This is a genomic window from Erythrobacter longus (genome assembly GCF_000715015.1).
Taxonomy (GTDB): domain Bacteria; phylum Pseudomonadota; class Alphaproteobacteria; order Sphingomonadales; family Sphingomonadaceae; genus Erythrobacter; species Erythrobacter longus.
This window is the reverse complement of record NZ_JMIW01000007.1, coordinates 1-55,055: the sequence shown is the minus strand read 5'-3', so window position 1 is coordinate 55,055 and position 55,055 is coordinate 1. Positions and strand designations below refer to the sequence as shown.

58 protein-coding genes and 1 tRNA gene (1 of these 59 running past the window's edge) are annotated in these 55,055 nt (G+C 58.1%); 30 read left to right on the top strand and 29 right to left on the bottom strand.

All coding sequences use genetic code 11. From position 1 onward, the window contains the following. From EH31_RS14140 to EH31_RS14100, 9 genes are all read left to right on the top strand, one after another. Window positions 1-861, top strand: the 3' portion of a protein-coding gene (locus EH31_RS14140) for an MBL fold metallo-hydrolase (RefSeq protein WP_206742040.1). Its footprint begins 132 nt before the window's first position; only the last 861 of its 993 coding nucleotides appear in the window; its start codon lies off the left edge, out of view; the stop codon is at window positions 859-861. Window positions 862-975: 114 nt separating this feature from the next. Continuing rightward, a complete protein-coding gene (gene nadB / locus EH31_RS14135) occupies window positions 976-2,589 on the top strand; it encodes an L-aspartate oxidase (RefSeq protein ID WP_034961504.1) in 1,614 nt (537 codons plus the stop codon). Next, window positions 2,586-3,329 (top strand): hypothetical protein, encoded by a 744-nt coding sequence (locus tag EH31_RS14130; RefSeq protein WP_034961502.1) that lies wholly within the window; start codon window positions 2,586-2,588, stop codon window positions 3,327-3,329. Before nadB ends, EH31_RS14130 begins: the two co-directional genes overlap by 4 nt. A gap of 88 nt (window positions 3,330-3,417) precedes the next feature. Further along, window positions 3,418-4,407, top strand: a complete 990-nt coding sequence (locus EH31_RS14125) for a TraB/GumN family protein (RefSeq protein ID WP_241765941.1) — start codon at window positions 3,418-3,420, stop codon at window positions 4,405-4,407. 78 nt (window positions 4,408-4,485) lie between these two features. Beyond that, on the top strand, window positions 4,486-5,415 hold the full coding sequence (locus tag EH31_RS14120; RefSeq protein WP_034961500.1) for an alpha/beta fold hydrolase: 930 nt from the start codon (window positions 4,486-4,488) through the stop codon (window positions 5,413-5,415). A 709-nt stretch (window positions 5,416-6,124) separates the two neighbouring features. Next, a complete protein-coding gene (locus EH31_RS14115; protein ID WP_034961497.1) occupies window positions 6,125-8,134 on the top strand; it encodes a ribonucleoside-diphosphate reductase subunit alpha in 2,010 nt (669 codons plus the stop codon). A gap of 178 nt (window positions 8,135-8,312) precedes the next feature. Continuing rightward, window positions 8,313-8,684 (top strand): PilZ domain-containing protein, encoded by a 372-nt coding sequence (locus EH31_RS17660; protein ID WP_161782154.1) that lies wholly within the window; start codon window positions 8,313-8,315, stop codon window positions 8,682-8,684. 130 nt (window positions 8,685-8,814) lie between these two features. Next, the gene (locus EH31_RS14105) at window positions 8,815-9,009 is read left to right on the top strand and encodes a hypothetical protein (RefSeq protein ID WP_034961492.1); all 195 of its coding nucleotides are present in this window, start codon (window positions 8,815-8,817) and stop codon (window positions 9,007-9,009) included. Between the two features lie 8 nt (window positions 9,010-9,017). Continuing rightward, window positions 9,018-9,317: a hypothetical protein gene (locus tag EH31_RS14100; protein WP_241765940.1), complete on the top strand. Its 300-nt coding sequence runs from the start codon at window positions 9,018-9,020 to the stop codon at window positions 9,315-9,317. A 22-nt stretch (window positions 9,318-9,339) separates the two neighbouring features. Here the strand turns inward: EH31_RS14100 and EH31_RS14095 are convergent, their stop codons facing one another. The 4 genes from EH31_RS14095 to EH31_RS14080 are packed head-to-tail and all read right to left on the bottom strand — an operon-like array spanning window position 9,340 to window position 12,187. Beyond that, window positions 9,340-9,891: a hypothetical protein gene (locus tag EH31_RS14095; RefSeq protein ID WP_034961490.1), complete on the bottom strand. Its 552-nt coding sequence runs from the start codon at window positions 9,889-9,891 to the stop codon at window positions 9,340-9,342. A gap of 24 nt (window positions 9,892-9,915) precedes the next feature. Beyond that, entirely contained in the window at window positions 9,916-10,872 is a 957-nt protein-coding gene (locus EH31_RS14090; RefSeq protein ID WP_051699297.1) for a phosphatidate cytidylyltransferase, read from the bottom strand. Beyond that, window positions 10,872-11,498: a lysophospholipid acyltransferase family protein gene (locus EH31_RS14085; RefSeq protein WP_034961488.1), complete on the bottom strand. Its 627-nt coding sequence runs from the start codon at window positions 11,496-11,498 to the stop codon at window positions 10,872-10,874. The genes EH31_RS14090 and EH31_RS14085 overlap by 1 nt, the downstream gene beginning before the upstream one ends. Continuing rightward, on the bottom strand, window positions 11,495-12,187 hold the full coding sequence (locus EH31_RS14080; protein WP_034961486.1) for a CDP-alcohol phosphatidyltransferase family protein: 693 nt from the start codon (window positions 12,185-12,187) through the stop codon (window positions 11,495-11,497). Before EH31_RS14080 ends, EH31_RS14085 begins: the two co-directional genes overlap by 4 nt. 221 nt (window positions 12,188-12,408) lie before the next feature. Here EH31_RS14080 and EH31_RS14075 point away from each other — a divergent pair, with 221 nt between their 5' ends. After that, on the top strand, window positions 12,409-13,449 hold the full coding sequence (locus tag EH31_RS14075) for a ribonucleotide-diphosphate reductase subunit beta (RefSeq protein ID WP_034961483.1): 1,041 nt from the start codon (window positions 12,409-12,411) through the stop codon (window positions 13,447-13,449). A gap of 3 nt (window positions 13,450-13,452) precedes the next feature. After that, window positions 13,453-14,388, top strand: coding sequence for an STM4504/CBY_0614 family protein (locus EH31_RS14070; protein ID WP_034961471.1), 936 nt, complete (start codon window positions 13,453-13,455; stop codon window positions 14,386-14,388). 316 nt (window positions 14,389-14,704) lie between these two features. On the opposite strand, the gene EH31_RS14065 is transcribed toward EH31_RS14070, so the two are convergent. Next, entirely contained in the window at window positions 14,705-15,094 is a 390-nt protein-coding gene (locus EH31_RS14065) for an endonuclease domain-containing protein (protein ID WP_241765939.1), read from the bottom strand. A 453-nt stretch (window positions 15,095-15,547) separates the two neighbouring features. Between EH31_RS14065 and EH31_RS14060 the strand changes: the two genes are divergently transcribed. Continuing rightward, a complete protein-coding gene (locus tag EH31_RS14060) occupies window positions 15,548-15,844 on the top strand; it encodes a DUF1294 domain-containing protein (protein ID WP_051699296.1) in 297 nt (98 codons plus the stop codon). A 318-nt stretch (window positions 15,845-16,162) separates the two neighbouring features. Here EH31_RS14060 and EH31_RS14055 read toward each other — a convergent pair whose 3' ends face one another. Then, window positions 16,163-17,140, bottom strand: coding sequence for a hypothetical protein (locus EH31_RS14055; RefSeq protein WP_152553583.1), 978 nt, complete (start codon window positions 17,138-17,140; stop codon window positions 16,163-16,165). A 119-nt stretch (window positions 17,141-17,259) separates the two neighbouring features. Between EH31_RS14055 and EH31_RS14050 the strand changes: the two genes are divergently transcribed. From EH31_RS14050 to EH31_RS14040, 3 genes are all read left to right on the top strand, one after another. Then, window positions 17,260-17,556 carry a DUF1294 domain-containing protein gene (locus tag EH31_RS14050; RefSeq protein ID WP_241765938.1) on the top strand — a complete coding sequence of 99 codons (297 nt, stop codon included), beginning with the start codon at window positions 17,260-17,262 and terminating at the stop codon, window positions 17,554-17,556. A gap of 83 nt (window positions 17,557-17,639) precedes the next feature. Beyond that, a complete protein-coding gene (locus EH31_RS14045) occupies window positions 17,640-17,894 on the top strand; it encodes an HP1242/YdcH family protein (RefSeq protein WP_034961464.1) in 255 nt (84 codons plus the stop codon). 48 nt (window positions 17,895-17,942) lie between these two features. After that, complete coding sequence (locus EH31_RS14040) at window positions 17,943-18,233, top strand: hypothetical protein (RefSeq protein WP_241765937.1); 291 nt, start codon at window positions 17,943-17,945, stop codon at window positions 18,231-18,233. A 21-nt stretch (window positions 18,234-18,254) separates the two neighbouring features. Here EH31_RS14040 and EH31_RS14035 read toward each other — a convergent pair whose 3' ends face one another. Then, a complete protein-coding gene (locus EH31_RS14035) occupies window positions 18,255-18,947 on the bottom strand; it encodes a hypothetical protein (protein WP_034961462.1) in 693 nt (230 codons plus the stop codon). 155 nt (window positions 18,948-19,102) lie between these two features. Between EH31_RS14035 and EH31_RS17400 the strand changes: the two genes are divergently transcribed. Then, on the top strand, window positions 19,103-19,468 hold the full coding sequence (locus EH31_RS17400; protein WP_081853441.1) for an HP1242/YdcH family protein: 366 nt from the start codon (window positions 19,103-19,105) through the stop codon (window positions 19,466-19,468). A 135-nt stretch (window positions 19,469-19,603) separates the two neighbouring features. Here the strand turns inward: EH31_RS17400 and EH31_RS14025 are convergent, their stop codons facing one another. The 3 genes from EH31_RS14025 to EH31_RS14015 form a co-directional block, all read right to left on the bottom strand. Continuing rightward, window positions 19,604-19,975 (bottom strand): DUF4870 family protein, encoded by a 372-nt coding sequence (locus EH31_RS14025; RefSeq protein ID WP_034961459.1) that lies wholly within the window; start codon window positions 19,973-19,975, stop codon window positions 19,604-19,606. A gap of 107 nt (window positions 19,976-20,082) precedes the next feature. After that, window positions 20,083-20,532, bottom strand: coding sequence for a thermonuclease family protein (locus EH31_RS17025; RefSeq protein ID WP_206742039.1), 450 nt, complete (start codon window positions 20,530-20,532; stop codon window positions 20,083-20,085). Between the two features lie 353 nt (window positions 20,533-20,885). Further along, complete coding sequence (locus tag EH31_RS14015) at window positions 20,886-21,233, bottom strand: BufA1 family periplasmic bufferin-type metallophore (protein ID WP_034961457.1); 348 nt, start codon at window positions 21,231-21,233, stop codon at window positions 20,886-20,888. Between the two features lie 229 nt (window positions 21,234-21,462). Here EH31_RS14015 and argB point away from each other — a divergent pair, with 229 nt between their 5' ends. The 5 genes from argB to EH31_RS13990 all read left to right on the top strand — a co-directional run bounded on the left by argB (window position 21,463) and on the right by EH31_RS13990 (window position 25,156). Beyond that, a complete protein-coding gene (gene argB / locus EH31_RS14010) occupies window positions 21,463-22,380 on the top strand; it encodes an acetylglutamate kinase (RefSeq protein ID WP_034961456.1) in 918 nt (305 codons plus the stop codon). 151 nt (window positions 22,381-22,531) lie between these two features. Continuing rightward, entirely contained in the window at window positions 22,532-22,819 is a 288-nt protein-coding gene (locus EH31_RS14005) for a YggT family protein (protein ID WP_034961453.1), read from the top strand. A gap of 4 nt (window positions 22,820-22,823) precedes the next feature. Beyond that, on the top strand, window positions 22,824-23,717 hold the full coding sequence (gene folD / locus EH31_RS14000; protein ID WP_034961451.1) for a bifunctional methylenetetrahydrofolate dehydrogenase/methenyltetrahydrofolate cyclohydrolase FolD: 894 nt from the start codon (window positions 22,824-22,826) through the stop codon (window positions 23,715-23,717). 29 nt (window positions 23,718-23,746) lie between these two features. Continuing rightward, the gene (locus EH31_RS13995) at window positions 23,747-24,514 is read left to right on the top strand and encodes a hypothetical protein (RefSeq protein WP_034961448.1); all 768 of its coding nucleotides are present in this window, start codon (window positions 23,747-23,749) and stop codon (window positions 24,512-24,514) included. 15 nt (window positions 24,515-24,529) lie between these two features. Further along, window positions 24,530-25,156, top strand: a complete 627-nt coding sequence (locus EH31_RS13990; protein ID WP_034961812.1) for a MarC family protein — start codon at window positions 24,530-24,532, stop codon at window positions 25,154-25,156. 8 nt (window positions 25,157-25,164) lie between these two features. Here the strand turns inward: EH31_RS13990 and EH31_RS13985 are convergent, their stop codons facing one another. Then, window positions 25,165-25,776 (bottom strand): LON peptidase substrate-binding domain-containing protein, encoded by a 612-nt coding sequence (locus EH31_RS13985; protein ID WP_199797046.1) that lies wholly within the window; start codon window positions 25,774-25,776, stop codon window positions 25,165-25,167. 6 nt (window positions 25,777-25,782) lie between these two features. Beyond that, a complete protein-coding gene (locus EH31_RS13980; protein ID WP_034961446.1) occupies window positions 25,783-26,709 on the bottom strand; it encodes a tetratricopeptide repeat protein in 927 nt (308 codons plus the stop codon). A 257-nt stretch (window positions 26,710-26,966) separates the two neighbouring features. On the opposite strand from EH31_RS13980, the gene EH31_RS13975 reads away from it, so the two are divergent. Both EH31_RS13975 and EH31_RS13970 read left to right on the top strand, forming a co-directional pair. Beyond that, window positions 26,967-27,041, top strand: a tRNA-Gly gene (locus EH31_RS13975). Window positions 27,042-27,241: 200 nt separating this feature from the next. Continuing rightward, on the top strand, window positions 27,242-29,395 hold the full coding sequence (locus EH31_RS13970) for a TonB-dependent receptor (RefSeq protein WP_034961443.1): 2,154 nt from the start codon (window positions 27,242-27,244) through the stop codon (window positions 29,393-29,395). Window positions 29,396-29,536: 141 nt separating this feature from the next. On the opposite strand, the gene EH31_RS13965 is transcribed toward EH31_RS13970, so the two are convergent. The 3 genes from EH31_RS13965 to dcd form a co-directional block, all read right to left on the bottom strand. Beyond that, entirely contained in the window at window positions 29,537-30,712 is a 1,176-nt protein-coding gene (locus EH31_RS13965) for a saccharopine dehydrogenase family protein (protein WP_034961441.1), read from the bottom strand. A gap of 302 nt (window positions 30,713-31,014) precedes the next feature. Beyond that, on the bottom strand, window positions 31,015-31,800 hold the full coding sequence (locus tag EH31_RS13960; RefSeq protein WP_161782153.1) for a thioesterase family protein: 786 nt from the start codon (window positions 31,798-31,800) through the stop codon (window positions 31,015-31,017). A gap of 16 nt (window positions 31,801-31,816) precedes the next feature. Beyond that, window positions 31,817-32,371 carry a dCTP deaminase gene (dcd, locus tag EH31_RS13955; RefSeq protein ID WP_034961438.1) on the bottom strand — a complete coding sequence of 185 codons (555 nt, stop codon included), beginning with the start codon at window positions 32,369-32,371 and terminating at the stop codon, window positions 31,817-31,819. Between dcd and EH31_RS13950 the strand changes: the two genes are divergently transcribed. Then, window positions 32,370-33,218: a class I SAM-dependent methyltransferase gene (locus EH31_RS13950; protein ID WP_241765936.1), complete on the top strand. Its 849-nt coding sequence runs from the start codon at window positions 32,370-32,372 to the stop codon at window positions 33,216-33,218. The two genes, dcd and EH31_RS13950, sit on opposite strands and share 2 nt — an antisense overlap. A 29-nt stretch (window positions 33,219-33,247) precedes the next feature. On the opposite strand, the gene EH31_RS13945 is transcribed toward EH31_RS13950, so the two are convergent. Then, entirely contained in the window at window positions 33,248-33,787 is a 540-nt protein-coding gene (locus EH31_RS13945) for a hypothetical protein (protein ID WP_034961436.1), read from the bottom strand. 45 nt (window positions 33,788-33,832) lie between these two features. Beyond that, window positions 33,833-37,018 carry a bifunctional proline dehydrogenase/L-glutamate gamma-semialdehyde dehydrogenase PutA gene (gene putA, locus EH31_RS13940; RefSeq protein ID WP_034961434.1) on the bottom strand — a complete coding sequence of 1,062 codons (3,186 nt, stop codon included), beginning with the start codon at window positions 37,016-37,018 and terminating at the stop codon, window positions 33,833-33,835. Between the two features lie 217 nt (window positions 37,019-37,235). Here putA and EH31_RS13935 point away from each other — a divergent pair, with 217 nt between their 5' ends. Next, on the top strand, window positions 37,236-37,529 hold the full coding sequence (locus tag EH31_RS13935; protein WP_034961432.1) for a YciI family protein: 294 nt from the start codon (window positions 37,236-37,238) through the stop codon (window positions 37,527-37,529). A 3-nt stretch (window positions 37,530-37,532) separates the two neighbouring features. On the opposite strand, the gene EH31_RS13930 is transcribed toward EH31_RS13935, so the two are convergent. Genes EH31_RS13930 through EH31_RS13920 form a run of 3 tightly spaced genes read right to left on the bottom strand, consistent with a single transcriptional unit; the run spans window position 37,533 to window position 40,436 of the window. After that, window positions 37,533-38,792 carry a M24 family metallopeptidase gene (locus EH31_RS13930; RefSeq protein WP_034961429.1) on the bottom strand — a complete coding sequence of 420 codons (1,260 nt, stop codon included), beginning with the start codon at window positions 38,790-38,792 and terminating at the stop codon, window positions 37,533-37,535. A gap of 10 nt (window positions 38,793-38,802) precedes the next feature. Then, complete coding sequence (mtnP, locus tag EH31_RS13925; RefSeq protein ID WP_034961427.1) at window positions 38,803-39,678, bottom strand: S-methyl-5'-thioadenosine phosphorylase; 876 nt, start codon at window positions 39,676-39,678, stop codon at window positions 38,803-38,805. Window positions 39,679-39,719: 41 nt separating this feature from the next. After that, window positions 39,720-40,436, bottom strand: a complete 717-nt coding sequence (locus tag EH31_RS13920) for a glutathione S-transferase family protein (protein WP_034961425.1) — start codon at window positions 40,434-40,436, stop codon at window positions 39,720-39,722. Window positions 40,437-40,635: 199 nt separating this feature from the next. On the opposite strand from EH31_RS13920, the gene EH31_RS13915 reads away from it, so the two are divergent. The 3 genes from EH31_RS13915 (at window position 40,636) to EH31_RS13905 (ending at window position 44,375) form a co-directional block, all read left to right on the top strand. Beyond that, window positions 40,636-42,063, top strand: coding sequence for an aldehyde dehydrogenase family protein (locus EH31_RS13915; protein WP_034961422.1), 1,428 nt, complete (start codon window positions 40,636-40,638; stop codon window positions 42,061-42,063). Between the two features lie 109 nt (window positions 42,064-42,172). Continuing rightward, entirely contained in the window at window positions 42,173-42,970 is a 798-nt protein-coding gene (locus EH31_RS13910; RefSeq protein WP_081853427.1) for a M48 family metallopeptidase, read from the top strand. Window positions 42,971-42,998: 28 nt separating this feature from the next. Beyond that, complete coding sequence (locus EH31_RS13905; protein WP_034961420.1) at window positions 42,999-44,375, top strand: phosphotransferase family protein; 1,377 nt, start codon at window positions 42,999-43,001, stop codon at window positions 44,373-44,375. A gap of 62 nt (window positions 44,376-44,437) precedes the next feature. Here EH31_RS13905 and EH31_RS13900 read toward each other — a convergent pair whose 3' ends face one another. Beyond that, complete coding sequence (locus EH31_RS13900; RefSeq protein ID WP_034961418.1) at window positions 44,438-45,400, bottom strand: bile acid:sodium symporter family protein; 963 nt, start codon at window positions 45,398-45,400, stop codon at window positions 44,438-44,440. Window positions 45,401-45,645: 245 nt separating this feature from the next. On the opposite strand from EH31_RS13900, the gene EH31_RS17020 reads away from it, so the two are divergent. Further along, a complete protein-coding gene (locus EH31_RS17020) occupies window positions 45,646-46,392 on the top strand; it encodes a hypothetical protein (protein ID WP_152553580.1) in 747 nt (248 codons plus the stop codon). A gap of 137 nt (window positions 46,393-46,529) precedes the next feature. Here the strand turns inward: EH31_RS17020 and EH31_RS13890 are convergent, their stop codons facing one another. From EH31_RS13890 to EH31_RS13865, 6 genes are all read right to left on the bottom strand, one after another. Then, window positions 46,530-47,264 (bottom strand): sigma-70 family RNA polymerase sigma factor, encoded by a 735-nt coding sequence (locus EH31_RS13890; protein ID WP_034961415.1) that lies wholly within the window; start codon window positions 47,262-47,264, stop codon window positions 46,530-46,532. Next, window positions 47,261-49,372 (bottom strand): flagellar biosynthesis protein FlhA, encoded by a 2,112-nt coding sequence (locus tag EH31_RS13885; RefSeq protein ID WP_034961413.1) that lies wholly within the window; start codon window positions 49,370-49,372, stop codon window positions 47,261-47,263. The genes EH31_RS13890 and EH31_RS13885 overlap by 4 nt, the downstream gene beginning before the upstream one ends. Window positions 49,373-49,431: 59 nt before the next feature. Continuing rightward, window positions 49,432-50,442: a transglycosylase SLT domain-containing protein gene (locus EH31_RS17015; protein ID WP_051699292.1), complete on the bottom strand. Its 1,011-nt coding sequence runs from the start codon at window positions 50,440-50,442 to the stop codon at window positions 49,432-49,434. Between the two features lie 293 nt (window positions 50,443-50,735). Next, window positions 50,736-51,089, bottom strand: a complete 354-nt coding sequence (locus EH31_RS13875) for a flagellar protein FlgN (protein WP_152553579.1) — start codon at window positions 51,087-51,089, stop codon at window positions 50,736-50,738. Then, window positions 51,086-51,397: a flagellar biosynthesis anti-sigma factor FlgM gene (gene flgM, locus EH31_RS13870; protein ID WP_051699291.1), complete on the bottom strand. Its 312-nt coding sequence runs from the start codon at window positions 51,395-51,397 to the stop codon at window positions 51,086-51,088. The genes EH31_RS13875 and flgM overlap by 4 nt, the downstream gene beginning before the upstream one ends. Before the next feature lie 132 nt (window positions 51,398-51,529). Continuing rightward, entirely contained in the window at window positions 51,530-52,093 is a 564-nt protein-coding gene (locus EH31_RS13865) for a flagella basal body P-ring formation protein FlgA (RefSeq protein WP_241765935.1), read from the bottom strand. Between the two features lie 234 nt (window positions 52,094-52,327). Between EH31_RS13865 and EH31_RS13860 the strand changes: the two genes are divergently transcribed. Next, a complete protein-coding gene (locus EH31_RS13860; protein ID WP_051699289.1) occupies window positions 52,328-53,446 on the top strand; it encodes a GGDEF domain-containing protein in 1,119 nt (372 codons plus the stop codon). 261 nt (window positions 53,447-53,707) lie between these two features. Here EH31_RS13860 and EH31_RS13855 read toward each other — a convergent pair whose 3' ends face one another. Then, window positions 53,708-54,178, bottom strand: a complete 471-nt coding sequence (locus EH31_RS13855) for a hypothetical protein (RefSeq protein ID WP_034961412.1) — start codon at window positions 54,176-54,178, stop codon at window positions 53,708-53,710. Continuing rightward, window positions 54,175-54,855 (bottom strand): MotA/TolQ/ExbB proton channel family protein, encoded by a 681-nt coding sequence (locus tag EH31_RS13850; RefSeq protein WP_051699288.1) that lies wholly within the window; start codon window positions 54,853-54,855, stop codon window positions 54,175-54,177. The genes EH31_RS13855 and EH31_RS13850 overlap by 4 nt, the downstream gene beginning before the upstream one ends. Window positions 54,856-55,055 lie beyond the last annotated feature (200 nt).

Here is a 55,055-nt window from a genome sequence, read left to right as displayed (position 1 = left end):
CCCACTGAAGGCGCTGCGCTTCAGGTTCTGGGAAGCGGCGGGCCAATCGCGGAAGGCGGGGCGGCGGCGCGTGCGGGGACATCCTATCTCCTCTGGATTGATGGCGAAGCGCGGCTTTTGATCGACGCAGGATCAGGCAGCTTCCTTCGCTTTGCGCAGGCGGGTGGTTCGATTGCGACATTGGACGCGGTCGTCCTCACCCACCTTCACGCCGATCACGCAGGCGATTTGATCGACATACTGAATTCGGGCGGGTTTGAAGGGCGCACGCAGGCACTTCCCGTTATCGGGCCTGATGCCGCGCCGCGTTTTCCCGGAACCAGGGAATTTCTTGCGCGCCTTATGTCAAAGGAAGAGGGTGCGTTTGCGTACAATGGCGGATTTCTTGACGGGACAGAGAACAAGCCGCTGATCGAGGCCCGCGATATCGCCACCGGCGAAGGGGCAGGCGATCCCGCTGGCCTTGATGTCTCCAACGACTATTCGGTCATGGCGCATCCCGTGCACCACGGCCCGGTCCCATCCTTGGGCTTTGCCATTGAAATCGGCGACAAGAGCGTAGTGATCACAGGCGATCAAAGCTTTTTGAGCGAGCGGTTCCTTGCCGACCTTTCCGACAGCGCGCCCACCATTTTGTTCGCGCACCATGTCATCAACGGCGAAGAGGGGCAGCCGCGCGGGCTTCACCGGACGCCAGAACAGATCGGAGAACTGGCGTCAGCTCTGGCTCCTGAGAATTTAGTGCTGACCCACAATATGCAGCGCTCGCTTAAACGACTGGAAGAGGGCCTTACAGCCATAGCAAAGCATTATGACGGGCCGGTGTGGATCGCGGACGATCTGCATTGCTACGCGCTTTAGGACGCCTGTGGCTCTTTTCAGAGCGCCTGCGGCTCTTTTCAGAGCGCCTGTGGCTCTTTCCAGCGCGCGCGAAACTCTTGCCACACATTCCCCTTCGCGCCATTGCGTTTCTCCATGGCAGATCACAGCGACACACAAGATGCGCCGACAAGTGCGTATGACGTCATCATCATCGGGTCGGGCGCAGCCGGTCTTACCGCCGCGCTCGAGCTTGCGACGCGGCTGCGGGTACTTGTTCTGGCCAAGGGCTCTCTTACCGGAGGGTCAACGGCCTGGGCGCAAGGGGGCATCGCAGCGGTACTGGATGCTGGCGATACGTTTGAAAATCACGTGCGTGATACGATGGTGGCGGGCGCTGGGCTCAACGACCGGGAAGCGGTTGAATTCGTGATTGAGCGCGCGCCTGAAAGCATTGACCGGCTGGTCGAGCTTGGCGTTCCTTTCAACAAGGATTCAGGCGATCTGCACTTAACGCGCGAAGGCGGGCATTCACACAGGCGCATTGTTCATGTTGACGATGCAACCGGCTGGGCTGTGCAAGAGGCGCTTTTAAGAGCAGCGGACGCCAATCCCAACATAACCATGCTTGGCGGGCGCACCGCGATTGATCTCATCACTGACCGCCACCGTGACCAATATTCGGGCGCTGGCCATGTCTGGGGCGTATATGCTCTCAACGAAGAGACCGGACAGGTTGAACGCCATGTCGCGCGGGCAACAATCCTTGCCGCAGGCGGCGCGGGCCGGGTGTACCAATTCTCCACCGCGCCGCGCGGCGCCACGGGTGATGGCATCGCCATGGCTTGGCGGGCCGGCGCGCGCGTTTCCAATATGGAGATGATGCAGTTCCACCCCACCTGCCTGTATAATCTCGAAGTCAAAAACTTCCTCATCACAGAGGCTGTGCGCGGCGAAGGCGGGCATTTGAAGCACCCGGAAACCGGGCACCGCTTTATGACCGATTACGACGCAGAACGAATGGAGCTGGCCCCGCGCGATGTCGTGGCGCGCGCGATCGATGACCAGATCAAGCGCTTTGGCCTCGACTACGTCCATCTCGATATCAGCCACCAGCCGCCTGAATTCGTGCGCGAACATTTCCCGACCATCCATGAAAAGCTGATGGGTCTTGGCATCGATATGACCAAAGATCCGATCCCCGTGGTTCCGGCCCAGCACTATACCTGCGGCGGGATTGTGGTGGATTTGCACGCGCGCACCGATCTGCCGGGCCTTTGGGCTGCGGGTGAATGCACTGAAAGCGGCCTTCACGGCGCCAACCGCCTTGCCTCCAACAGCCTGCTGGAATGCTTTGTCTTTGGCGAAGCGGCGGCCTCTGACATTCTCACCATGTGGGACCAATTGCCCGATCCGCCCTCCATCCTGCCGTGGGATGAAAGCCGCGTGTCGGATTCGGACGAACAGGTGGTGATCAAGCAGAACTGGACCGAGATCCGCCGCTTTATGTGGAACTATGTCGGGATTGTGCGCACCACCAAACGGCTGGAACGCGCCGCCAACCGCATCGCTTTGCTTCGCCAGGAGGTGGAGGAATATTACGGCAGCTTTGTCGTCACGACCGACCTCATTGAACTGCGCAACCTGCTCCAATCAGCGGAATTGATCGTGCGCTCAGCGTTAGAACGCAAAGAGAGCCGGGGCCTGCATTATACGCTCGATTATCCTGAAACCGGGGAGGTGGTGCGCGATACGGTGTTGGTGCCGTGAACCTGATAAAAGCCCTTTTTGCGGCGTTTTGTGCCAGCGTTCTGGCATTGGCCAGCCCTGCAAACGCATCGCCCGATAGCTTCATCGATATTCACGAAGAACCCGTCGGGATGAGCACAACGCACCTGTTTCTCTTGCGTACGTCCACCGATAACCTTGGCTATTACGAAGCGTTGCGCGCCGAGATATTCCTGATTGTTCAGGACCTTCAATCGGGCGAGGAAGAGGTGATTGTCATCGACAAGTTCGTGCATTCATCGGATTATTCCGATGATGGCAAGCTTACCGGCTATTCGATCAAGCGCGACGCCGGAATTGAACCCGTTGACCCTGCCAGTGTCCTTCGGGCGCGCGGTGCTTTGCCATGGGTGGCGATCCATCGGCCGATGGGTTTTGAACCGCTGGTCAACATAACGATGGGCGAACAGGCGGTCGAAGTGCAGATTGGCGGCGACACGCCGCTTCGCCTTTCGCGCGACGCCATTCAGGCAAAACTGAGCCGCGTGGGGCAATTTATGGCGGAGAATGTGGCCGATCACCCTCGCTCTTCATCCATGACCACAAAACAGCATTTTGAAGGTCGCGAGGTGACCGCTGCGCATTGCCATTCTGCCGAATTGCTGGACTATTGGATGCTTGGCCAGAGGAACCGTCCGCATTTGCTGCGGGTCCACTGCGCCTATGATGAGGATAGCGAGACAACCTCGGTTGTGATGAGGCTGCCCGCGGTCGAGCGGTAAGTGGCCACATCTACGTGTCCTGTCCACTGGCCCAGCCCACAAGCCCTGTTCACCTGCGAGCCAGCGGTCTTACGCTAGGGGCGTGCTTATGAACCGGCTCACTCTCACTTTCGGCATTGCGCTGTGCCTGCCTTGCTCCGCTACGATCTCGGCTCAGGATGAGGCAGGGCTTGCCCAAGACGCCTCCCAAAGCGTGGCTACAAACTCTATCGTCGTCACAGCGCAGCGCTCCGGCGCGCCGATGTGGACGATTCATACCGATACCGGCACCGTCATCCTTGTCGGAGAAATCCGCGCTGTGCCCAAATCGACGCCGTGGTTTCCTGACCGGTTGGAAGAAGCCACAAAAGAAGCGGACCGTGTGATCCTGCGCGCGGCACCTAAGTTTTCGCCCGGCGATGCCTTCCGGCTGATTTTCAGCGGGGGCAAGTTCACCAAATTGCCTGATAAGACCGTCGCTGCTGAATATCTCAGCGCAGAACAGCGCGCCCGGCTGGCAGCGCTCGAAACCGAATATGACATCGACTACGACCGACGCTCTTTCCTGATGACCAGCTTTGACCTGCTTGCCCGGCGGCTCGATTTTGATGACGACACGGTCAAGGATGCGACCGACATCGTGAAAAAGGCAGCGGACAGGGCGGACGTGCCGATCACCCGGCCAGAGCGGTTCCGGGGCGAGGACCTGCTCGATAATCTCGCCGAAGCGCCCCCGCAAAGCCACATTGCGTGCCTTGAGGCGGCAATGGGCGCGACTGAGGCGGGCCAAACCATCATCGAAAAGCGCGGCGATGACTGGCGCAGCTTTGATATTCCGGCCGTCATGGAAAACCCGCTTGAAATCGCGCTTGGCACCTGTTGGCCTTGGGCAGACGATGAACTGGGCGATGAAATCCGCAGCCAATGGGTCAGTATGATTTCCGACGCCTCTGAGCAGACCGGCGTTACATTGGCCGTGGTCCCTTTGCGCGTACTGGCAGAGCAGGACGGCGTGCTCGATCAACTTGAGGCTCGGGACTTCCTGATCGGAGGCCCCGACTGGCGTCCCAAAGCTGATGCGGCGCCGCCCGAAGGCTAGACCCTGCCCTTGCCGCGCTTGTCTGCACCCGGTCTGCAATGTAGGTCCTCGAAAACAACCTAAGGAATTCGCTCGCCCATGCCCACAATCACCACGCCCAACACCGGTATCGAACTCTTTTTCGAAGACCATGGCGATCCCTCGCACGAGACGATCCTTCTGGTCATGGGTCTGGGCGCGCAGATGACCTTGTGGCCCGATGAGCTGGTCGAGGCGCTTGTGGGGCACGGCTTTCGTGTTATTCGCTATGACAATCGCGACATCGGCCTTAGCCAAAAGTTCGAAGGGGCAAGAGCGCCCAAACCCGCTTGGCAAGTCATCCGCAAGAAGATCGGTTGGCCGGCAAGAGTTCCCTACACGCTGGCTGACATGGCCGATGATGCAGCGGGCCTTCTAAGCGCGTTGGAAATCGAAAAAGCGCATGTGGTGGGCGCAAGCATGGGCGGAATGATCGCGCAGCTTGTGGGCGTCAATCACCCTGAAAGGCTGCATTCGCTGACCTCGATCATGTCGACAACCGGCAATGGCTCGCTGCCCATGGCAGATAAGTCGGCAATGGAAGCACTGGTTGCACCGCTCAAATCCTTGGATGAAGAGGATCTGGTGGCGCACGGTCTTAACATTGCGCGCAGCACTGGGTCGCCGGGCTATCCGTCCGATCCAGAGCGCGTGCGTGAACGCACACTCAAATCCATCCGTCGCAGCGTCTATCCCCCCGGCTTGCCGCGCCAATTGGCGGCGATCATCGATGATGGATGCAGGCGATCACGCCTTGCCAATGTGAACGCGCCCACTCTTGTGCTCCACGGCGAAGGCGATCCATTGGTAAAACTTGAAGGCGGTGAGGATACAGCCAAGCATATTCCCGGCGCCAAGCTGGTGACGATCCCGGGCTGGGGTCATGATCTGCCGCTGGAACTGGTTGACCTTTTGGCAGGGCATGTGGCGGACCATGCCCGCTCGGCCAGAGGCAGTGCGATGAGTGAGAAGACGCCGCTTCCGGCTTAAACGCCTATGTCCTGTTTTATCCTTGGCCCTGATTTGCCAGTAGCTGTGCCGCAAGCAACCGCGGGTCACGCCAGCGAATCAGGCCAGCGAATCAGGTCAGCGAATCATATGACCACGCCCGATCCGGGGCGCGGCATGCCGGCCGTGCGCGCACGCGGCTCACCCTGTTCGATTGACTTGGTCAGTATCGGGCCAATTGCTTGAACCCCGATTTAGCGCCGCAACAATATTGCAAGCCGTTGAGTAAAAGATTCAAGAATTGATTCACACCTAACAATCACCATATTTTTCTTCACAGATTCAATTTGGGGCTTGCGCAACCGACAACCCAAGCTTTGAGCACGCGTCGCTGCACTGCAACATAAACATTTTGTCGGTTCCGGCGCAGAAACATGGTTAATTCCCCGTTGACCCAATCAGCGTCCTGATTCATCATATAGCGGTTCGGTTCGCATTGGACCCCCAAACTGTTGTGTGACTTCTTTCAGCGCTTCGCCAAGGGTGAAGGGCGAACTGGGGAAGGATTCGCTCAAACTGAGGGCCCTATGCCGGATTGGTAGGAAATATTGGTGCTAAGCCCTGTGCGTATCTTCGCTGAAAAAACGGGCAAAAGCTGTCGATGAATAAGTTTGGAACAGAATCGGAACAACGGTGCTATTGTCCTTGCGGCAGGGCCACTTGATTCGAAGTGACGTAAGATGGGGCGATAATGGAATTTAAAGCAGGCGAAGACGTGCTCAGCGACACCGACACAGGTGATATCACAGGCACCGAAGAAAAAGCGCAAAAGGCAGTGACAATGGAAAAGGCAGACAAAGGCAGCGACGCTCTCATCGCAGAGAAGAGCGCAGAGGCGCTGGGCAGTGCAGTGGCCGCTGCTGCAAAGTCTGCAGCTGACGTCGACAGCAAGAAGGTGAACGATCGCCGTTTCGACGTGCAGATCGATGAAAGCCGCGATGCAAACTTGACCGAGTTCGGCAAAGAGACGCTGACGGATCGCTATTTGCTGCCGGGTGAAAAGTATCAAGACCTGTTCGCGCGCGTCGCCGATGCCTATGCCGATGACGCAGAGCACGCGCAGCGACTGTATGATTACATCTCGAACCTGTGGTTCATGCCCGCAACGCCGGTTCTTTCAAACGGCGGCACGTCGCGCGGTCTGCCGATCTCTTGCTATTTGAACTCTGTCTCAGACAGCCTTGATGGGATTGTCGGGACTTGGAACGAGAACGTCTGGCTTGCCTCCAAAGGCGGCGGCATTGGCACCTATTGGGGCAATGTGCGCGGTATTGGCGAGCCGGTGGGCCTCAACGGCAAGACCAGCGGCATCATCCCGTTTGTGCGCGTTATGGACAGCCTCACCCTCGCGATTTCGCAAGGGTCGCTGCGCCGTGGGTCGGCTGCGTGTTATCTGGATGTGTCGCACCCCGAGATTGAGGAATTCCTTGAGATCCGCAAACCCTCTGGCGACTTCAACCGCAAGGCATTGAACCTTCACCACGGCGTCCTGCTCACCGATGAGTTCATGGAAGCGGTGCGTGATGGCTCTGAATTTGAATTGAAATCACCAAAGACTGGCGAAGTGCGCGGCAAGGTCGATGCGCGTTCGCTGTTCCAGAAGCTGGTGGAAACCCGCTTGGCTACTGGTGAACCCTACATCGTGTTCAACGACACGGTGAACCGCATGATGCCAAAGCACCACCGCGATCTGGGCCTGAAAGTATCGACCTCGAACCTGTGTTCTGAAATCACTCTGCCAACCGGCATTGACCACCTTGGCAATGACCGCACGGCCGTGTGCTGCCTCTCCTCATTGAACCTTGAAAAATGGGATGAGTGGAGCGGCGACAAGCAGTTCATCGAGGATGTGATGCGCTTCCTCGACAATGTTCTGCAGGACTACATCGACCGTGCACCCGATGAAATGGCACGTGCGCGCTATTCGGCTGAGCGTGAGCGTTCGGTTGGGCTTGGCGTGATGGGCTTCCACTCCTTCTTGCAACAAAAAGGTCTGGGTTTTGAGAGCGCGATGGCGAAAGCCATGAACCTCAAAATGTTCAAGCACATCCAAGCCAAGGCGTCCGAAGCCTCTATGCTTCTTGCGCAAGAGCGTGGACCTTGCCCGGATGCAGCCGACATGGGCGCGATGGAGCGATTCTCCTGCAAAATGGCAATCGCGCCAACTGCGTCGATTTCGATCATTTGTGGCGGCACCAGCGCTTGTATCGAGCCAATCCCCGCCAACATTTACACCCACAAGACGCTTTCGGGCTCCTTCATCGTCAAGAACCCATATCTGGAGAAATTGCTCGACAAGAAGAGCAAGAATTCATCCAATGTGTGGAACTCGATCCTTGAAAAAGGTGGCAGCGTTCAGCACCTCGACTTCCTTAGCGAAGAAGAAAAGGCGAGCTTTAAAACCAGCTTTGAAATTGATCAGCGTTGGCTGCTTGAATTTGCAGCGGACCGTTCACCTTACATTGATCAGGCGCAGTCGCTGAACCTCTTCATCCCGGCAGATGTCGACAAGTGGGACCTCATGATGCTCCACTTCCAGGCGTGGGAGAAAGGCATCAAGTCGCTCTATTATCTCCGCTCGAAGTCGGTCCAGCGCGCTGGTTTTGCCGGCGGCGTTGAAGCGGATAACACGGCAGATGCTGCCAAGTTTGAACTCTCCGCAGAGCAAACCGATTACGAGGAATGCCTCAGTTGTCAGTAAGTTAAACGTCCGGCGAGGCAAGCAAGCTTGCGAGCCAATTGCCGCTAACATTCAAGAACCCCCGCATTGGCTTTCAGGCCTTTACGGGGGTTTTTCTTTTACAGAACTTACATCGGCCTTGCGGCAAACTTGTATTAACAACTCTATTGTAGTGTTTGCCCAAACAAAGGTGTCAAAGATGCGAAGCTTGATCAAGAAAGAGATCGTCACCCGCGCGTCTCAACGCGTGCCGACGACTGCCATTGGTTCATGCAAGACCGATGGGGGTGTTGAATGGGAGGTGTCCTTCGAGGACCTCTCCAACGGCGGGTGCCGGGTAGATGACCCGGACATAAAATTGGCCCTTGGAAGTTATGTCAGTCTGGCGATCGCGGGCACAGGACCGCACAAGGCCGAAGTCGCATGGCGACAGGGCGACCGGGTCGGACTGGAATTCCTGCGCCCCCTTCCGCCGCGCGTTTTCAAACACTTGGCCGCCGAAGAATGGGAACTGGCCAATCATGCGCACGCTACCGACAGCACAGGCCTTCCTGTTCGCCGGATGATTTAACCGCAGGTCAGCGCTCAAAAGCGCCATCAGCAGCGCTCGAAACTGCGCCTCGATCAGCGCTTCCCTCTCGCACTTGACGGCGAAATGTGTCATTCTGTTTAGGCATAGGCTTGTCAAAGGAGAGAGATCGATGGGATCAGTGCCAGTCGAGATTTGGGTCGGGATTGCGGGCAGCGCCCTCATCTTGGGCTTTATTGTCAACGGAGTGCGCTTGTCTCGCGGGCCAGAAGGCCACGCTGCGAATGCAGGCCGGCTACACATGGTGATGGGCGGAGTTGCGCTGCCCTTTATATGGCTCGCGGTGGTCGCTGCGGCCAATATGTGAGCCTCTCCGTGGACACCTCCACCAAAACCCGCCGTATTCTTCTAGCTTTAACGCTCGCCTTCGCTGTTTCAGCTTGCGCCAGCCAGATCGATGCAGGGGTCAGCGCCGAACCAGACACGCCCGGCTTCCTGTGGGGCTTGTGGCACGGGTTTATCTTCCCGTGGAGCTTTATCGGTTCGCTCTTCAGCCCGGATATCGCCGTTTATGCGGTTCCTAACAAAGGCGGCTGGTACGACTTTGGGTTCTTCCTCGGCGTCACAGTTCTGGGCGGCGGAAGCTTCTTCGGATCGAAAAGCCGCAAAGATTAGGAGCGGCACTAGGGTCATGACCCTAGAACCCCATCACGCTCCAATAGGCCGCGTAAAACCCGGCCCAACCGGCCGCAAATGCGATCCACACACGCCGTTTGCCAAAGCGTTCGATCATACGCGGGCCAATTTCTCCTGCGATCACGGCCACCAGAACAAATCGCGGCAATCTTGCAAGGAATGAGGCAAAGGCGAACCACGCCAGCATCCCTGTGCTTTGCAAAGATGAGCCTGTTCCCGCTCCATAGGCGTAGAGTTTGTATGGGACGCCTGAAAAGCTGCCTACAAACATTCCGAGTGCACCATTGGTCTGCCAATCGAGGCGGACTTCATCCATGAGATCTGCATCGATAGCGGGAAGCATGACGAGGAAGTCATGCACGCCGCTTGGTGCGATACTGGCTGCACAATAGACGATGCATCCGCCAATGCTCGCAAACAGCGCCGCTACACCGGCGCCTGTCAGCGCCTTTCTTGTGCCAGATTTTACGCCAAGCGCCATGACCGCGACATCGGCGACAATGAAAAAGGCAATCGCCTCAGCGAGCGCCCAAAGGGCAATGATAAGAAGCACGGGGGATGGGTCCTGACCCTAGTATTAGAGAACAAAGAAGTAATTCACCAGATGGAAGAAGACGGGCGCGGAAAAGCTGACCGAATCCATCCGGTCAAGTGCGCCGCCGTGCCCCTCTATCATCGTGCCCCAATCCTTTGCTCCCAGCGACCGCTTAACCGCTGATAAAACCAGACCACCGGCAAATCCGGCCAACACGATTGTCAGCGCCAGAAGCGCGGCTTCCCAAGGCGCAAAGGGCGTGATCCAGAAAAGCGCAGCGCCAATGGCAGCGGCGGAAAACCCTCCGCCAATCAACCCTTCCCATGTTTTCGCAGGGCTTACGCGCGGCGCGACCTTGTGTTTGCCAAAGAGCTTGCCGAAGACATATTGCAAGACATCGGAAAGCTGCACGACAGTGATGAGGAAGAAGAGCAGCAGGAAATTGTCGCTGTAGCCCGGGATATCAAGCAGCAGCAGCGCAGGCGCGTGGCTGATGCAATAAACGCCCAGCATCATGCCCCACTGGATCTTGGCAGAACGCGCGAGGAAGTCTGTCGTCTCGCCTTTCAACACCGCGAGAAGCGGCAAAAGCAGAAACGCCCAAACCGGGATAAGGATTGAGAAAAGCGACTGCCAGTCGCTGTAAATCAGCCAATATTGCAATGGGATAAACAGGTAAAAGGCGGCAATTGTCGCGGTGTGATCTTCGGCGCGGGTGGGCGTGATGGAGAGAAATTCGCGCAGCACAAAAAAGCTGGTGAGCGCAAACAAAACCACGGTCACACCTTTGCCAAACACGAATGCGACCGCGAAGATTGCGATCATCAACCACCAGGCTTTGATGCGCTGGTTAAGGTTGGCAACCGTCGCAATGCCGCCTTCGCTCGTCACCCGCTTTGACAGGACAAAGCCGATGGAGGATGCCACCAAAAGCAGCGCAAAGACGCCGCCAAAAAGCGTCGCCATTACCGGCTCGATCGTGAGGTTTAGATCGGGCATTATGCGTTCTCCCCTGGCAATTCTTCGCCCGAAAGCGCGATGATAGATGCTTGTGCGCGGGCTAGAAACGCAGCCTTGTCCTCGCTGTCCTCCAGCTGGATCGGCGCGCCGAAATGGGCAGCCGAGCTGATCGGGGCAGGCAGGATCGCGCCCTTGGGGTAAGCACGCGCCAAATTGGTGAGGTACACGGGCACAAGCTCGGCCTCAGGAAAATCTTTGGCGAGGTGATAGAGCCCCGCTTTGAAGGCGCCCGGAAGGCTTTCTGCACGCCGGGTCCCTTCGGGAAAGATGATCAGCGACTCGCCCTGCTCCAGCACCTCTCGCAATGGCGCAAGCGGGTCCTTTGCGCCGCCGCGTTCGACCAGCACGGCGTTCAGGACTTTGAGCGCGACAAATCGCTGCACCGGTCCGCTACCCCAATAATCTGCTGCTGCGACAGGGTGCGTGGTTGTGCGCAAATATCCCGGCAGCGCGCCGCACATGATGATCGTGTCCATGTGGCTGGCATGGTTGGCGAAATAGATGCGCTGTGTGGTCGCAGGCTCGCACCCTCTCCAGCGCGCCTGGCCACCAACAAGGAAGCGCGCCGCTGCGAACAATGCTTCCCCGACAAGTTTGGCGATCATTCGCCCGTTCCCCTTCTGCTGGCATCCTTGGTTTTTAACAGCCCGGCGATGCGGACAAGCCGGATGGCGCAGGTAAGCGCTGCTCCTGCCACGATAACCCACAAGGCAGCGATCATGGCAGCAGGGCCGGTGAGCACGAAGTCTGCGACGACGCTGGATGGCCAGAAGAAGGTGATGATGGCCGCCAAGGTGAGCACAAACATGCGATGTTGTTTCGCCATGGGGCCGACAAAGTCCTGTTCAAAGCCCAAGGCCCCGCCAAGCGCTCTGATGTATGCCGTCCCGAACGCCAGAATGGTTGCGCCATATCCCAGTTCCGGCAGTCCGACAGCGTATCCTGCCCCGATCAGCAAGAGCGCATCTTCGGCCCGGTCTGGGGCCTCATTGTACAGCGCCCCGGTCGCAGAGGACTTGCCTTCCTCCACGGCCACCAATCCATCGAGCATATTGGCCAGCAGCCGCAGCTGTATCCCGAGCGCCCCGCCAAGCCACAGCCATTGGCTCCCGTAAGGCGCGCTTGCAAAAGCCCAGGCCCCTGCCGCTGCGAACACAATCCCGATCACCGAAATGGCGTTGGGTGTCAGCCCGGTTGCTGCCAACCCTTTGGCCAGCCCCTTGGCCCACCCTGCACTGCGAGTGGCCAATGGCCGCCTGTTCTTCACCGCTTCTTGCGGCGTTTCTTGTGTCATTTAAGTGCGATCCCTGCTCTTCCCGTAAGAGGCCAAGCTAGGCTCCTGCTGGGACACCGCCAAGAAATTTCTACGTAAAGTCCCTCGGCCTACCCCCGGTGCGACTCGGCTCGACTCAGAATTTGCACGGTTTATCCCCACCGAATCATCTACCCTTGCCTGTCGGAACGAAGCTGGTTCACCTATATAGGTAAGCCAACTCGAAAACAGGATCACACAACATGTCGTTGCTCGAAGCCCGTAACACCTACAAGCCGTTCCAATACCCATGGGCCTACGAGTTCTGGAAACGTCAACAACAGATCCACTGGATGCCCGAAGAAGTGCCTCTTGGTGAAGACTGCCGCGACTGGGCGCAGAACATCACCGAGCATGAGCGCAATCTGCTCACCCAAATCTTCCGCTTCTTCACGCAGGCCGACGTCGAAGTGCAGGATTGCTACCACGACAAATATGGCCGCGTGTTCAAGCCGACCGAGATCAAGATGATGCTGGCCGCGTTTTCCAACATGGAAACCGTCCACATCGCCGCCTATTCCCACCTGCTCGACACCATCGGCATGCCGGAAAGCGAATACAGCGCCTTCCTCGATTATGAGGAAATGGCCGACAAGCACAATTACATGAACCAGTTCAGCGTCGACACCGACGAGGACATTGCGCGCACGCTCGCCATGTTCGGCGGGTTCACCGAGGGGCTTCAGCTGTTTGCGTCATTCGCCATGCTGATGAACTTCCCGCGCCACAACAAGATGAAAGGCATGGGCCAAATCGTTTCCTGGTCGGTCCGCGATGAGACGCTTCACTGCGAAGGCATCATCAAGATGTTCCACACCTTCTGTGAAGAGCGCGATTGCCTGACCAAAGCGGTGAAAGAAGACATCATCGACATCTGTCAAAAGACGGTGCGCCTCGAAGATGCGTTTATCGATCTCGCCTTCGAAATGGGCCCGGTCGAGGGCATGACCGCGAAAGACATCAAGAAGTACATCCGCTACATCGCCGACTGGCGTCTGGGCCAATTGAAGCTGCAGCCGATCTACATGATCGACGAGCATCCGCTTCCCTGGCTCAGCCCGCTTTTGAACGGTGTCGAGCACGCCAACTTCTTCGAAGCGCGCGCAACCGAATATTCCAAAGGCGCAACCAAAGGCGACTGGAACACCGTATGGTCCAGCTTCGACAAGCGCCAAAAGGCAAAAGCGGTGAACGAGGAAGAGGTTGTCAGCGACGGCCCGGATATGTTCGAAGCGGCGGAGTGAGGAATGATCTTCAAACTCTTCTCAGAGCGAAAGAAAGAGGAGAGCGGGGCCGATGATGTTTATCAATACGATAAAGTAACGGACAAGCTACGCGTTCAAATCCAGCAAATTTTGGCTGACGCAATAGGCCGGTTCTACGTATTTGGGTACCATGATCTTAGTACCCCAGATAACAACAACGACGGTTGGGAAATGATAGTCTCCATCCTTCGGCGAGAGTATGGCGTCCACTACCTTCGGGGTGCGGACAACCCTGCCGAGGAGTTCTTGCGATTTATCGGTGACTGCAAGGTTGAAGAATTCATCGACGCATTAGAAGTTGCCTGTCGCTACATTGGTGAGGTCGTCTCGGGCATCCCGCAATATCGACTAGAAAACTATTCGATAAAGATGAAACCAGAAGAGGCGTTGGACGAGGTCAACTACCGCTTGCGTCAGGCCTCATTCGGCTACCAGTATGAAAATGGTGCCATCTTTCGAGTTGATGATGAGTTCGTACACAAAGAGGTCGTCAAACCGGCAATTCGATTCCTTCATGCCGAAGGGTTTTCAGGACCTCGTGATGAGTTTTTTAGAGCACACAGTCTGTACCGGGAGGGCAAGCACTCACTGGCAGTGGTTGAGTGCGGCAAGGCGTTCGAGAGCGCTCTAAAGAGTGTCTGTGACATTAAGGGTTGGGAATACGAGAAGGGCGATCGAGCGTCTGACTTGATCAAAATTATCAGGCGTAACGAGTTGATACCTAACCATCTAGACAAGTCCTTTGATCAGCTTATCGCTACTTTGGCGTCCGGCCTTCCTCAATTGCGTAATAATGAGGGAGCACACGGACAAGGGGCGACACAGCGCCAAGTGCCAAGGCCTATCGCAGAGTATGCGCTCCATCTATGCGCTGCCAAGATAGCCCTAATTGCTGGCCTCGCGACAGGGCAGAGCTAGCGAGATCAAATCCCCCTCCCGCTTGCGGGAGGGGCTAGGGGTGGGCTTGGCTTGGTCGGAGATGTCGGGAAATTGCCTACCTTACTGCAAGCGATGGATTGCCCACCCCGCTGCGACTAGCGAGCAAGCTCGCAAGTCTCACTGCCCCTCCCGCAAGCGGGAGGGGTGAAAGAGGGAGTGCCCACCCTGCTGCGACTAGGCTCCCCCGGATCAAGTCCGGGGTCCCCAAGTCTCGCTGTCCCTCCCGCAGGCGGGAGAGATCAAGAAGGCTACCCACCCCGCTGCAGCTAGGCTCCCGCAAGCGGGAGGTTTTTTGCTACCGGCGCAACTCCTCAATCTTCAGGCGGATTGCTGTGACTACGCCTTCGATGTTCTCATGCACTTGCGCGTTGGTAAAGCGCAGCACGGTGTAGCCTTCGGTCCGCATCCACTTGTCGCGAACCGCATCCCTCTCGGGCGCAATATCGTGGCTGTGGCCGTCGAGTTCGATCACGAGCTTCAACTCCCGGCAGAGGAAATCGGCATAGAACTGTCCGATCGGCATTTGGCGGCTGAACTTTGCGCCTTGTTGGCCGCGGGAGAGGTGCTCCCACAAAGCGCGCTCTGCCGGGGTGGCTTCGCGGCGTAAGGTGCGGGCGCGGTTTGTGTTTCTGGGTTGCCAGTTGGGCATTTCGGGATATTGCCGCAATGGTTTGGGTTTGCCCACCCCCACCCCCTCCCGCAGGCGGGAGGGGAGTAAAGGCTGCGTCCTTTCGCAAGCGGGAGGGGAGAATTGGCGAGACTAGACCACCCGCTCCCCCAAGCGCTACACTCCTCCCATAATCACGCAAGCGACCTCTATCGCTGGGTTTGGCGCTGGTTTGGGCATCGCGGCCCAAGGCGGGAAGCCCAATTTCAAACCCTATGAGCCGCTTCCCACAGGGCCTTTGTTCTACAAACCAAATCCGTCACCCCGGCGTAGGCCGGGGTCCAGATTCTTCCTCTTCAATCCGCGCTTTGCCTTGCAATGGATCCCGGCCTTCGCCGGGATGACGAGGGGGAGCGGGGATGACGAGGGGGAGCGGGGATGACAAAGAAGGCAGCGAGAGCCACTCAGGCGGGCCTAAGCACTCGTACGCCTTCAACGCTTCCTCAAGCCCTGTTCGCGTAACCCTCGGCTATGAACCCGCTCGCTGACATTCTCACACCGGCCAACATCATCACCGCGCTTATCGTCATGAACTTCTCAAGCTTCGCCGCTTTCGGCATCGACAAGGCGCTGGCTGAAAAGCGAGCGCGGCGAATTTCCGAAGCCGCTCTTCTCAACCTTGCATTTTTCGGCGGGATTGGCGGTGCCTATGCCGGGCGCGAAGTGTTTCGGCACAAGACGCGCAAGGCATCCTTCTCCAACCAATTACACATGGTCGCGGCTGTCCAGCTGTGCGCGCTCGTCTTTGCTCTCATCGCCTTTTGGTAAGAAAGCACAAGGAACGGGGCACTCGCCCACATCCCACCGGCCTTTCCTACAGGCCCCCGTGCGCGCTAGACCTCGCGGCATGACGTGGTCCCTTAACTCATGGCTTTTGCCCCCTCGAACGGACACATCAGGTGGCAAAGGTTTTTTGCCCCTGAACAGTGTGTCAGTTGTGTCGAAACCCTCGTTTATGCATTGGTTTTCATGGGGTTGGCGCAAATGCCTTCCCTAAAGGTAAACCGATCAGAGTTTGGTCCCGCCAGATCAAAGGAGACGCCTCATAAATCGCAGCGTACACTCAGGGTGCCTTTTACAAGACGCTTATCGGTACTCACCCTTCTCATAGGCGGTGACGACGCCCGGGCTGGGCACTCGGCAGGTGTTTGGCGCGTCGAAGAAGTAGAGGCACACGGGGCGTCCATCGCGGTATTCCACTGTGACAGAGCCATTGGTGAGCGTGCCCAGCTGGTTAAAGCGGTAGCGCGCGCTGATCGATAGGGGGCGGCCTGATGCGTCTTTGCGGGTGACTGCGACGTTTGACACGCTGCCTTGCATATAGCGGTTCATCATCCACCCGCGCGCGTTTTCGCGGATCAGAGCATCGACCATTTTGCCGTAATTGGACGGCACGTAAGCAGCCCCGTTTCCGCCGCCCCGCGTCGAGCTTAACGTGGCTCCATTGGCCAGCTTCAACGGCGCGGCGCCTGTTCCGAACCGTTCAAAATTGGCCTGAAACCGTTTGAGCGCCGGGCTGGTGCAGCCGTTTTGCGATAGCAGTCTTTCCATGTCCCCATCGGCCGCCAATGCCTGATCCACCATGCGGCGCGAACTGGCGCCCGGTGCCTGGCCTTGGGTGGGCAGAATGCTGCCAAGGATTTCGCCCGCCTGCCGGCTCTCAAGCCGCTTTGAAAGCGCGAGCAGGTCAGGGTCGGCAAACCGTCCCGTTCCGTAAGTTTCCGATTGCGAACAATAGCGGTTCGTCTCAACCCCAAACCCGTTTCGCGTGACGGTTTCCCTGACACATCGCGATGCCATGATCTCGACCTTATTGCTGGGCAGATGGGCGGCGCAGGTGCGCGAATAGGCGCCAATGTACTTATCAAGCAGGAAGGCATAGGCGTTGCCCTCTGGCTGCAACCGCGCGTTTGCAAAATCGCCAAGGTAGATGGCCTGGACTTCGCTTTCATAGTTGAGGCCGTCCACCTTAAGGCTGCCTGCGCCGAGACCTGATTGTGCAGAAAGGCTGGCCAAGCCCACAAAGGCGGTTGCACCCGCTAAAAGTAACGCCGAAATTCGCATGTCCATTGCCCCCATAACTTTGGATATTGTATCATGGAGTTGGCGAAAACGCTCGGATTTATGCTTCAGGTCAAGGAACTCTTCACAATTCGCTTAATTTTGGAGAGTATTCGACAAGTATGAATGACATTGGATGGCTGTTTGAACTGGCGAATTTTGTGACGGTGATTTGCGTCATGAGCTTTGCAGCCTTTGCGGCATTTGGCTGGGACAAGGCTGCGGCAGAAAATGGCAAGCGGCGCGTGTCAGAGGCAGCGTTGTTGAACCTTGCTTTGTTTGGCGGGATTGTTGGTGCCTATGCCGGACGTGCATTGTTCCGCCATAAAACCCGCAAACAGCCTTTTAGCAGGCATTTGCACACAGTCGCTTTGTTGCAATTGTTCGCAGCGGTCTTCCTCACCATCTTTTTGTGGTGAGCGGGCAAAGTTTGACCCACATCAATTCGCCGTCTCGCCTTTGGGCCTAGACCACTCCCACAACCTCAAGGGAGACGCCTCAAATGTCACAGCATACACCCAACGAATTGACCGAAATCTTCAAGCGCGACCGTGATCTTGTCACCCAGCTTAAAGGCACCGATGGCCACTTTGCACGGTTGGCGGATGAGTATCATGAGGTGAACCGGCAGGTGCACCGGATCGAGGCCGAAGCAGAGGCGGCGAGCGACGAGCGGTTTGAAACGCTCAAGAAACAGCGCCTCTCGCTCCTCGACCAGCTCACCGCAATCGTGAGCGCAGCGCGCCCGGCGGCTTGAGCCCCCTCGCGGTGCCACCCATCACACAGACCGTTCAGGAGAACCCCCATGTCCTTATTGAAAGCTACCATGCCCGCTCTTGCAATCTCCACCCTCGCAATTTCTACGCTCGCTCTGGCTGCTTGCGCGCAGGAGGAAGAGGAGAAATCCTACGAGGTCGGCGTTGAAGATGTGAGCGGCGGCGAATTGCAGGTTGCCGATCCCAAGCCCGGCGAGGTTGAGGTCAACCTGCCCCAAACCCCGATGAAGAATGTCCCTGCGCAAACGCAGGATGGCGCGGAAGGGGAAGCTGGGGAAGCTGAAGCTGGGGAAGCGGAAGCCGAGGAAGCGCCGGAATAGTCGCTGTCATGGCCATGGGGGTTACCCGCCCTCGTGACCCCAAGCGGGCGGGGGCGCTTCCACCTCTGCGCTCAAATCAAACTCCACCCGGAACAGGCGCGGCTCAGTGGCTCCGCCTTCGAGGGTGCGTTTGAGCTGATAGACGAACCTTGCGTTCTCGCTGCCCGCTGGCTGTACCTCGACCGACCACACATTGGTGACTGAGGCGTCGTAGCCTTGGGCCTTGAACATATCCACGCTGAACTGATCGACTGGAAAGCTCTGCATGGTTGCGGTGCCTTCATCGGCGGTGTCGCCGCCATACATGGTGAGCGCGTCACTCTCGCCGTCCTTGTGGCGGTGATCATGCTTAAGGCGCAGGCCCAGCTGCGTTTCACCTTGACCGCTCATATGGGGCACCGATTGGCGAGTGATCAGCCATGTGCGCGAGCGGTCCCACTCGCCGTTTATCTCTACGTGGAAAGGTACAGCGATGCGGGTCTTTGAGCAGTCGGCGACATACATGACCATGGGGGCGCCGACAAAGTCTGCGTCGGCCTCGTCCTCGCTCACCAACTGCCCCGCGTAAGCCTTGCCGCAATGCGTTGATAGCGCAGTGAAAAAGGCGTCTTGCGGGCTCTCTTGCGCGTCTGCTTGCGGCGCGTCGGGCGAGCAAGCGACGAGCAAGAGCACAGGGGCAAAAATAGAGGCGAAGCTTTTGGAGATGTCTTTCATTCGCGGCACGCTAGCGCCTGCGCGCTTCAATGTCGCGGCTCTTTCCTCGAGGCTTCTCATCCGGACCGTGTTCCGGGCGCTTGATCGAAGTCAATGTGAAGGCGGCTTTGTTGACGCATATTGTCGCCAAGATATGCAAACAGGAGCCTTTCACCATGTCTGCCCATACGCCGCACGAGCTGCATGAGTTTTTCGGTCGCCTCCCGTCAAAGCATTTGAGCGCACCTACGCTTGCCGAAGAGTTTCCGCATGATGCAGGCACGCTCACCCGGCTCAAGCTTACCGATAACCACTTTTGCAGCCTGTCCGAGCGCTATCACGCGCTTAACCGGTCTATCCACCGGATCGAGGCGCAGGTGGAGACCACATCGGATGCCTATGTGACGCAGCTGAAGAAACAGCGGCTGGCGCTGCTGGATGATATTGCGCTGATCGTTGAGATAGCTGAGCGCAAGTGGGCGCAGGGCGATGAGCTACAAAACGGCGTACAGATGGACAAGCAGATGGAGCCAAGCTCGTAGAAGTGGGGCTCTATGAGAGTGACGCCCATTCGTTTTGAAACGAGGCGACGTCTAAAACGGGGCGTCACTTTCACCCAAAATGCAGGTGCTTTTCCAAAGCGCCAGATTAGGGTCCTGACCCAAGAGCTGGCCCGCTTAAAACAGAAGCGTCTTGGGATCAGGCATAGGCTCTTGTTTCTGCGCCTTGATAAGGCTGAGAACACTGCGCACGCCGACCCAAATCGCGGGAAGCGGGAGCAGGATCATGCCAATTACGGTGATGGTCAAAACGACCGAGACCACCAAACCAATCCAGAATGTGCGGATCAGATAAGAGAAGTGTGATTTGGCCCATTCCGCTTGATTGTCGCCAGCCCAGACATGAGCAAGCACAATGCCGACGAGGCCGCTGATCCCGGTCACAAAGCTGGCGAGATAGCACAGCGAGATGATCGATGGTTGGTTGAAGTCGAAACCGCCGCTGGGGCCGACCTCGCGATTGGTGTCTGTCGTGGTTGGCTCGGTCATGGAAGATCCCCCTTAATGGCCGTGTTTTAACCCTGCGAGACTACGCATTGTACCGTGGAGGGCAAGCCTTTCCTCAATCAGGGGGCGAGGCGGCTAACGTGCACCCGTTATGTGCACCAGTCCCCGGGCGTCTGTCCCCATCCATTGTTAGCGGCAAGGCCGCTTGCAATCATATATTCGGCCAGTGTTTCCTCAGAGCCATCATCGGCAATGCGGCGGGCCGCTCGAAGCTCTCGTCCATACTGATCGCGCGGAGGATTGTCGCCGCCGTCCCATTCAAAGGGGCCTTGGCCAAGCCATCGGTGGAGGCGTGCTTTGGCAGTCCTTGCAAGTTTCCTTTCCGCATCGCAGGCACCATCGAGTTCTGGCGTGTCAAATCCGGTTAAGCGAATGCGCCGCTTCTGTGGCCCTGCGCCAATCAACACACCGATCAACACAGTGTCCCCGTCGACGACGCACCCTTCTTCGCGAGGGCCGACACCGCAAAGGGCAAAATGTGTGGTAACTTTGGTCCACCCTTGCTCAGCCTCGGTAGATTGGGAGGCGAACCACCACACCCCCACCAAGATGAAGACAACAAGGGGCGCTCGCCACCAGAGCGCATTGTTGAACAGTCCGCCGCGCCGGGATCGGAGGCGGCGCTGGCGTCCGGATCGGCGGCGAAATCGGCGGCGAAATCGGGTGCGAAATCGGGGGCGAGATGGTCGGCGGGGCATTCGCGCATTAAACTAGCATTACGACGCGCCAAAGAAAGAGCCGGTCTCAATATCCAGTCTCAATACCCAGTCTCAATATCCAGTCTCTGGGGCCAATACGAGCGCAAAAAAGCCGCCAAGGTTTGACCCTGGCGGCTTTCTTGAAATCCTGCAGTTTGAAACCGAGCGGCCCCAAACTCGCGTGATTGCGGCGATTAGCCGATGTTGGTGGTCTCTTCGAGTGAGCCAAATGTACCATCGGGACGTTCCGTGGTCTCGCAAGTGCCCTTGTCGACATAGGTCCATGCATTGCCCTGATAGTCGATGACCGAAGTGCCTGCACAGCTTGTGCCCGGACCTGCTGCACAGCCGTTCTTGCCGGCAAGCGAAATACCAAAGCATTTCTCTTTCTCACCAGCGCCTGCGTCTGCAAGTGCTGCCTCTTCAGTGTTTGAGGCGCCTGCCTCAGCTGTCTCTGGAGCTTCAGCTGCGCCCGAGCACGCAGCGGCAAGACCTGCGGCCGCTGCAAGAGCGATCGAACCATTTAGACGACTAGTATTCATTAAATTCCTCCATCCACATTCAAAACAGGGCGCGTTCTGGAACCCCTGTTCATTCCCTGGTTATCATGGAAACAGCATTCGGTTACAAAGGGAAGGGAAAATTTCATAAAGGTTGCGCGCCGACCTTGTAAAAGAAACGCTCTACCGCCTTCTTTCCTAGAGCGGACTTAGCCGCTAAGCGCTGCACGAGACAGACCCTGTCCTCACGTAGAAAAGCGAGACTTACATCATGGTCAATTCCAATGGCGCCGCTGACAAATCTGGTGCGGCTCCTGACCTTGCAAAAGCTGAAGTGCTGATCGAGGCGCTGCCTTACTTTCAGCGCTATGCTGGCCGTACATTTGTGGTCAAATATGGCGGGCACGCCATGGGAGAGCCTCAAGCGGCGCGCGATTTTGCCGAAGACATCGTGCTGCTGAAGGCCGTTGGGATCAATCCGGTGGTGGTCCATGGCGGGGGTCCGCAAATTGGCGATATGCTTGCCCGGCTCGGGGTGGAAAGCACATTTGTCGATGGCCTTCGCGTGACCGATGAAGCCACTGCGAAGATCGCCGAAATGGTCTTGTCGGGCGCGATCAACAAAGAGCTTGTTGGATGGCTCAGCAATGCCGGCGGCAAGGCGATTGGTATCTCTGGCAAGGACGGTGGCCTTGTTTCTGCACGAAAAGTCAGCCGCACGGCCAAAGACCCTGAAAGCCTGATTGAAAAGGTGGTCGACCTTGGATTTGTAGGGGAACCCGATCACGTCGACACATCGGTCATCGACACTGCGGTTGCCGCAGGGATGATCCCGGTGATTGCTCCCATCGCAGCGGGCAAGGACGGCGCAACTTACAATATCAACGCTGACACAATGGCAGGCGCAATCGCCGCAGCTTTGGGGGCGGCACGCTTGTTCCTGCTTACCGATGTGCCCGGTGTGTTGGACGAAAACGGTGACCTTTTGACCGACCTGACCCCTGCCGACATCGCCCTTCTTCGCGAAAAGGGCGTGATCAAAGGCGGCATGGTGCCAAAGCTTGAAACCTGCGTCACGGCGGTCAATTCTGGCTGCGAGGCCGCAGTTGTGCTCGATGGCCGGGTTGCGCATGCGATGCTGTTGGAATTCTTCACTGCAAGGGGCGCAGGTACACTGGTGCATGCATGATCCACCGGCTAAAGCGGCCTGAAGGGAACAGCTCTAGGCTGGCAAAAGGCGTATTAGTCGGGTAATACGCTTTGAAAGGGACTCACACTGGAGGCCAGGCGGCATTTTTGCGCTGCTTGACCGCCAAACGACAAGGTAATGAAAAAACCCCATGCCCACACTTATTGATACGCTTATCCAGATCGTTTCGTTGCTGGTGAATGTTTTTGTCATGCTCGTGATCGTGCAATTCGTGATCGGGCTTTTGTTTGCCTTCAATGTGGTGAACAATTCGAACCAGTTTTTGATGCAAATCTACGAATCGGTGAACCGTTTGATGGACCCGATCTTGCGACCAGTGCGCAACATCATGCCTCAGACCGGCGCGCTCGATCTGTCGCCGCTTGTTGTGATCGTGGGCGCGCAAATCGTCCTCATCGTTCTCAATTCGCTGCGTTAATGCCATGAGCGCTACACGAATTGACGGAAAAGCCTTCGCTGCCACTTTGCGCGAACGGGTCGGCGGCCATGCGCTTGGTTTTGCAAAGGCGGCAGGGCGCAAACCCGGTCTTGCGGTGGTTCTGGTCGGCGATGATCCCGCAAGCCAGGTGTATGTGGGCTCCAAAGGCAAAGCCACAGTGGCTGCCAATATGGAGAGCTTTGAGCATCGCTTGCCCGATGACACCAGCGAAGAGACGCTTTTAGCGCTCATCGACCAGCTCAACAACGATGAGCGGGTTGACGGTATTCTGGTGCAATTGCCACTGCCTGCGCATTTGGATGAACAATCCATCATCGCATCAATCAGCCCGGACAAGGATGTCGATGGCTTCCATGTCATCAACGCAGGGCGCTTGAGCGTTGGCCAATCGGGTTTTGTGCCTTGCACCCCGCTTGGCTGTATGATGCTTTTGACCGATCGTCTGGGCGATCTTTCGGGCCTTGATGCGGTGGTGATTGGCCGTTCCAACATTGTCGGGAAGCCTATGGCTCAGCTTTTGCTGGATGCAAACGCGACTGTCACCATCGCGCACAGCCGGACCAAGGATTTGGCCAGCGTCGTCAAGCGCGCAGACATTGTCGTGGCCGCAGTGGGCCGTCCCAATATGGTTCGCAAAGACTGGCTTAAACCCGGTGCAACCGTCATTGATGTTGGCATCAACCGCCTTCCCCCTGAACCGGGCAAGGACAAGGGCCAGCTTGTCGGCGACGTCGCCTATGACGAGGCAAGCGAGGTTGCTGGCGCGATCACGCCTGTTCCTGGCGGAGTTGGACCGATGACGATTGCGGTTCTGTTGCGCAACACACTGGTCGCGGCACATCGCAATGCCGGGCTCGAAGTGCCAGAAGGCATTTGATCTGCCCAAAAACGATTGGAGTACCCTGCATGAAACGCGTTTTGACTTATGGCCTTATCGGCGTTGCGGCGGTTTCCTTATCCGCCTGCACTTCAAGTGCGCCGCGTGGACCTAGCAACAAGGTTATTGAACGCGTTCTGGCAAAGGCACCCGGCGAAGCGCAGCCCAGCACGATTGTCTCAACCGAGATCGCGTATGCGCGCGCTGCTCAGGAGCAAGGTTTTGCTGGCGCGGCTTTGGCCTTTGCGGCTCCGGGCGCGCAAATTCACCTTCGCAGTGGTGTTGCCCCCATTCAGGCGATTGCGCCCGCATTGGAAGAGGCGGGCGTTCAAACCCAATGGGGGCCGCGTGTTGTTGTCCAAAGCTGCGATGGGTCGCTCGCGATGAGCCAGGGACGCTTTGTCGATGGCGAGGGTAGGGTTGGCAATTATGTGACCACCTGGGCGCGCCAGAGCGATGGCGATTTCAAATGGACCTATGATGCAGCCGGTCTTGATGACCCGCAGCCGCCGAAACGCCGAGTTTTCGAGGACGGCGATATTGTCGTGACCGCTCTTGATCTGGTTGAAGGGCTTGTCGCAACGTGCCCGCGTGCGGGCGAAACCGTACCGCCTGCGCCCCCGGTGCCTGAGGGAACGGGCGGGGCCTCTGCTATGCAAGTGTCGCGCGATGGCACCTTGCGTTGGCGCTGGGAACACCGCGAAGGCGATATGAAATATGTGACAGCGCAATACTTTTTCGAAGGCGAATGGGTGACAGCTATAGAAGAAACGCTTGCATCTGCGCCCAATGAATGATGAGGGGCGCCAATGCTGCCTGAACTCTTCGTCTCCGCCTTTATCACGCTCTTTGTAGTGATCGATCCGCCCGGCTGCGCGCCGATTTATGCGGGCCTCACGAAAAGAGCGACGCCAGCACAGGCGCGCAACATGGCCTTGCGCGCGACGATGATCGCAGCTGTGATCCTTTTGATCTTTGCCTTCTTTGGCGAAGGCTTGCTTGGCGCGCTTCATATCGAGCTTGATAGCTTCCGGATTGCAGGCGGGCTGATGCTGTTCTGGATCGCGTTTGAGATGGTGTTCGAGAAACGCACGCAGCGCCGCGAGGAACGTGCAGACAAAATCAACGCCAATCCCGAAGTGGAAGATGTGTCTGTCTTCCCAATGGCTATGCCCATGCTCGCTGGCCCCGGAGCAATCGCGGCGATTATGCTGTTGATGAACGAGGCAGACACGACCGCTGAAACGCTTGAGGTGTTCGCAGCACTTGGCGCTGTGCTTGTTCTCACAGCGCTCGCTCTTGTCGCCGCAGGGCCACTGATCCGGCTTTTGGGAGACAAGGTGGAGGCGGTTATTACCCGCCTTTTGGGCGTCCTGCTCGCCGCGCTTGCCGCTCAATATGTGATCGACGGGATCAAAGGCAATTTCGGCATCATATAAGCGGCTGCTTATTGCAGCGTCGTAATTTCTTCGCTGCCGTCGCTGCGGCCAAAGAATTGCATCAATTGGACCAAAAGCTCGCACCGCTCACCAAGGGAAGGCGCTTCCAGCAAGGCTTGTTTTGAGGCCGGATCAAATGGTGCGATTTGCGATACACCGTTGATGAGCGAGTGATCGTCCAAGCGTTTTACCGATTCCCAATCCACGCTGTATCCTTGCACTGCGGCAAATTCGCGGGCTTCCTGTTCGAACCCGCCGCGCTGCGCAAAGCTTAGCGTTTCGTCTTCGTCGTCTTCGATCAGCTCGGCTTCAACCTGACGAAAAGCGGTCGCAACATCCATTTCGTGTACGACTCTGAAACGTGATTGCCCCTCGAGGATGACGTTGTAGCGGCCATCATCCATCGCCTCGATTTCTCCGATTCGCCCGATACAACCGACCGAGTAAAGCGGCGCGCCGTCTACCGGGCGTTGGGGTTGGATCATGCCAATACGGCGGTCGCGCACCAAAGCATCGCCAATAAGCGCGCGGTATCGCGGTTCAAAAATATGGAGCGGCAATTGCAGGCCCGGGAAAAGGACTGCGCCCGTGAGGGGAAAGATGGAGAGGCGTATCGACATTATGCTTTAGCCGAACAGGATCTTGGAAAGTCGCCGACGGGTAGCCACCACCCATTCGTCTTCAAGACCTACGGCCTCAAAGATTTTGAGCAGTTTTTCGCGCGCTGCGCCCTCGTTCCATTCGCGGTCTTTCTCGACCATGGAAAGAAGCGTGTCCGCCGCATCATCGCGTGCGCCAGCGGCAAAGGCGCCTTCCGCAAAGGCGAGCTGTGCGTTCATATCGTCAGGGTTTGCGCTTGCGGCTTCGCGAAGGTTTGCAAGCTCACCATCATCGACCGAACTCTGCGCAAGCTCCAAAGCGCTTTTTGCAGCGGCAATCACAGGGTCGTTGGCAAATGCAGGGTCGGCTTCAACCGAGGCCAGCACTTGGCCTGCCTCGTCCGTTTGCCCCATTGCGATGAGCGCCTTGATAAGCCCGGCAGGCGCTGCTGGATTGTCGCTCGCAAATTCTGCGACTTGCGAGAAAATGCCAGCTGCGCGCTGGGCATCGCCCTCTGCAAGCGCTGCTTCGCCCAAGCCAATGAACTGTGCGATCTCTTCGGGCGATGGGCCTTTTGGTGCGCCATCACCTGCTCCTGCTTCAATCGGCAATTGGCCCAGCAATTGGTCGATCATTTGCGAAAGCTGGCTTTGCGTGCGGGCCTGTGTGAGGTCGGCGACCGGTTGCCCTTGGAACAGGGCATAGACGGTTGGGATCGACTTCACCTGGAACTGAGCGGCGATGAACTGTTCTTCATCGACATTGATCTTGGCAAGCACCACGCCCTTGTCAGCATAGTCAGCTGCGACCTTTTCGATCACCGGGGTGAGTGCCTTGCACGGTCCGCACCATTCTGCCCAGAAATCGACAATGACGAGTTTCGTCATACTGGGCTCGACCACTTCCTTGCGGAAACGGTCGACGGCTTTTTGTTCTTCGATGTTGAGTCCCATGCTGGCCAAGGGGAGGCTCCTGTTTTGCAATGCCGGCCCTGGGCGTACCAGAGGCGCGGGCTGAGTGATTCTTCTCCCCCATGTGGGGTGTTTTGCGGTCTTGTGAAGATTGCGAGCGTCTCTGGCTAGACGGGTGAGCGAATAAGAGTGCAATTTTGCGCGTTTTTAGGGTTGCGGGGTTGTACGCCCGCTGCTAATCGCCCCGCCACCCCGACAGAGAAGTGTGGTTTCACAACTTCCTGTTGAAGCGTCAGTGAGCGGGCGTAGCTCAGGGGTAGAGCACAACCTTGCCAAGGTTGGGGTCGGGCGTTCGAATCGCCTCGCCCGCTCCATTATTTCAAAAAACGGACCCGAGTTTTGCGTGCAGCGCTTTTGCTGCTGCCAATCGGCGTGTCCATTTTGCCGCACACTAAAAATCCTTCCCAAATCATAAGCATTCAGAACATTTTGGGCTGGACGCGGCGCGGCGATGCCGCCATTAACGCTGCCAATGATATAGTGTAACATCTCATTGAAGGCTGATACGACCCCCATGAAGACCCTGACCTCTCCCCTCGCGGTTGCAACTGTCCTCTCATTCGCTTTGACCGCCGCGCCTGCGCTCGCGGAAACTAGTGGCGAGGGCGAAGCTGCGACCAATCGTCCGCTTTCGCCTGCTATTATCAATATTGGCAGCAATATCATCGTCTCAGCCGAAGGGCTTGAAGAGCTCGACTTTATTGCCGGGCAGGACGTTCTTGAAGAGGAGGACATTCAGGAAAATCTCGACGGGCAAATTGGTGAATTGCTCGACAAGCTCCCCGGTGTATCGGCCACCAGTTTTACGCCCGGTGCCTCTCGCCCGATCCTGCGCGGGCAGGATGGCGAGCGCGTTCGGGTTATGGTCGACGGGCTTGGCACGGCTGATGTGGCGAATACGTCGGCTGACCACGCAACCTCGATTGACCCCCTGACGGTCAAGCGCATCGAAGTTCTGCGCGGACCCGCAGCTTTGCTTTACGGCAGTCAGGCATTGGGCGGCGTCGTCAATGTGCAGGACCGCCGCATTCCAACCGAAGTCCCCGAAGACGGCCTGCGGCTCGACGCGCTGACCGCGTTTGACACGGTGAGCAACCTTCGCAGCGGCGGTGCCTCGCTTGATGTGGCCCTTGGCGACATGTTCGTGGTTCACGTCGATGGCTCCTATCGTGAGACTGATGATCTTGAGATCCCGGGCTTTCAGCTCACCGATGATTTGCGCGCTGACCTTCTTGCCGATGCGGCTGAAGAAGAGGAAGAAGGCGAATTGGAAGAAGCGGCAGAGCTTCGCGAGGCGGCGGCTCAGGAAGGGTTCCTCCCCAACAGCGCAACCGAAACCTACACCTTTAATGGCGGCATTGGCGTGATCCTTGGCGATACAACTTTTGGCGCGTCGGCCGGATATTACGACACCTTCTATGGCATCGTTGGCAACCCTGAAGGCGGCCATCACCATGGTGAAGAAGGCGAGGGCGGCGCAGAAGAAGAGGGCGAGGAGGAAGAGACGGTTTCCATCGGTCTTGAGCAATGGCGCTTTGACTTCAGAGGCGACATCGCTCTTGGCGGCGGGTTCGCGGAACGGTTGAAGGTGCGCGCGGGCTATTCCGACTACACCCACACCGAATTTGAGGGCAGCGAAGTTGGCACGGTTTTCGAGACCGAAACCTTCGAAGCGCGCGCTGAGCTTATCCAGTCGGGCGGGGGTGTGATCGGCGTTCAATTTACCTCGCGTGATTTTGAAGCGGTGGGCGAAGAGGCGTTTGTTGCGCCCAATGAAACGACGCAGCTTGCGCTTTTCACTGTGCAGGAAATCGACCTTGGCGGCGTTCAGATCGAGGCGGCGGGCCGGTATGAGCGGGTTGATGTCAATTCTGATACCGTTGGCGTAGAGCGCGACTTTAACCTGTTTTCCGGAGCGGTTTCGGTTGTCTCCGAACTCCAGGATGATCTGGGCCGGATTGGTGTCACCTTGTCGCGTTCCGAGCGTGCGCCTGCGGGCGAAGAGCTGTTTGCCAATGGCCCGCATATCGCAACGCAAGCCTTCGAGATTGGCGATCCAAACCTGGGCATTGAAAGCGCATGGGGCCTTGAGGCGTTCACCCGCATCAACGTGGGCGGTGCTGCGATTAATCTGGCTGCCTTCTATCAAAAGTTTGACGACTACATCTTCCTCAATCCAACGGGCGAAGAAGAGGATGATCTGCCTGTGTTCGAGTTCCTCCAGTCTGATGCCCAGTTTTACGGTTTTGAGGCGGATGCGACCGTTCCTCTGGTGGAAAGCGATGGCTTTGATCTGTCGGCTGACCTTCGTGCCTCTTACGTCAAAGCAAACCTTTCCGGGACACGCGGCGGGGATGTTCCGCGTATTCCGCCATTGAGCCTCCTTGGCGCGCTTGAGGCGGATGTGGACGCCTTCAACGTGCGCGGCGAAGTGCAATATACCGACGGCAAGTCAGGCACCGAGGGTCTTGAAACAGCGACTGACAATTTCACTTTCGTTAATCTCTACCTCTCGTGGCGTCCGCTAGAGAACAATCAGAACGTCGTCCTGCAACTCGCGGGCGAGAACCTGTTTGATGCAACCGGTCGTCGCCATTCCAGCTTTACCAAGGATTTTGTCACGCTTCCGGGCCGCAATATCCGGTTGAGTGCACGGGTTAGCTTCTAAGCCGCCCTGTAGGAAAGCCAAGCGCATACGAAAAAAGGGGCCTGCCGATCCGATCGGCGGGCCCCCTTTAAAAAGGGGCCCTGCCGATCCGATCGGCGGGCCCCTTTTGCTTTGTCTTAAATGCCTAGATCAATTCGCCAGTTAATTCTCGGCAGCAAACTGGATCTCTGCGTGTTCTTGCAGGCGATCGACGAGCGCTTCGCCCAGGAACGAGCCCGGTGTGCCAATGCCGCCTTTTGCATCGCTGTGAAGCAGCGCAATGCCGGTTTCGGCCAGCATCCGGCTGGTTGAGCCGTAGCCTGGATCATACTTGCCTTTGACGCCAAAGTGCAGGTTTTCGCCAGCTGGGCCCTCTGCCACGAACAGCACATTGTAAAAACCGTTCTCGCGCTCTTCCGCGCTTGGCCCTTCGCCCGGTTTAGGCGGTTTTGCGCCGAACGGGTTTTTCATCATCTCAACCGCGGCCTCGGCCATCTTCTTGCCCGCTTCGCCGGGGCTGGTCAGCATCATTTCATCGTACTGGAAGTCTTCGCCATAAGGGTGCCCCAACAGAAAGTTGGTGCGGTGCACGTTCTTTGTGTTGATCGGGGCCATGACAAAAGGCGCCGCCCATTTGTCGAGGTCCGCCTCATACATCGGCACCATGCCGGTGGGCTGGCTTGCCCCCTTGAACCCTTCTGCCAAGGCAAACGGATCGCGCAGCACGTTGATGACGCCGGGGTTTTTGGCCGCCGCTTTCATCGTTGCGCCAAGGCTTGCCGCAGTCCCGCCAGAGAATGTGCCCGCCATCGCCCGCACACGCCCGCGAATTTTCTTGGCAGGTGCGCCAAAGCGTTCCTTGGCGACCTTCTGCGTCATCAAAACGCCGAGGTCGAAGGGGATGGAATCGAACCCGCTTGAGAAACAGATGCGCGCACCCGACGCCTTGGCCGCTTCGCCATGCTCGGCGATCTTTTCGGCCATCCACGCAGGCTCTCCGCAAAGGTCGGCGTAATCGGTGCCGGTTTTCACACAGGCCGCGACCAGCTTGTCGCCATACATCTGGTATGGGCCAACGGTGGTGAGGACGACTTTGGTGCGCTTGCACATCGCTTCAAGGTCAGCAGGGTCATCGGCATTAGCAACCACCAAAGGCGTATCGGCAGGCGCTCCGATTTCGTCGCGCACCGCCTCGAGCTTGTCCTGTGAACGGCCCGCCATCGCCCATTTGGGCGCGTCATCGCGGCTGCCGTAGTGTTGGTCGAGATATTCGGCGACCAAGCGTCCGGTGTATCCGGTTGCGCCATAGACGATGATGTCAAACTCGGTATCGCTCATGTGGGTTCTCCTTGAATTTGTTTCATCACCTAGGCGGTTGTGCTCGATTTGCCACCTTTTACAGGCGCGTTTTTTGCCGGATGAGCCGGTTTTGCGATTGGTGCCCCATGGATCCTATTAGACACATGTGTCTCATAGGATCGATGCGAAATTCTCTAAATCATTGATATTAATAGCCTTAACCTCTTAACCCTATGAGACACTTTGCCATAAAAATTTGACGCCCGAAGATCGGTGCACGAGCGCCGCAGGCAGGTTTAACGCCGCAAGGCGGTGTAGGAAAATGTTCCGGGGTCCTGACCCTACGCGCGAGGGATGCGCGGCAAAACGCCGGTCTGGCTGGAGAGGGCGAGCAGCTGTCCATCCTCGCCAAAGTACCGCGCGCTGCCATGCACCACGCCACGATCAAAGGCTGCATAATCGGTTACGGACAACACCCATCCGGGAGGCGCGGACTGGACGAAACGGAAGGTTGCATCCAGGCTTGAACCGCCTGCCGTTTTCGGGTGACCGCCAAGGAAGAAATCGGAGACAATCGCCAGCCAGCCTGCGCTGTTTTCGAATCCTGAGGCGTTGCGGCTCCAGACGCAGATATCGCCTGTGTCAAAGTCTTGCGCAGCGAGTCGCATTTCAACCTGATCGTGCAACGCGCCCGGCGCGCCCCACGCAGGGCCGCCCATGGGCTCGCATTCGTCAGGTCGTGGCACATCGGGCATCTTGGCAAATATGTGCTTTTCGCTCGGTTCGCGCGCGCCCAGACTTGCGCTTACCCGGTGGGTTGGGCGTCCATTGACGTGCGCATCTGCCATCCATTGCCCGACCGATTGCCCGCCGCCGCATTGTGAGGCTGTGATATGCAGCTCTTCGGCGTGCTGGGTGGGGCTTAAAAACTGGATATTGGCCCAAAGGATCGGCTGTCCGCTTGCCAGCTCCATCGCATCGATGATTGCCGCCAATGCGACCCCGCCCATGATATGCGGCGCGCCTTCTGGCCCGACGGTCGCAGGCGGCATGACGGGCAAAGTGTATGCCCCTTCCCGCCCGCTGTCGGAGGGCACAACACGCCAGAATGGAAAGCCCGCCGACACCCCTACAACCTTGGCCCTACAGCCGCGGCAGCGTCACGCCGCGCTGACCCATATATTTGCCTGCCCTGTCGGCATAGGTGACCTCCGGCCGTTCGTTGCCTTTAAGGAACAGGAACTGGCACGCGCCTTCGTTGGCGTAGATTTTCGCAGGCAGCGGCGTCGTGTTCGAAAATTCCAGCGTCACATGACCTTCCCAGCCCGGCTCAAGCGGGGTCACATTCACGATAATCCCGCAGCGCGCATAGGTGCTCTTGCCAAGGCAGATGACCAGCACGTCTTCGGGGATGCGGAAATATTCGACCGTCCGTGCCAAGGCAAAGGAGTTGGGCGGGATGATACAGACATCGGTTTCCCGGTCGACCAGGCTTTCAGCGTCAAAGCTTTTGGGATCGACCGTTGCCGAGTTCACATTGGTGAAAATCTTGAATTCGGGCGCGACCCGCGCGTCATAGCCAAACGAGCTAAGCCCGTAAGAAATCACACCCTCGCGGCGTTGCGCTTCGACGAACGGCTCGATCATGCCGTGTTGCTGCGCTTGTTCGCGAATCCATTTGTCTGATAAAATTGCCATGCATGGATTGATTCCGGAAGGCGGCGGACACGGCAAGGCGGGCAGCGCACTTATCCGGATGAGTCTGTTGGACGGGTGCAGGCAGCGGCCTGTCGGATGTGCGGTCGATTGCACCTTCACAGGCGCTTTTTTACAGTCCATTGCACGGTCCAAGACACAGGTGCTACCGCTTGGCGGGGCCCAAAATCGACAAGGATACACACAAGGCATGACTGGCAATATCAGCGCAAAATCGGTCGCTCGCGGTACGCGGCGCGGCACTGCGCGGCTTACTGGCAAGCTGCTTGGATCCTTTGGCGTGTTTTTGCAGGGCGCGATTGAAAACCCCGGAATGGTGGGCGCTCTTTTCCCTTCTTCCAAAGCGACGGTTCAAGGCATGCTGCAATTGGTTGATTGGAAGGGTTGCAAAGTTGTTGTCGAATATGGGCCGGGCATCGGCACTTTTACGCGGCCCATTCTCGAGCTTTTGCCAGCAGATGCGCGGCTTATCGCGATTGATACCAACGCCCACTTTATCGATCATCTCAAAGACACGATCCGCGACCCACGCTTCAAAGCGGTTTTGGGGTCTGCTGCTGATGTAGAGGCGATTGTGGGCGCGGCCGGATTTGGCAAGGCGGACATTGTTATATCGGGATTGCCGTTCTCTGGCCTGCCTGAACCCCTGGCAAAATCCATTGTCGAGGCAAGTTACCGCGTGCTCAAACCGGGCGGCGGGTTTTTGACCTATCAATACCGCCTGATCGCGCGCCGTTTGACCGAAGCTGTGTTTGACCGGATCGACACAAAGGTGATGTGGGCAAATATGCCTCCCAACAACCTCACGTGGGGTTGGAAGGCAGCTTGAGGCTGCGGGGCTGGAGGGCAGCTTAGAGCCTACTTGATCCGCGCAGCACCGAGTTCTGGATTAAGCCCGGTGACATGGTTCAGCCATCTCTTCGGGCGGCGCAGCATATTGCTGGGATATTCGACCTTCAGCCCCAGAATTTTTGCCATTTCGCCCACGAAATGGATGCAATTGCGCGACCCAAGGCTGTAGCGTTTGCCCGGCTCATTCTTCCATTTGCGTACTTCTTCGACGATCTGGAAATACTGCTTATCGCTAAGCTTGAGCGAGAAATGGCGGTTGGTTTTGCGGATGTATTCATCCTTCTCGACATAAACCATATGCGCTGCCCACCCACCCAAAACGGCCGCGGTCGAGCTTTGAGCAGAAAAGCCATAGTTCTCCTCGATCACCCTGCCATCAGCCTCCAGCGTTCCGTCGAGCACGATAAAGGTGTGCGGATACCGCCCGAAAACAGAGCCGTTGAAGGAGTGGAAATGAATTTCCACCGCGGCCATGGCAGCAGGGCCTGAAAGAAGAGCGAAAAGAGCAAGAAGCGGGGCGATAAGCCGGGTAAGAGCGCGCGTCATAATCCGCCTTTTATCGCCATAAATTCGACCCCTTGCAAGACGGGTTTACAAGCTTGCCAAAAGGGTCGCGTTTCCGCCTGCCGCCGTTGTGTCGGTGCAGGTCACCCGCTCTGTCGCAAAGCGCGCCAGATAATGCGGCCCACCTGCCTTGGGCCCAGTGCCCGACAGGCCCTCTCCGCCAAATGGCTGGCTTTCGACAATCGCGCCGATCTGGTTGCGGTTGATATACATATTGCCGACCCGCGCATGGGCCTGAACAAAGCGATGGGTGGCCTCGATCCGGCTGTGGAGGCCAAGGGTGAGGCCGTATCCGGTCGCGTTGATGTCCTGAATAACGCGGGGCAAATCCTTCCCCTTGAACCGCACGATGTGGAGGATGGGGCCAAAATTCTCGCGTTTCAAATCAAGGATAGAACCGATTTCCATGATTGCGGGCGCAACAAAGCATCCCTTGGCGGCAAATTCGCCCAATTCACGCTTCCACACTGTCACGCCCGAAGATTCGCGCCGGGCGATGTGGCGTTCCAGCGCGGCCTGCGCGTCGCGGTCAATCACTGGACCCACGTCGGTGGAGAGGTCCGCCGGATCGCCAATGGTCAGCGCATCAAACCCGCCCCGGATCATTGTGATCATGTCATCGGCGATATCGTCCTGAAGATACAGCACGCGAAGCGCCGAACACCGCTGTCCCGCGCTCTGGAAGGACGAGGCAAGCACATCGCGCACCACCTGTTCTGGCAGTGCGGATGAATCGACGATCATCGCGTTTTGTCCGCCTGTCTCTGCGATCAGGGTCGCAATCGGTCCATCGCGCGATGCCAGCGTGCGGTTGATCGCCTGGGCGGTTTCGGTTGACCCTGTAAACGCAACGCCCGCAAGCCGGGGATCGCTGGTAATCATTTGCCCGACATCGCCTGCGCCCGGAAGCAATTGCAGCGCCTCTGGCGGGATGCCCGCCTCATGGCACAGTTTCACCGCAAGGGCCGCGATCAGCGGCGTTTGTTCAGCAGGCTTTGCGATCACCGCATTACCAGCGGCCAGCGCTGCCGAGGCCATGCCGATGAAGATGGCGAGCGGGAAATTCCACGGCGAAATCGTTGCAAACACGCCGCGCCCGTGAAGGCTTAAGACGTTGTCCTCACCCGTTGGTCCGGGAAGCTGGATCGGGGTTTCGAACTGCCGCCGCGCTTCGCCTGCGTAATAGCGCAGGAAATCGACCGCCTCGCGCAGTTCGGCGACCCCATCAAGCAGCGTCTTGCCCGCTTCGCGCTGACACAGCGAGAGGAATTCGGGCGTGTGCGCTTCGAACAGATCGGCCGCTTCTTCCAGGAGAAGCGCGCGCTTGTCCCCGCCTAGCGCATCCCAACCCGGTTGAATTTCGACAGCCCGCGCAAAGGCGGCATCCACCTCTTCGGCCGTACTGTCGCGCCTCGTGCCGACCTCTACTGACAGGTCATGCGGCATGGTGATCGGCGCGATTTCGCCCGCATCATCAGCGGGAAAAGTCGGCTCTGCGTGCCAGCTCAATTGCTCAAGCTCTTTGAGCTGTGCCTGCAAGGGGGCAAGCACCAGAGGATCGGACAGATCGACCCCAGCGCTATTCAGCCTTGCGCCCAGAATATCTTCGGGCAGCAATATCACAGGATTGCGCAAGGTTGAGCGCCGCTCCAGCTCCTCCATCGGATCGCGCACCAGATCTTCGGCGGCAAATTCGGCATCGCCCATACGGTTCACAAAGCTGGTGTTTGCCCCGTTCTCAAGCAACCGCCGAACGAGGTATGCGAGCAGTTCCTTATGCCCGCCTACAGGGGCATAAATCCGAACCGGCGTGGGGTTATTGCCCTCTAATTTGGAAAGCGCCTGATACAGCTCTTCGCCCATGCCGTGGAGGCGTTGAAATTCGAACGGTTTGTATTTTGGTTGGCCTACCGCTTCGCTACTTGAGGCCGGGATGCGAGCAAGCTCCTTCACCACCGCAACAGAATTGGCGTTGTGCGTCGCAAAGGCGGGGTAGATCACATCGTCATGTTCAAACAATCGCACCGCGCAGGCGAGGTAGGACACATCGGTTGCAACCTTACGGGTAAAGACCGGATAGTCGGTAAACCCGCCAACCTGGCTGAGCTTTATCTCCGCGTCCCAATAGGCCCCTTTGACAAGGCGCACGAACAGTTTGCGGCCATGGCGGCGGGCCAGTTTGGCGATCCAGTCGCACAAGGGAACGCCGCGTTTTTGATAGGCCTGTATTGCAAGACCAAAGCCTTCCCATGCGGTGCCATCCGCGCGCCGGAAGAGATCATCATCCGCGATCAGCTCCTCGATAATATCAAGGGAAAGCTCAAGGCGTTCGGCCTCTTCTGCATCAATGGTGAAATGGATGTTGGCATCACGCGCCTTTACCGCCAGATCGCGGACAATCGGCACAATGTCACGGCGGGCCTGATCAGCATGGAGATAGCTGTATTTGGGGTGCAATGCCGAAAGCTTGACCGAAATGCCCGGTGATGTGCTGATATTGCCCGAAGCCTCTGTCGAAAGCCGCTCAATCGCGCGTTCGTACGATGCGCGGTATTTCTCCGCATCATCGAAGGTCATCGCCGCCTCGCCCAGCATATCAAAGCTGTGGGTGATGCCTTTGGCGCGTTCAGGCGCGGCGCGTTTGAGCGCCTCATTCATATCGCGGCCAAACACGAATTGACCGCCCAAAATGCGCATCGCCTGCAAGGTGGCGGTGCGGACCACAGGTTCACCCAGACGATTGACAGCGCGCTTCAAGGTGGAGCCCATGCCGCGCTGCTGCGCTTCGGGTTGCTCCAACACTTCGCCCGTCATCATCAGCGAAAAGGTCGCAGCGTTCACAAAGGTGGACGAGCTTTCGCCCAGATGCTCACCCCAATCGATATCGCCGATCTTGTCGCGAATAAGCGCATCAGCGGTCGCATTGTCGGGCACACGAAGGAGCGCTTCTGCCAAACACATCAGCGCAATGCCTTCTTCTGTATCGAGGCCGTATTGCTGAAGGAATGCGTCGATCCCGCTGGCTTTGTGAGCGCGGGCGCCTTCGATCAATTTGACCGCAAGGCCCGCTGCCTCGTCTGTGACTTTTCGCGCAGGGGCTGCCTGTTTCAACCGTTCGCGAATGCACGCTTCTTCTTCTGCGCGGTACGCAAGGCGCAGATCGCTTCGATCGAGCGATTGAAAGGAGGGTTTGGTCAGATCGGTCGTGGCCATATGTTTGTAAGAGCATCCGAGTTGAGTCGGGGCGTCTTGCGCCCTTTAAATCGCCTGTGCCCCCGTCGCCTTTGACAATCAAGCGAAGTCGATTGCCGGCCCCTTTTGCGGACCCCGCTCTCGCTGGTGAAAAACTATCCTTGATCGCCCCTACTTGAAGGCGGTGATGTGTGTGATAATGGCGTGAGAACGCCCACACCCAGCTGGAGAGACACGCATGGCCTTGTTCTGCTTTTATTGCCGCGATGGCGAAGACAGCGAAACCTTGCGCGCCCTTCATTTGAAAGAGCAGCGCAAGCATATGGCGGAGCATTCCGAAAACTATCTTGCCGCTGGACCGCTTACCAACAAGCAGGGCGAATTTGTGGGTTCGCTGCTGATTATCGAGGCCGAGGATGAGACATCCGCGCGCGCGATGGTCAATGATGATCCCTATGTCACCGGCGGCGTGTGGCAGTCGATCCGGGTCGACAAGTTTGAGCCTGTGAAGGGCCGCTGGAAAGACCGGTAAGGCCTACAGGTTCATGGGGTTCTCGATAGAGATCGAGCGCTCGGAAAACAGCTTTGGTCCCGCGTCGGTCATGTAGATGCAATCCTCTGATCGCACGCCGAATTTGCCCGGCAGATAGATACCCGGCTCGTTCGAGAAACACATGCCAGCGGCAATCGGGGTCTCGTTACCGCGCACCACAAACTGGTCTTCGTGAATGTCCATCCCGATCCCGTGGCCGGTGCGGTGGGATAGGCCGGGGGTTTTGTAATCCGGGCCAAAGCCTTCGCTTTCGTAGTAAGCACGCACCGCATCGTCGATTGCGCCAAATGATCCGCCGACCTGCGCCATTTCCATAACGATATCCTGGCCTTTGCGCACAATGTTCCAGACGCGGGTTTGCTCGGCATTGGCCTCGCCATGCACCCACGTGCGCGAGATGTCGGATTTATAGCCATGCACATCACAGCCGCAGTCCATCAGGATGACTTCGCCTCTCGCCACTTCATAGACTTTCTTCGAGCCATGGGGATAAGCGCTCGCCTCTCCTACTTGCGCAGAGGAGAAGGTTGGCTGTGCGCCAAGTGCAAGGGTCACCTCATTCATCATCGCGCCGATTTCACTGCCGACCATGCCCGCCTGCACCTGAGGGTAAACCTCGCGATAGGCAGCCATGGTGATGTCGTTCGCCGCTTGCATGAGCGCGATTTCCTGGGCGCTTTTGATCTGGCGAAGGCTGGCGACAATCGGGGTTGCCGAAACGACCTCGCGCCCGCCGCCGTCTTTTTTCAGGCCATCTGCAACAAAGTGCCGCACCGTACGCTCAAGCCCGATGGAACGCTCGCTTGGCTGACCTTCGAACACGCTGGCGATGAGGGCGGTTGGGCTTTCATGCTCGTCCCATGTGCGCACTTCCATTGGCATGACCATAAGCTCTGCCAATTTGCTCGCTTCGAACGCCGGGGTGATGACGACAGGGTCGCTGTCTGCGGGTATTACCAGCGCGGTTAGCCTGCTGCCGCGCCCCCAGCCAAGGCCCGAGAAATACATCATCGAAGTGCCAGCCTCGACGACAATTCCGGCCATGTTATGGGCCTGCATCATGCCTTGCGCCGCCGAAATGCGCGCGGCGCGTTCTTCATTGGTGATCGGTGGCGGAATGGTGATGGCACCGGGGGCAGGGGAATCGCTCGCAGCCTTCGCCGTGCCCGCCACGCCATAAGGCACAGCACCCGCTGCAACACCCAGCGCTCCATATTGCAAAATGTCACGCCGGGTCGTCATAACCGATTTCCTATTTTGATTTGAGCACTCGCCCTGCCACCGCATCAAGCTTTGCCAAAAGCGCTGGATCGCGCTCGTTGGGGGCGGTGATGATGCTCTCGTCGAGGCAGGTATCGATGGGGGAAGCTTTGCGCGTTTTGGGCAGGGCCTTGATGAAATTCAGCACCGCCTTGCGGGCCAAAGCGCCATTGGCTTTCATCTGCTTGAGCACTGCGGCGACGTCGACCGCCTCTTCTTCCTCATGCCAGCAATCGTAATCGGTAGCCATGCCGATCAGCGCGTAGGGAAGCTCTGCCTCGCGCGCCAGTTTTGCCTCTGGCATGGCGGTCATGCCGATGATGTCGGCGCCCCAGGCCCGGTACATATGGCTTTCAGCGCGCGTGGAAAATTGCGGGCCTTCCATCGCGAGATAGGTCGCGCCGGTTGCCACTTTGCCCTTGGCCGCGGTCACTGCCTTCGCCGCCATTTCGGACAGGCGCGGGCAGACCGGATCGGCCATGGAGACATGCGCCACGCATCCGCTGGTGAAGAAGCTGGAGGCTCTCCCCCGCGTGTTATCAATAAACTGCTCGGCAATCGCAAAGCGGCCCGGTTCGATTTCTTCGCGAAGGGAACCGACCGCGCTTATGGCCAGAATGTCGGTGCATCCTGCGCGCTTTAACGCGTCGATGTTCGCCCGTGAATTCAGCCCGCTGGGAGAGATCGGATGCCCCCGGCCATGGCGCGGGAGAAAGCGCACTTGCACATCATCAATGCGCCCGAACAGGATTTCATCAGACGGATCGCCCCAAGGGGTTTCGAGCGCAAGCCACTGCTCATCCTCGATCCCCTCAATATCGTAAAGGCCAGAGCCTCCGATGATCCCGATGCACCAGTTTTTGGCCATAGTGTTTGGGCGTGTCCCTTCTGCGTCCCTTTGTGCAACCCTTAGGTCAGTTGGATACGCTCGGGCAAGGCTTTGCGAACAATGCCTTCTGCCTTTGCAAACGGGCCCGCGATGGAAGGGCGGGCCGTCATATGCGCATAATGCTTGGCCAAGGCCGGGTAATCGCCAAGCGGCATATCTGCGACGAGCGCGACCTGCATCATGCACGCCGTTACCGCGATATCGGCAATGGAAAGCGTGTCTTCGATAAAGAAGTCAGCATCGCCAAGCTGACCGTTCAAATAGGCAAGGATCGGCGGAAATTCATTGGCCCATGTCTCACGCGCTTTGGCGACATCGGGTTCTTTGCCTTGAACGATCGAAAAGAACACCGGCCTGAAAATGCCAAGACCGCCCGCCATCGCCAGCGTCGTATCGGCATATTCCTCAATCATCAGCGCGCGGCCATGACCATAGGCGGTTGCGCCGTAAAGCGTGGGCTCTGGATGCTTGCGATCAATATAGGCGCACATGGCGGAGCTATCGGCGATCGTGCCTGCCTCGCCCTCTGCTGAAATAGAGCGATCACGCAAAACAGGGATGCGACGCATGGGGGAAATTGCCTTGAACCAGTCAGGCATGGGCATGATACCCACCGCTTCAAAATCGAACCCGGCACCCTTTTCGATGCAGACCGCCATTGCCTTGCGCGCAAAAGGCGAGACGGGGCTGCCATAGATTACAAGGTCGTGTGCAGTTTCGCCTGGTCCATCGGTCATCACAAAATCTCCATATTTTCGCGCCACACATAACCAAGGCTTGCCACGGTGCAACGCTCACTTCACGCTTTTCATCGCTTGTACGCTTCCGTCCCGCTCCCTTCCCGCCCCTTCGATTGCAATTCGCAATTGATTTTTGCGGGCAATGGTCCACCTTGTTGGACAACACGAAAACTGAGTCTGCATGACGGAGAGAGAAATGGTCACCCAATACAAGAACCTCATCAATGGTGAGATGGTCGAAAATGGCGAATGGCTGGATGTTGTGAACCCTGCCAATGAACAGGTTATCGGCCAGGTTCCTGCGTGCGGCGCAGAAGAGCTCGACCGTGCGGTCGCCGCAGCGCGCGCCGCGTTCAAAACATGGAAAAACACTTCGCATGAGGAACGTGCAGCCGCGTGCATGGCGATTTCGGCTGCGATCAAGGACAATTCCGATGAGCTGTTCCGCCTCCTGACCGCTGAGCAGGGTAAGCCTCATGCTCAGGCGCAAGGCGAGATCTTTGGCGCGGCTGGCATTTCCAAAGCGCAATCGACGCTCAAACTCGAAGATGTGATCAACGAAGATTCAGACCAGCGCCTTTCGCGCACCCGCCGCGTGCCGGTTGGCGTTGTGGGCGGCATTGTGCCGTGGAACTTCCCATTGATGATGGCGATCCAGAAGATTGTGCCTGCGCTGATGAGCGGCTGCACGATTGTGTTGAAGCCCTCGCCCTTCACCCCGCTTACCACCCTTCGCGTCGCAGAGCTTATCGCGGACAAGGTGCCGGCTGGAACGGTCAACATCATCACCGGCGAAGATGCGCTTGGTCCGATGATCACCAGCCACCCTGGCATCGACAAGATCACCTTCACCGGATCGACCGAGACGGGCAAGAAAATCATGGAAGGCGCGTCGGCAGACCTCAAACGCATCACGCTCGAACTTGGCGGCAATGACGCCTCTATCGTTATGCCTGACGCTGATCCCAAGAAGGTGGCCGAGCAGCTTTTCTGGTCATCTTTCCAGAACGCAGGCCAGGTCTGCATCGCGGCAAAGCGCGTTTACATCCACGAAGACATCTATGATGAGCTTTCGCAGGCAATCGCGGAATATGCCAGGAATGTGAAGGTGGGTGATGGCTCTGAACAAGGGACCGGCGTTGGCCCCATCCAGAACAAGAAACAGTATGAGCGCGTGCTCGAGCTGATCGAAGATGCCAAGGACAATGGCTACAAGTTCCTGACCGGCGGGGACAAGGACCCATCGGGCACGGGCTACTATGTGCCGATCACGATCCTCGACAATCCACCAGAAGACGCGCGCATCGTTGCCGAAGAACAGTTTGGTCCGGTCATGCCTTTGATGAAGTTTTCCACCGAAGAAGAAGTGATCGAGCGCGCCAATAACTCAGAGTATGGCCTTGCTGGCGCTGTTTGGACGGCGGACACGAATAAGGGCGTCGAGATCGCCGAGAAGCTTGAAACAGGCACAGTATGGGTCAATGAATTCATGCACCTATCGCCGTTTGCGCCTTTTGGCGGGCACAAACAATCGGGCTTTGGCGCTGAATATGGTCTCGATGGCATGAAGGAATTTACCTATCCTCAAGTCATCACGATTAAGAAAGACAATGTTGTCGCTTAATCTTTAGCGCAATTTGACCTATACTACGTTTCCGGAGACGGGGTCTAGCGCGACCTAGGCCTCGTCTCTTTTTATTCAAATCTGATTTCGTGTGCAGGAGAGACACAGCATGGACCGTTCCGACCCCACAATTTCGCCCAAAACGATTTCCAGGCGTGATTTTACCGCGATTGCGGCTCTTTTGGGCGGCGTAAGCCTTGCCGGCCCTGCCAGCGCGCAAAGCTTTGGCGACATCATGGGTTCTGCGAAGAAAGTGGTCGAAGCGGCCAGTTATTCTGATGCAGAGATGAAAGTCTTCTTCGATCAGATGAGCACCGAAATGGACGGCAAAAACCCCGTTGCAGGCCCGAATGACCCCTATGGTCAACGTTTGGCCGCTCTGTCTCAGGGGCTCGAAAGCTATGATGGGCTCGACCTCGACATCAAAGCCTACCTCGTTAGCGATGTGAACGCCTTTGCGATGGCGAACGGCACGATCCGCATTTTTGCAGGGCTCATGGACCAGTTTACCGATGACGAAGTGCGCTATGTGATCGGCCACGAAATCGGCCACGTCCAGCGCGAGCACACCAAGAAACGCATGCAAGGCGCGCTTCAGAAAGAAGCAGCGATGAGCGTGGCAGGCACCGCCGACAGCAAGATCGGCGCGCTTGCAAATTCCGAAATCGGTAAGTTTTTCGGCGACGTTATCAGCGCGCAGCACAGCCAGAAGCACGAACGCGAAGCGGACGATTATGCGCTCGAATTCATGCAGGACAAAGGTTACGACGCGCAGGCCTGCGTGACCGCGCTCGAAAAGCTCGAGGCGATGAGCGGTGGCAGCGGTGGCGGCGGACTTGCCGCATGGACCAGCACCCACCCAAGTCCGAAGGAGCGCGCCAAGCGGATGCGCAAGAAGCTCGACTAGGCTGCGTTTGACGCGTTAAGAGCCCAAAATGGGCGACACATCAACCGATCAACTGCTCGAAGGCCTCGCCCGGGTTTGCGCCCGAGCGGGGCTTGATACACCGGCCGGCCTGACGCGGCTGACGGGCGGTGCCACCATGGAAAGCTGGCGCTTTGAAGCAGGCGCGGGCGCCTATGTCTTGCGCCGCGCGCCCAGCCTTGAATTCATGGAAGGCCGCCCCTTTGGCCACGATGTCGAGGCGGCGGTGATCCGCGCGGCAAAAGCTGCCGGCGTGACGGCCCCTGTGGTTGTGGCCGAGCTACGGCCCGAGGACGGCATCGGCTCTGGCTTTGTGATGGAGGCGCTTTCCGGCACGCCCAATCCCAAGGAAATCCTGGAAGGCCCCGACCCTGATCGGCTGATCGCTGAATGCGCGGCAAATCTCGCGAAAATTCACACGCTTTGCGTTGAGGATGTGCCTGATGAAGTGCCGGTGATGGATTACCGCGGAGCTATCGCAGAGCTGAAATCACAGTTCGAGGAAGCAGGCGGCGACCGTCCGATCATCGCGCTGGGCCTGAAATGGATGGAGGACAATTGCCCCGATCCTATCGAACCTGTCCTGATCCATGGCGATTATCGCATGGGCAATCTGCTAGTGGATCAGGAAGGCTGGCTCACCGGCGTCCTCGATTGGGAGCTTGCGCATTTGGGCGATTACCATGAAGATCTCGCCTTTGGCTGCATGGCTGTATGGCGATTTCACCGATATGACCGGCCCGCTCTGGGGCTTTCTGACTTGGAAACTTACTTCGATGCCTATCAAGTCAACGGCGGGCGAAAAGTGGACGCCAAGCGTTTCCGTTACTGGCTGATCCATCGCACCGTGTGGTGGGCACTCGGCTGCCTGCGCATGGCCAAAATCTGGCGTTCTGGCGAAGACCGAATGCTGGAGCGCGTCGTGATCTCGCGCCGGACCAGCGAGCAGGAATTGGACCTGTTGATGCTGCTTGAGGAGGATCTTTCTGCCAGCGAGCGCGGGAAGAAATTCGAGTATTTCCCACTGGAGGAATCCCAGGAGGATGGCGAGGCGATTGATTGGGAAATTCTGGTTGCGGTCTCTGAGTGGCTGGAAACCCTCAAGGGCAAGATTGAGGGACATGACCGGTTCCAGCTCGCCGTAGCTCGAAATGCTCTGGGAATTGCGAAGCGGGCGCAATGGAATTACGGTTGGGACCTGTTCTTCAGCGAAGACGACTCGAAATCCATCCTCAAAGGTGAATTGACCCTCGAAGATTTCGACGTGACGAGAATGAAGAGATTTTTGCTCAAGAAAGTTGAGATTGACAGTCCCAAATACCCTGCCCTTACCGCTGCACGAGAGCGTTGGACCAAGTCCGTCACCCCAGCGAAAGCTGGGTTCTAGAGCGTCGGGGCACGGAGCTTTTGGCCCTAGATCCCAGCCTTCGCTGGGATGACGAAGAGAGCCTAACCCTTGCGCCGCCACCAGCTCGCCAGAATGCTCCCGATCAACACATGCCACACTGCCGAAATCGCGGCTGGCACGGGCGCTAATGCGGCCTGAGTGGCGCTGGCAAATTGCGCTTGGAAGGCGGGGGTTTTGGCAAGGCCAGAGCCGAGACCCGAATTCTGCATCCCCACTTCGATAGAAATGGTGCGCGCCTCTTGAACGCCCAATCCCAACGCCCGCGCCAAAGCATAGCCAAGCGCAAATCCAATCGCATGGAGCATCAAGGTCGCGAGCAAAAGGACGCCCGCATGCTCGGCAATCTGGGCCTTTGCCCCGCCGACAATGCCTCCGACAATCAGGATCACCAGGACCACTGCGATCAATGGCAGAAACGTGCTCACCCGCTCGGCAACGCTTGGGAACAGTCGGTTGAGGAGGCTCCCCAAGAGCACGGGCACCAATACAATCGCGACCATGTTCCTGAGCAAATTCCAACGGTCGATCTCGACATAGGTGCCCGCCAGTTCTCCGGTAAGCAGCGGGGTGAGCGCAATCGCGGCAAAGGTCGAAACCATGGTCATCGCCACCGACAAAGCGACATTGCCGCGTGCAAGGTAAGCGACGATGTTGGACGCCGTCCCGCCCGGGCAACAGGCGACAAGGATAAGGCCGACCGCAAGCCCTTCTTCCAGCCCCAGTCCCCAAGCGATCCCGAACCCCGCCAGCGGCATCACTGCAAATTGCAAGGCGACCCCCGCGATCAGCGCTTTCGGAAGCTCAGTCAGCCACCTGTAATCCTCAAAACTTAGCGTCAGGCCCATTGCGAGCATGATGAGCCCCAGCGCAACCGACAAAAGCGGCTGTCCCGCGATGCGGATCGAACCATCGGTCATCCACGTCATGGACGGCGGGTAAACCCAAGCCAAAGCGACACCGATCAGAGTGAGCAGGGCAAAGTTGTTGGTGAGTTTGGCGAGCATAGAGGTCCACTAGCCCAAGTCTCACCGTCACCCCAGCGAAAGCTAGTGTGAAGCTCGCCTTACTTGTTGCGCAGGCCCACCCCGCTGCGACTAAGCCTTACCTACGGTTCGGCAAGTCTCGCTCCCCTCCCGCTCGCGGGAGGGGTTGGGGGTGGGCGATTTGCAGCGCAAAGCTCACCAATTTACCCCGCCTCAACGTCTTGGCGCTACTCGTTTGGGCGAGGCGATCAGAGGGAAGGGACGCGATGTTAAGGCAGCTTGGGTTACACCGGTTTGGGCTTCGGATGGTCGCCGTGTTGGCAGGCGCTTTGCTGATAGGCGGGTGTTTTGAGAGCGAGGTTCCCAGTTATCGCTACCGTTTGAGTGTTGAAGTTGAGACGCCTGAGGGGCTCAAAACCGGGTCTAGCGTGATTGAGGTTGGCGCAACGGTTGCTGGAGCTGGAACCGTGGTGGTCAACGGGCGAACCCGCAAGAGTGTTCGAGGGGAGGCAGTCGCGGTCGATTTGCCGGATGGGCAGACACTCTTTGCATTGCTGCGATCCGAAAATGAAATCGATTGGGCCGCCAACATCATGTTCCTCTTGTCTCGAAAGTATCGGGGCGACGATGGGTATGAGCGCACGGTCTATGCGATCAGGCGTCATAAAGGTGTGCGTGAACTGCCGATGGTTATCCCGGTTGGCGGCGGAGCGATGCGGCGCGACGGCAGGCCGATGCTGGTCACATTTGGCGATGAAGCCGACCCAATGAGCGTAGAGAAGGTCGATCCGCTAAATCTTGCAGCCACATTTGGCGAGGGAGTGAGCCTTAAGCGGATCACCGTTCAGGCGACCGATGATCCGGTGACTACCGGGATTGAAGAGCGGTTGGGGTGGATTCCGGGCCAGCGAGAAGGAATGTTAGACGGACGCCGCAACAACACGATCAAGGCAGAAAACCCCTTAGCCAACTCCCTTTCGAGCTATGATTTTTCGAAGGGTCTAATCCGATGAACCGCCGGTTTGTCATGCTCGAGATTTGCAATACCTCAGTCGTCGCCCCAGCGGAAGCTGGGGTCTAGAGCGGGAGAGCACGGCGCTCGCAGCCTGAGATCCCAGCTTTCGCTGGGACGACGGAATTGTGAGAAGGCCTACCCCTCCAAAATCCTCCGCAAATCCTTGAGCCCCTTGGCCCGCAATTGGTGGACCCTTGGCACGGATACCTCCAGCACTTCGGCGATCTCCGTCAGGTTCAGCTCCTCGACAAAGAACAATTGCAAGACCAGCATCAACCGCTCTGGCAACTGCCTCATTGCAGCGATCAGTCGTTCGCGGTCTTCCTGGCCTGAGAGTATGTCGAAAGGGTCGGGGTCTGCGCTTGCGAAGGCGGCGTTGCTTTCGTCATAGGCGTCGCTGATCGAGGTGAGGGTGACGGCGCTCGCCTCGATCTCAAGCAGCTCTGTATCGCTGATGCCAAGCGCCTTGGCGACAGCCTCGCGGGTGGGCTCTATGCCGTTGAGCGCTTTGAATTCCTCGACCACGTCATTCAGCCGCGCGCGCTTCTTCCTCGCTGTGCGGGTGTCGTGCATCTGCTTGCGGAGAAGATCGAACATCGCGCCGCGCACGCGGATCTTGGCATAGGCGGCAAAGCCATCCTCGGTTGGCCCATCGTGGCGCCGCGCGCATTCGGTGAGAGCGACAATGCCGGATTGGACAAGGTCCTCGACCTCCATCCCGTCGCGGCCAGAGCCATAGATGTGCCAGGCTGCGCGGTGGACGAGGGGCAGGAACCGGCGCACCCGGTCATCCACCTCCTCGCGGCTGGTCGCGGCATAGGTCACCGCTTCATAGGCTTGAGGGCCAAATCCAGATACGTCGTGCTTCATGCTGAGACGCCTTGTGCCATGCCTTGGCTAGCATCGGTTTCAGAGGGAGGTGCGGGAAGTCCCCTAGGCGCGGGCGGCGCGGTGTCATTGCCGATCACGCCCACAACCTCGACCGGCTGGGTCGGCGGCAGTTCATTGATCGAGAGGACCAGCGCCCGCGCTGCGCGTTGTTTGAGGAGCCCTGCTACCGCGCGGCGGGCAGGGGGTTGGACGATCATGGCAATCGGACCGCCCGCGTCCTTGATCGCGGCGTTCACCCGCTCCACGATCAGTCCTGCGCAATCGGGTTCGATCATGGGTTGCCCGGTCGATGGGTCGATCATCCCGCCGATAATCGCGCTTTCTAATCCGGCTTCGAGGGTGACCACTTTAAGGCGTTCTTGCGGCCCCGCGACCCGCGCCACAAGCCGTGCACCAAGGTCAGCGCGCACCGCATCAATCACTGCGTTAAATTCCTGCGTCGTCTGAAGCGCCAGAGCGAGGCTGGTGAACAGCGGCTGCGGATGATTAAGCCCAATCCCATCGGCAATAAGCGCACGAAGGATACGGGTGAGGGCCGCCAGAGTGAGCGGGTCGGGGTGAACCGCATCAATAAGGGCAGGGGCGCGGGCTTTCAGGTCTTCGATGATCGCGCTGACTTCGGATGGACCGAGCAGTTGATAGCTTTGGGTGAGCAATTCCTGATTGGCGTGGGTGGCGACAACCGTACTGGCGTCAACGCACATGAACCCTTCGGCCGTGGCAAGATCGCGGGCAGACGGGTCGATCCACAGGGCGGGGCAATCAAAGCTGGGATCGCGTGTGTATTCGCCGTTTATGCCCAGCCCCGAATAGGGCGGCTTTGCGCGCACCTCGCCTGTGTCGATGGCAAGGAGTTTGCCCGCCCTGACAGAGCCGCTTGCAATCACCAGCCCGCCCAGCCTCACCGCATAATCATTCGCGCCCGCTTCCAGAGTGTCGCGGATACGAAACTGGGGCAGGACAAAGCCAAGCTCGCGTGAGAGTTGTTTGCGAATGCCGGTGATGCGTTTGAGGAGCGGCGCGTCCTTTGCCTCATCGACGAGGTGGACAAGCCCATATCCCAGCTCCAGCGTGACCAGCGTCTGATCGGACACTTCGGTGATATCGATCTTGTCGGGATTGGGCTTTTCGACCACCTTTTCCTCGACGATCGGAGCGTTCGCCTTTTTGTAAAGGCTCCACCATAATCCGCCCGCAATCGCTGCGGCTGGCAGGAAGATCAGTTGAGGCATAGCAGGCACTGTCCCGATGGCGGCAAGAATTGCGGCGACCGGGAGCCAGCCCTTCGGGTCGGCAAACTGTCCGCCGATCTGGCCTGACAGGTCGCGTTTATCGGCAACGCGGGTGACGATGGCGGCAGCGGCAATCGACAAGAGCAGCCCTGGCACCTGCGCCACCAAGGCATCGCCCACGGCCAAAGTGATATAAAGCTCGCCTGCCTCGGATGCGGAAAGCCCGTGGCTGATCATGCCAAGGGCAAAGCCTGCGATGATGTTGACCCCAAGGATGAGAAGCGCGGCGATGGCATCGCCTTTTACGAATTTCGACGCGCCATCCATCGAACCGTAGAAATCGGCCTCAATCGTGACCTCGCGCCGGCGTTCGCGGGCATCATCGGCGGTGATAAGGCCAGCAGCGATATCGGCATCAATCGCCATTTGCTTGCCCGGCAAAGCGTCGAGAACAAACCTTGCGGAGACCTCTGACACGCGGCCTGCGCCTTTGGTGATGACGATCATATTGATGATCAGAAGGATGCAGAACACGAACAGGCCAACCGCAAAATTGCCGCCGACAAGAAACTGGCCAAAGCTCTGGATAATCTCGCCAGCGGCCGCGCCTCCTTCGTGCCCATTGACCAGCACAATCCGGGTGGAGGCGACGTTGAGCGCGAGCCGCAGAAGCGTTGCGAACAACAGGACGGTCGGGAAGGACGAGAAATCGAGCGGCGCGCGCGCGTTCAGGGCCACCATCAACACCGCCACCGCAATCGCGATGTTGAACACAAAGAAGATGTCGAGCAGCAGCGGCGGGATCGGCAGCACCAAAAGCACAAACAGCCCGAAAATGCCCACCGGCAATGCCATCGCCGCAGGGGCTGATCGCAAGCGCTCGATCCACGAGGTTCTAGAGAAGGGTTCCAAGATCAAAATCCAAGCGCTTTCAATTGTTCATAGGCGCGCGCGACCTGGTCCTGTGTCGCTTTGCTCGATTGCGCCCCGCCAGCCTCGGTGAAGGCCCCGCGCAACATATTGGACATGGAGGTTTGCGACCCCGGCTGAGCCAGAGTGAGCGCAGGGCTTGCCGCTATGGTTGGGCGACCTTGGCCAGTGATGACGGGCGGGGATTGCGGTTCGAACACGCGCTCGTCTGCGATGAGATAAGGGGGGCGTTGCTGCGCAGATCCTGCCCCAAAAGAGCCACCAACGGAACTGGCGATTTGGGGTGGGGTCAATGCGGCTATTGCATAGGTGTCGGGGCCCATTTGCGGCGCATTGGCGCGCGCGCGCTCAAGCTTGGTAGAGAGAAAATCCATCACCCCTTGCAAAGAGCGCGGACTACCATTCGGCTCATAAAAGACCGGGCGATTGGCCGCCGCTGGCCTGCGGAAAAGCTGGGAGGCGTTGGCGCCCGGATTATCCTCCAGGGCTGACAGAAACCGCCCCGCCCCGCCTGCGCCAAGGAAGTGGGCAAGGTAAAGCTCGCTATGATCGGGCTGACGGCCAAGGATGGGGGCAAGATGCGCGCGGTTATCTTCGGCAAGGCCAGCGGCCATAAGCGAGGCGATTTGCGGATCATTACGAAGGTCAAGGATCGCTTCGCGCGCAGCAGGGTCGGGCACATACGCCGCGCCGTCACCAGATGACCGGATTTGCGCAGAGACATTGCCAAGGCCAAAGCGGTCCCCGTGGCGCTGCATTGTCTCTAACCATGTGCTTTCAATAAATTGGTACAGGCCCGTCGCAGAAGACGTGCGCGCCTTGGCCGCCGGGTCCATCGCGCTTTCGACCTGAGCCTGAGCGATCAGAAAGTCGAAGTCGATGCCCGTTTGCTGCGCTGCGCTGGCAATGGCGCGCTCGACCGTGATTGGACCGTTTGCGCCAGAACTCGACGATACAGCCGCCTGCGGGATTTGACGCGAGGCCCCGTTTTCCAAGCTGCGCCCCTCAAAACTGCGCTGCGCCGTCTCGAACGCTGGCCTGATTGCGGATCGAGGAATAGGTACCTGAGACACAGGATTTGAAACGGGTTTGGACACGGGGACCGCCCTTTCGCTCTTTCTGGTATGGTTAACGTCCAGAAGAGTAGAGCAAGCATCGTGCCAGAAACGGGGCCAGAGATGGGGAACGAAACGGGGCCAGAGATGGGTGCAGAGATGAGGGCAGTACGAGGGGCACAGTGCAGTACCGAAGGGGGCACGGATTTTTGTGAGCGGTGTTAGCCGCCTATTTATCCGGCGGTGTAGGCGTGGCGCTCAGTACGGTCTGCCCCCAGTGCATCCAAACGGCCCGACACATTCGCTGCCAGCAGGTTGCGCACCCGGCGATTGACGTCGTTCAACGACTTGGCCGTTTCCACCAAAGCCCTTGCCTCGGGATCAATCGCGCCTGCACCAATCGTTGCGAGGCGACTGCACAGATCATCCTTTTCGCGCGTGACAGCGTTGAGCGTATCGGCTTCCAAGGTGGCAAGAGCTTGCCGTTCTTGTTGCAGGACGGCAATCATTTGCCGCAAATCGCCATGGAGACTTTGCCGGGCGATGTCTGCATCGGTAAGCGTGCGGTCCGGCGTTTGCGTGGTCATTGCTGGATCTCAAACTTGTATTGCGCAGCGATCATCGCATCTGCAATCTTTGCAGGCACGAGCGGATAGGTTCCTTCGCGCAGGGCGCTGCGGATTTCTGCCACGCGGTCGGTGTCGACCGGCGGACCGTTTTGCGCAGGCGCTGTGATTTCCACTGCTACCCCTGCGCCATTGGATGAGCCCGCTGCGCTGCGGCCAGCACTTGGCACACCTGCATCAGATGAGGGCCGAGCCTTGGCACGGTCAGCAGCAGAGGCCGGGCTAACGCCCGATATCGTCTGCAATCTGTTTAATTCGAAAGAGGACATGATGCGTCTCCCGGTGGTTCTACGTCGCTTAAGACGGCCCTTGTGCGGGAAGTTTAAGCGGGGATGTGCGAATTTTTTCGCGAAAGCTGGCTGGGGCGTTTCCCAGGGTATTGTGAGCGCATCACGAGCGCATCACGAGCCTACTGGAATGACGGCAAGTCCAGGCCGTTCAATGCGAGCGCGAATGGCATCGGCGCGGGCCTGTGTGCGCACCGCAATCCAGTCACCAATTGCGCCCGCTTCCATCGCTTCGCCGCTTTGCTGAACGGTAAAACCGCGCCCTCGTACAATCACGGTAATCGGATCGCCTCGCGCTACCACTTTGGCAATTGCTTGTGCAGGTTTCACAGAGCTGGTGGCGATAAAAACGCGCCAGCTGTCAGAGCCATTGCGCGGGCTGGAGCAATCGACCCTTACGATCGTTTGCGCACGGCCGTGCCACTTCACCCCCAGCGGTGCATCGCAGGCGGCAAGCTTTAGGCGGCGGTCGGCAGGAAGGCGTGCGCCGCCCACTTCGCCAATGCCTCGCCCGGTGAACTCTTCAACCGCGCGGTCGATTTCTACCGGGTCGGTAAACCCTCGTGCACCGCCTTCCCGAGCTGAAGCCAGAGCGGCAAAAAGCGGCAGGCTGGCAATCACAAGGGCGGTCGCCATCAGCCGTATTTCAAGCCGCTGCGGGTTAATTTTGCTATTCATCATTGTTTCCTTCCAGTTGGCATAGGAGTTTCGAACTCCCGCTTTCCAGTGGCTCTGTGTCTGCAAAGGCTGTGCCAAATGGCCCTCGTGCAAAGACGTAGAGATTTATCGCCGCTCGTCCGCGCCCGCATCCGTGATCAAGCTAAGGGAAAGCCGAAGTACTTGCTTGAGGTCCACCTTAAACCCGCAGCGGTATTCCTTCGGGCCATCGAATATAAAGCCGGACGAGGATACATGGGAATTCGCGCAGCGTCGCCTGAGAAAAAAGACCAGAATGAGGCGGTAAATCAGACACAATCAAACGCATCTTCCGGCAATCAAGCTGGGCCAGAAGGGCGCAACCGGGCCAGAGAGGGGCGCGAGGAATTGATGCTGCGGGTCACGCAGTTTGTGATGAAACACGACGTGCCGCTGACCGGTCCCAACCTTGCGACAATTGTCGCGGGCCTTTCCGGTTCCGATGGCGGTCTTGCGCGGATTTTTGCGTCTCAGGAAATTTCCGGCGAGCCGATTTCACAACGCTGGCTTGATGACGTGGGCAAGATGCGTTCGCGCGAAAATGATCGTGCCGGTGCTCTTGAAAACCTGCTCGACCGGGTCGAGGCATCAATTGCGAGCTTTGCCAAAACCACCCAGTCCGCGCATTCACAAACCAGCGAGCATCGCGGCGCGATTGATGCGCAGATCACTGAATTGGAACAGAGCGCTCACACGGCTGCCTCTGAAGATGGTGTCGAGCGTCTTGTGGGTTTGTCGCGCGTCATGCTTGAACGGATCGTTCAAGTCGAAGAGGCGATGAAGAAAAGCCAGGAAGAAACCGCTGAGCTTAAGGAAAACCTTGCCGAAGCGCGTGCGCAAGCAGACGTCGATCACCTCACCCGGCTTCCCAATCGCCGCGCGTTTGAGCGCCAGCTCGAAGTGGCGGCGAAGAGCGCAGATGAAAAGGGGCAGGCGCTGTCGCTTGGTTTTTGCGATGTCGATCACTTCAAGTCGATCAATGACAATCACGGGCACGATGCAGGCGACCGGGTCCTTGTGGCCATTGCCAACACCCTTAAGAAACACGCAGGCAAGCATCTGTTTGCCGCGCGCCACGGGGGGGAGGAATTTGTTGTCCTGTTCCCCGGGCTCAAAGCGAAAGAAGCGTCCGACCGCCTCGATCAGATCCGCGTTGAATTGTCCTCGCGCCAGATGGTCAACCGCGAAAATGGCAAGTCATTCGGGCGGATCACTTTTTCTGCCGGGGTGAGCGAGGTGCAAAACATCGACGACAGGCGCGGCGCATTGTCCCGGGCGGATGCCGCTTTATACGAAGCCAAACAATCAGGCCGCAATCAGGTGCTCATCGGCTAGGCTCAGGACCTATTAATCCCTCCATCGAGGCGCCGGAATGACTAACATATCGGGCGAAAGCGCGCGCCGGGAAGGCTGTCTGCCTTTCCAAGCGTGTTTTTGTTCGAGATGTTTACTCCTTGCACAAGGCCATTTTGCTTCAAACCTCGAAGGTGGGATTAATAGGTCCTGAGCCTAGATCGCGCACCTCTCATTTGCGAGCAGAATTAGAGCGCATGGGACTGTCCTTGTTCCATGCGCTTAATTTTTGATCGGGAGCGCTTATTGTGCCGCGTCTGGGTCATCATAGGCGAGGCTTGCGTAAAGCTCGCTTTGTTTGCCTTGCGTGATGATCACTCGGACCGATACGCCCGATTGTTCCACGCTTTGCGCCATCGCTTTGGCTTTGTCCCACATGAGCGCTTTGTCGGCACCATGATGCTGCGCGATGATGGTCAGCGATGCGCGCGGGTCGGCGGGTTGTTCGGCAAGCCATTGCGCAAGGGTGGGACCGCGCGGGGTCGAGCGGAAGAGCGCCTGAGACGATGCAATATGCGAAGATGCAATATGTGAAGATGCAATATGTGATGATGGGGTATCTTCAGCGCGCACCGGGCTTTTACCGGCATCACTGCTTTTATTCACCAAGGCTGTCAGCGTCACAAGGAACAAGATCAAGGCAAGGTCAGCCAGTACCAATTGCCAGCTTTGGCTTGCGCCAAGCTTTGGGCCAAGTCTGACACGCGTGATCACGTGGCACCTGCAACGCTGGTTATTGTGCGCGGCATCTTTGTTGGAGCGTTGCGAGTGTCCATCAATTCGCCTTCGAACCATTCCAGCAAAAGGCTGCGTTCGGCCTCTTCCTTGTCGCCGCGCCGTTCAATCGCGCGGGCGAAAGGAAAGAACACGAGGTTGGCGCTAAGCACGCCGTAAAGCGAGGAAAGAACCGCGCCTGCAACGGATGCCATCACGATGTCGGTAGAGCTTGTCTCGATATCCGGCATAAGCTGGGTGATCGAAAACAGCGTTCCGACAAGGCCAAAGACAGGGGCGAGCTCGCCCGCCGCCTCAAACACGCGCACGGCAGCGACATTGGTTATGTCGCGCTCCAACCTTTGTGTGCGCGCAAGTTTCATCATCGCATCGATAGAGCCGCTGCGGATGTAGGTGCCCAGCAATTGGCTGGTGGGTTCATCGGGCGGATCAACGGCCCTTGCGCCCAAATGGCCGCGCTGCCTGATCTCCCTCACCGTGCGCGCGAGCGCCGATCTGGCAGCGGCTGCATCAAACCCTTTGCGGGTCAGCCTGAATGCACGTGCGATCGCAGTCGCCATATCCTGCCAGCCTTCGCGCGCAAGCGTGGCAAACACTGTCCCGATGAGCACTATCCCGAGTGCAAGCGGGTCCAGAAGGCCGGTTGCCTCGTTCATAGCGGCTGCGTTCTCCCGGATTATTGTGCGCCATTGGAGGGCCTTTGATGGACCTTGCGCACGGTGAAATGGTGGCAGGATCAAGGACGGTCATTGCCGCTTTGGTTTAAGCGCGGGGCGGCATTTGGGCAGCTAGGCTCAGGACCTATTAATCCCTCCATCGAGGCGCCGGAATGACGAACATATCGGGCGAAAGCGCG

What these genes read in the sequence shown, in the direction of transcription:
- nadB (WP_034961504.1), top strand. Translation starts at nt 976, where the DNA reads ATGGCAGATCACAGCGACACACAAGATGCGCCGACAAGTGCGTATGAC.
- EH31_RS14125 (WP_241765941.1), top strand. Translation starts at nt 3,418, where the DNA reads ATGAACCGGCTCACTCTCACTTTCGGCATTGCGCTGTGCCTGCCTTGC.
- EH31_RS14120 (WP_034961500.1), top strand. Translation starts at nt 4,486, where the DNA reads ATGCCCACAATCACCACGCCCAACACCGGTATCGAACTCTTTTTCGAA.
- EH31_RS14115 (WP_034961497.1), top strand. Translation starts at nt 6,125, where the DNA reads ATGGAATTTAAAGCAGGCGAAGACGTGCTCAGCGACACCGACACAGGT.
- EH31_RS17660 (WP_161782154.1), top strand. Translation starts at nt 8,313, where the DNA reads ATGCGAAGCTTGATCAAGAAAGAGATCGTCACCCGCGCGTCTCAACGC.
- EH31_RS14105 (WP_034961492.1), top strand. Translation starts at nt 8,815, where the DNA reads ATGGGATCAGTGCCAGTCGAGATTTGGGTCGGGATTGCGGGCAGCGCC.
- EH31_RS14090 (WP_051699297.1), bottom strand. Translation starts at nt 10,872, where the DNA reads ATGCCCGATCTAAACCTCACGATCGAGCCGGTAATGGCGACGCTTTTT.
- EH31_RS14085 (WP_034961488.1), bottom strand. Translation starts at nt 11,498, where the DNA reads ATGATCGCCAAACTTGTCGGGGAAGCATTGTTCGCAGCGGCGCGCTTC.
- EH31_RS14080 (WP_034961486.1), bottom strand. Translation starts at nt 12,187, where the DNA reads ATGACACAAGAAACGCCGCAAGAAGCGGTGAAGAACAGGCGGCCATTG.
- EH31_RS14075 (WP_034961483.1), top strand. Translation starts at nt 12,409, where the DNA reads ATGTCGTTGCTCGAAGCCCGTAACACCTACAAGCCGTTCCAATACCCA.
- EH31_RS14070 (WP_034961471.1), top strand. Translation starts at nt 13,453, where the DNA reads ATGATCTTCAAACTCTTCTCAGAGCGAAAGAAAGAGGAGAGCGGGGCC.
- EH31_RS14060 (WP_051699296.1), top strand. Translation starts at nt 15,548, where the DNA reads ATGAACCCGCTCGCTGACATTCTCACACCGGCCAACATCATCACCGCG.
- EH31_RS14055 (WP_152553583.1), bottom strand. Translation starts at nt 17,140, where the DNA reads ATGCGAATTTCGGCGTTACTTTTAGCGGGTGCAACCGCCTTTGTGGGC.
- EH31_RS14050 (WP_241765938.1), top strand. Translation starts at nt 17,260, where the DNA reads ATGAATGACATTGGATGGCTGTTTGAACTGGCGAATTTTGTGACGGTG.
- EH31_RS14045 (WP_034961464.1), top strand. Translation starts at nt 17,640, where the DNA reads ATGTCACAGCATACACCCAACGAATTGACCGAAATCTTCAAGCGCGAC.
- EH31_RS14040 (WP_241765937.1), top strand. Translation starts at nt 17,943, where the DNA reads ATGTCCTTATTGAAAGCTACCATGCCCGCTCTTGCAATCTCCACCCTC.
- EH31_RS14035 (WP_034961462.1), bottom strand. Translation starts at nt 18,947, where the DNA reads ATGAAAGACATCTCCAAAAGCTTCGCCTCTATTTTTGCCCCTGTGCTC.
- EH31_RS17400 (WP_081853441.1), top strand. Translation starts at nt 19,103, where the DNA reads ATGTCTGCCCATACGCCGCACGAGCTGCATGAGTTTTTCGGTCGCCTC.
- EH31_RS14025 (WP_034961459.1), bottom strand. Translation starts at nt 19,975, where the DNA reads ATGACCGAGCCAACCACGACAGACACCAATCGCGAGGTCGGCCCCAGC.
- EH31_RS14015 (WP_034961457.1), bottom strand. Translation starts at nt 21,233, where the DNA reads ATGAATACTAGTCGTCTAAATGGTTCGATCGCTCTTGCAGCGGCCGCA.
- argB (WP_034961456.1), top strand. Translation starts at nt 21,463, where the DNA reads ATGGTCAATTCCAATGGCGCCGCTGACAAATCTGGTGCGGCTCCTGAC.
- EH31_RS14005 (WP_034961453.1), top strand. Translation starts at nt 22,532, where the DNA reads ATGCCCACACTTATTGATACGCTTATCCAGATCGTTTCGTTGCTGGTG.
- folD (WP_034961451.1), top strand. Translation starts at nt 22,824, where the DNA reads ATGAGCGCTACACGAATTGACGGAAAAGCCTTCGCTGCCACTTTGCGC.
- EH31_RS13995 (WP_034961448.1), top strand. Translation starts at nt 23,747, where the DNA reads ATGAAACGCGTTTTGACTTATGGCCTTATCGGCGTTGCGGCGGTTTCC.
- EH31_RS13985 (WP_199797046.1), bottom strand. Translation starts at nt 25,776, where the DNA reads ATGTCGATACGCCTCTCCATCTTTCCCCTCACGGGCGCAGTCCTTTTC.
- EH31_RS13980 (WP_034961446.1), bottom strand. Translation starts at nt 26,709, where the DNA reads ATGGGACTCAACATCGAAGAACAAAAAGCCGTCGACCGTTTCCGCAAG.
- EH31_RS13970 (WP_034961443.1), top strand. Translation starts at nt 27,242, where the DNA reads ATGAAGACCCTGACCTCTCCCCTCGCGGTTGCAACTGTCCTCTCATTC.
- EH31_RS13965 (WP_034961441.1), bottom strand. Translation starts at nt 30,712, where the DNA reads ATGAGCGATACCGAGTTTGACATCATCGTCTATGGCGCAACCGGATAC.
- EH31_RS13950 (WP_241765936.1), top strand. Translation starts at nt 32,370, where the DNA reads ATGCATGGATTGATTCCGGAAGGCGGCGGACACGGCAAGGCGGGCAGC.
- dcd (WP_034961438.1), bottom strand. Translation starts at nt 32,371, where the DNA reads ATGGCAATTTTATCAGACAAATGGATTCGCGAACAAGCGCAGCAACAC.
- EH31_RS13945 (WP_034961436.1), bottom strand. Translation starts at nt 33,787, where the DNA reads ATGACGCGCGCTCTTACCCGGCTTATCGCCCCGCTTCTTGCTCTTTTC.
- putA (WP_034961434.1), bottom strand. Translation starts at nt 37,018, where the DNA reads ATGGCCACGACCGATCTGACCAAACCCTCCTTTCAATCGCTCGATCGA.
- EH31_RS13935 (WP_034961432.1), top strand. Translation starts at nt 37,236, where the DNA reads ATGGCCTTGTTCTGCTTTTATTGCCGCGATGGCGAAGACAGCGAAACC.
- EH31_RS13930 (WP_034961429.1), bottom strand. Translation starts at nt 38,792, where the DNA reads ATGACGACCCGGCGTGACATTTTGCAATATGGAGCGCTGGGTGTTGCA.
- mtnP (WP_034961427.1), bottom strand. Translation starts at nt 39,678, where the DNA reads ATGGCCAAAAACTGGTGCATCGGGATCATCGGAGGCTCTGGCCTTTAC.
- EH31_RS13920 (WP_034961425.1), bottom strand. Translation starts at nt 40,436, where the DNA reads ATGACCGATGGACCAGGCGAAACTGCACACGACCTTGTAATCTATGGC.
- EH31_RS13915 (WP_034961422.1), top strand. Translation starts at nt 40,636, where the DNA reads ATGGTCACCCAATACAAGAACCTCATCAATGGTGAGATGGTCGAAAAT.
- EH31_RS13910 (WP_081853427.1), top strand. Translation starts at nt 42,173, where the DNA reads ATGGACCGTTCCGACCCCACAATTTCGCCCAAAACGATTTCCAGGCGT.
- EH31_RS13905 (WP_034961420.1), top strand. Translation starts at nt 42,999, where the DNA reads ATGGGCGACACATCAACCGATCAACTGCTCGAAGGCCTCGCCCGGGTT.
- EH31_RS13900 (WP_034961418.1), bottom strand. Translation starts at nt 45,400, where the DNA reads ATGCTCGCCAAACTCACCAACAACTTTGCCCTGCTCACTCTGATCGGT.
- EH31_RS17020 (WP_152553580.1), top strand. Translation starts at nt 45,646, where the DNA reads ATGTTAAGGCAGCTTGGGTTACACCGGTTTGGGCTTCGGATGGTCGCC.
- EH31_RS13890 (WP_034961415.1), bottom strand. Translation starts at nt 47,264, where the DNA reads ATGAAGCACGACGTATCTGGATTTGGCCCTCAAGCCTATGAAGCGGTG.
- EH31_RS13885 (WP_034961413.1), bottom strand. Translation starts at nt 49,372, where the DNA reads ATGGCATTGCCGGTGGGCATTTTCGGGCTGTTTGTGCTTTTGGTGCTG.
- EH31_RS13875 (WP_152553579.1), bottom strand. Translation starts at nt 51,089, where the DNA reads ATGACCACGCAAACGCCGGACCGCACGCTTACCGATGCAGACATCGCC.
- flgM (WP_051699291.1), bottom strand. Translation starts at nt 51,397, where the DNA reads ATGTCCTCTTTCGAATTAAACAGATTGCAGACGATATCGGGCGTTAGC.
- EH31_RS13865 (WP_241765935.1), bottom strand. Translation starts at nt 52,093, where the DNA reads ATGAATAGCAAAATTAACCCGCAGCGGCTTGAAATACGGCTGATGGCG.
- EH31_RS13860 (WP_051699289.1), top strand. Translation starts at nt 52,328, where the DNA reads ATGGGAATTCGCGCAGCGTCGCCTGAGAAAAAAGACCAGAATGAGGCG.
- EH31_RS13850 (WP_051699288.1), bottom strand. Translation starts at nt 54,855, where the DNA reads ATGAACGAGGCAACCGGCCTTCTGGACCCGCTTGCACTCGGGATAGTG.